This window comes from Kribbella steppae, from assembly GCF_004342025.1.
Classification (GTDB): domain Bacteria; phylum Actinomycetota; class Actinomycetes; order Propionibacteriales; family Kribbellaceae; genus Kribbella; species Kribbella steppae.
Window position 1 is genome coordinate 346109 of sequence record NZ_SLWN01000008.1, and the last position, 56420, is coordinate 402528.

54 protein-coding genes (1 of these 54 cut by a window edge) are annotated in these 56420 nt (G+C 68.5%); 25 read left to right on the top strand and 29 right to left on the bottom strand.

Going from position 1 to position 56420, the window contains the following annotated elements; all coding sequences use genetic code 11:
* Positions 1-38: 38 nt before the first annotated feature.
* From EV652_RS24980 to EV652_RS25000, 5 genes are all read right to left on the bottom strand, one after another.
* Positions 39-1178, bottom strand: coding sequence for an ROK family transcriptional regulator (locus EV652_RS24980; protein WP_242001978.1), 1140 nt, complete (start codon positions 1176-1178; stop codon positions 39-41).
* Between the two features lie 81 nt (positions 1179-1259).
* The gene (locus EV652_RS24985; RefSeq protein ID WP_132211628.1) at positions 1260-2144 is read right to left on the bottom strand and encodes an oxygenase MpaB family protein; all 885 of its coding nucleotides are present in this window, start codon (positions 2142-2144) and stop codon (positions 1260-1262) included.
* Positions 2145-2167: 23 nt separating this feature from the next.
* Positions 2168-3820, bottom strand: a complete 1653-nt coding sequence (locus tag EV652_RS24990; RefSeq protein ID WP_132211629.1) for a PHP domain-containing protein — start codon at positions 3818-3820, stop codon at positions 2168-2170.
* A 69-nt stretch (positions 3821-3889) separates the two neighbouring features.
* Complete coding sequence (locus EV652_RS24995; protein ID WP_132211630.1) at positions 3890-4426, bottom strand: GNAT family N-acetyltransferase; 537 nt, start codon at positions 4424-4426, stop codon at positions 3890-3892.
* Positions 4427-4435: 9 nt separating this feature from the next.
* A complete protein-coding gene (locus tag EV652_RS25000; RefSeq protein WP_132211631.1) occupies positions 4436-5731 on the bottom strand; it encodes an NsdA family TPR-like regulatory protein in 1296 nt (431 codons plus the stop codon).
* Positions 5732-5960: 229 nt separating this feature from the next.
* Between EV652_RS25000 and EV652_RS44705 the strand changes: the two genes are divergently transcribed.
* Positions 5961-6131 carry a hypothetical protein gene (locus tag EV652_RS44705; RefSeq protein ID WP_199238381.1) on the top strand — a complete coding sequence of 57 codons (171 nt, stop codon included), beginning with the start codon at positions 5961-5963 and terminating at the stop codon, positions 6129-6131.
* A 355-nt stretch (positions 6132-6486) separates the two neighbouring features.
* Here EV652_RS44705 and EV652_RS25005 read toward each other — a convergent pair whose 3' ends face one another.
* Positions 6487-6891 (bottom strand): MarR family winged helix-turn-helix transcriptional regulator, encoded by a 405-nt coding sequence (locus EV652_RS25005; protein ID WP_199238382.1) that lies wholly within the window; start codon positions 6889-6891, stop codon positions 6487-6489.
* Positions 6892-6919: 28 nt separating this feature from the next.
* Between EV652_RS25005 and EV652_RS25010 the strand changes: the two genes are divergently transcribed.
* Positions 6920-7351, top strand: coding sequence for a MarR family winged helix-turn-helix transcriptional regulator (locus tag EV652_RS25010; RefSeq protein ID WP_199238383.1), 432 nt, complete (start codon positions 6920-6922; stop codon positions 7349-7351).
* Here EV652_RS25010 and EV652_RS25015 read toward each other — a convergent pair.
* Complete coding sequence (locus EV652_RS25015) at positions 7348-8391, bottom strand: GNAT family N-acetyltransferase (RefSeq protein WP_132211633.1); 1044 nt, start codon at positions 8389-8391, stop codon at positions 7348-7350. The genes EV652_RS25010 and EV652_RS25015 overlap by 4 nt on opposite strands.
* Positions 8392-8482: 91 nt before the next feature.
* Here EV652_RS25015 and EV652_RS25020 point away from each other — a divergent pair, with 91 nt between their 5' ends.
* On the top strand, positions 8483-9001 hold the full coding sequence (locus EV652_RS25020; protein ID WP_132211634.1) for a hypothetical protein: 519 nt from the start codon (positions 8483-8485) through the stop codon (positions 8999-9001).
* Positions 8998-10431, top strand: a complete 1434-nt coding sequence (locus EV652_RS25025; RefSeq protein WP_132211635.1) for a sulfatase family protein — start codon at positions 8998-9000, stop codon at positions 10429-10431. The genes EV652_RS25020 and EV652_RS25025 overlap by 4 nt, the downstream gene beginning before the upstream one ends.
* Here the strand turns inward: EV652_RS25025 and EV652_RS25030 are convergent.
* The gene (locus EV652_RS25030; RefSeq protein ID WP_132211636.1) at positions 10369-11823 is read right to left on the bottom strand and encodes an MDR family MFS transporter; all 1455 of its coding nucleotides are present in this window, start codon (positions 11821-11823) and stop codon (positions 10369-10371) included. The genes EV652_RS25025 and EV652_RS25030 overlap by 63 nt on opposite strands.
* A gap of 231 nt (positions 11824-12054) precedes the next feature.
* On the opposite strand from EV652_RS25030, the gene EV652_RS25035 reads away from it, so the two are divergent.
* Together EV652_RS25035 and EV652_RS25040 are read left to right on the top strand one after the other, a co-directional pair.
* Complete coding sequence (locus EV652_RS25035; protein ID WP_242001998.1) at positions 12055-14307, top strand: NACHT domain-containing protein; 2253 nt, start codon at positions 12055-12057, stop codon at positions 14305-14307.
* Positions 14308-14367: 60 nt separating this feature from the next.
* Complete coding sequence (locus EV652_RS25040) at positions 14368-14616, top strand: helix-turn-helix transcriptional regulator (RefSeq protein WP_242001980.1); 249 nt, start codon at positions 14368-14370, stop codon at positions 14614-14616.
* Here the strand turns inward: EV652_RS25040 and EV652_RS25045 are convergent.
* The 9 genes from EV652_RS25045 to EV652_RS25085 all read right to left on the bottom strand — a co-directional run bounded on the left by EV652_RS25045 (position 14528) and on the right by EV652_RS25085 (position 26603).
* On the bottom strand, positions 14528-15142 hold the full coding sequence (locus tag EV652_RS25045; RefSeq protein ID WP_132211637.1) for a TetR/AcrR family transcriptional regulator: 615 nt from the start codon (positions 15140-15142) through the stop codon (positions 14528-14530). The genes EV652_RS25040 and EV652_RS25045 overlap by 89 nt on opposite strands.
* A complete protein-coding gene (locus EV652_RS25050; protein ID WP_132211638.1) occupies positions 15135-16691 on the bottom strand; it encodes an AMP-binding protein in 1557 nt (518 codons plus the stop codon). Before EV652_RS25050 ends, EV652_RS25045 begins: the two co-directional genes overlap by 8 nt.
* A gap of 85 nt (positions 16692-16776) precedes the next feature.
* Complete coding sequence (locus EV652_RS25055; RefSeq protein WP_132211639.1) at positions 16777-17934, bottom strand: acyl-CoA dehydrogenase family protein; 1158 nt, start codon at positions 17932-17934, stop codon at positions 16777-16779.
* Complete coding sequence (locus tag EV652_RS25060; protein ID WP_132211640.1) at positions 17931-19916, bottom strand: acetyl/propionyl/methylcrotonyl-CoA carboxylase subunit alpha; 1986 nt, start codon at positions 19914-19916, stop codon at positions 17931-17933. Before EV652_RS25060 ends, EV652_RS25055 begins: the two co-directional genes overlap by 4 nt.
* Before the next feature lie 171 nt (positions 19917-20087).
* Positions 20088-21653, bottom strand: a complete 1566-nt coding sequence (locus EV652_RS25065) for an acyl-CoA carboxylase subunit beta (RefSeq protein WP_132211641.1) — start codon at positions 21651-21653, stop codon at positions 20088-20090.
* A gap of 115 nt (positions 21654-21768) precedes the next feature.
* Complete coding sequence (locus tag EV652_RS25070; RefSeq protein WP_199238384.1) at positions 21769-22890, bottom strand: acyl-CoA dehydrogenase family protein; 1122 nt, start codon at positions 22888-22890, stop codon at positions 21769-21771.
* A complete protein-coding gene (locus EV652_RS25075; protein WP_132211643.1) occupies positions 22887-24599 on the bottom strand; it encodes an acyclic terpene utilization AtuA family protein in 1713 nt (570 codons plus the stop codon). The genes EV652_RS25070 and EV652_RS25075 overlap by 4 nt, the downstream gene beginning before the upstream one ends.
* Positions 24596-25384, bottom strand: a complete 789-nt coding sequence (locus tag EV652_RS25080) for a TIGR03084 family metal-binding protein (RefSeq protein WP_132211644.1) — start codon at positions 25382-25384, stop codon at positions 24596-24598. The genes EV652_RS25075 and EV652_RS25080 overlap by 4 nt, the downstream gene beginning before the upstream one ends.
* Before the next feature lie 76 nt (positions 25385-25460).
* A complete protein-coding gene (locus EV652_RS25085) occupies positions 25461-26603 on the bottom strand; it encodes an FAD-dependent monooxygenase (RefSeq protein WP_132211645.1) in 1143 nt (380 codons plus the stop codon).
* A 128-nt stretch (positions 26604-26731) separates the two neighbouring features.
* Here EV652_RS25085 and EV652_RS25090 point away from each other — a divergent pair, with 128 nt between their 5' ends.
* Both EV652_RS25090 and EV652_RS25095 read left to right on the top strand, forming a co-directional pair.
* Positions 26732-27472 carry a GntR family transcriptional regulator gene (locus EV652_RS25090; RefSeq protein WP_132211646.1) on the top strand — a complete coding sequence of 247 codons (741 nt, stop codon included), beginning with the start codon at positions 26732-26734 and terminating at the stop codon, positions 27470-27472.
* Positions 27473-27560: 88 nt separating this feature from the next.
* Positions 27561-28214, top strand: a complete 654-nt coding sequence (locus tag EV652_RS25095) for a nucleotidyltransferase family protein (protein WP_132211647.1) — start codon at positions 27561-27563, stop codon at positions 28212-28214.
* Between the two features lie 5 nt (positions 28215-28219).
* Here the strand turns inward: EV652_RS25095 and EV652_RS25100 are convergent, their stop codons facing one another.
* The gene (locus tag EV652_RS25100) at positions 28220-29503 is read right to left on the bottom strand and encodes an NAD(P)/FAD-dependent oxidoreductase (RefSeq protein ID WP_242001981.1); all 1284 of its coding nucleotides are present in this window, start codon (positions 29501-29503) and stop codon (positions 28220-28222) included.
* A gap of 68 nt (positions 29504-29571) precedes the next feature.
* The gene (locus tag EV652_RS25105) at positions 29572-30054 is read right to left on the bottom strand and encodes an Lrp/AsnC family transcriptional regulator (protein WP_132211649.1); all 483 of its coding nucleotides are present in this window, start codon (positions 30052-30054) and stop codon (positions 29572-29574) included.
* 145 nt (positions 30055-30199) lie between these two features.
* Here EV652_RS25105 and EV652_RS25110 point away from each other — a divergent pair, with 145 nt between their 5' ends.
* The 5 genes from EV652_RS25110 to EV652_RS25130 are packed head-to-tail and all read left to right on the top strand — an operon-like array spanning position 30200 to position 35607.
* Positions 30200-31396, top strand: coding sequence for a polyamine ABC transporter substrate-binding protein (locus tag EV652_RS25110; protein WP_132211650.1), 1197 nt, complete (start codon positions 30200-30202; stop codon positions 31394-31396).
* Between the two features lie 2 nt (positions 31397-31398).
* The gene (locus tag EV652_RS25115; RefSeq protein ID WP_132211651.1) at positions 31399-32547 is read left to right on the top strand and encodes an ABC transporter ATP-binding protein; all 1149 of its coding nucleotides are present in this window, start codon (positions 31399-31401) and stop codon (positions 32545-32547) included.
* Positions 32544-33446: an ABC transporter permease gene (locus EV652_RS25120; RefSeq protein ID WP_242001982.1), complete on the top strand. Its 903-nt coding sequence runs from the start codon at positions 32544-32546 to the stop codon at positions 33444-33446. Before EV652_RS25115 ends, EV652_RS25120 begins: the two co-directional genes overlap by 4 nt.
* Positions 33443-34243 (top strand): ABC transporter permease, encoded by an 801-nt coding sequence (locus EV652_RS25125; RefSeq protein ID WP_132211652.1) that lies wholly within the window; start codon positions 33443-33445, stop codon positions 34241-34243. Before EV652_RS25120 ends, EV652_RS25125 begins: the two co-directional genes overlap by 4 nt.
* Positions 34240-35607: an NAD(P)/FAD-dependent oxidoreductase gene (locus EV652_RS25130; RefSeq protein ID WP_132211653.1), complete on the top strand. Its 1368-nt coding sequence runs from the start codon at positions 34240-34242 to the stop codon at positions 35605-35607. The genes EV652_RS25125 and EV652_RS25130 overlap by 4 nt, the downstream gene beginning before the upstream one ends.
* Positions 35608-35626: 19 nt before the next feature.
* Here the strand turns inward: EV652_RS25130 and EV652_RS25135 are convergent, their stop codons facing one another.
* The gene (locus EV652_RS25135) at positions 35627-36292 is read right to left on the bottom strand and encodes a class I SAM-dependent methyltransferase (protein ID WP_132211654.1); all 666 of its coding nucleotides are present in this window, start codon (positions 36290-36292) and stop codon (positions 35627-35629) included.
* Between the two features lie 11 nt (positions 36293-36303).
* A complete protein-coding gene (locus tag EV652_RS25140; RefSeq protein ID WP_132211655.1) occupies positions 36304-37692 on the bottom strand; it encodes an aspartate aminotransferase family protein in 1389 nt (462 codons plus the stop codon).
* A 156-nt stretch (positions 37693-37848) separates the two neighbouring features.
* On the opposite strand from EV652_RS25140, the gene EV652_RS25145 reads away from it, so the two are divergent.
* The 5 genes from EV652_RS25145 to EV652_RS25165 all read left to right on the top strand — a co-directional run bounded on the left by EV652_RS25145 (position 37849) and on the right by EV652_RS25165 (position 43940).
* The gene (locus tag EV652_RS25145) at positions 37849-39474 is read left to right on the top strand and encodes an amidohydrolase (RefSeq protein ID WP_132211656.1); all 1626 of its coding nucleotides are present in this window, start codon (positions 37849-37851) and stop codon (positions 39472-39474) included.
* A 7-nt stretch (positions 39475-39481) separates the two neighbouring features.
* Entirely contained in the window at positions 39482-40918 is a 1437-nt protein-coding gene (locus EV652_RS25150; protein ID WP_132211657.1) for a gamma-aminobutyraldehyde dehydrogenase, read from the top strand.
* 97 nt (positions 40919-41015) lie between these two features.
* Positions 41016-41906: an N-acetylglucosamine kinase gene (locus EV652_RS25155; protein WP_132211658.1), complete on the top strand. Its 891-nt coding sequence runs from the start codon at positions 41016-41018 to the stop codon at positions 41904-41906.
* Entirely contained in the window at positions 41903-42592 is a 690-nt protein-coding gene (locus EV652_RS25160; RefSeq protein ID WP_132211659.1) for an N-acetylmannosamine-6-phosphate 2-epimerase, read from the top strand. The genes EV652_RS25155 and EV652_RS25160 overlap by 4 nt, the downstream gene beginning before the upstream one ends.
* A 103-nt stretch (positions 42593-42695) precedes the next feature.
* Positions 42696-43940 carry a hypothetical protein gene (locus EV652_RS25165; protein ID WP_132211660.1) on the top strand — a complete coding sequence of 415 codons (1245 nt, stop codon included), beginning with the start codon at positions 42696-42698 and terminating at the stop codon, positions 43938-43940.
* On the opposite strand, the gene EV652_RS25170 is transcribed toward EV652_RS25165, so the two are convergent.
* From EV652_RS25170 to EV652_RS25180, 3 genes are all read right to left on the bottom strand, one after another.
* The gene (locus EV652_RS25170) at positions 43937-44212 is read right to left on the bottom strand and encodes an ABC-2 transporter permease (protein ID WP_199238385.1); all 276 of its coding nucleotides are present in this window, start codon (positions 44210-44212) and stop codon (positions 43937-43939) included. The two genes, EV652_RS25165 and EV652_RS25170, sit on opposite strands and share 4 nt — an antisense overlap.
* Positions 44199-45842, bottom strand: a complete 1644-nt coding sequence (locus tag EV652_RS25175) for a molybdopterin-dependent oxidoreductase (RefSeq protein WP_242001983.1) — start codon at positions 45840-45842, stop codon at positions 44199-44201. The genes EV652_RS25170 and EV652_RS25175 overlap by 14 nt, the downstream gene beginning before the upstream one ends.
* A 93-nt stretch (positions 45843-45935) precedes the next feature.
* Positions 45936-46487 (bottom strand): MarR family winged helix-turn-helix transcriptional regulator, encoded by a 552-nt coding sequence (locus tag EV652_RS25180; protein ID WP_242001984.1) that lies wholly within the window; start codon positions 46485-46487, stop codon positions 45936-45938.
* Between the two features lie 207 nt (positions 46488-46694).
* Between EV652_RS25180 and EV652_RS25185 the strand changes: the two genes are divergently transcribed.
* The 3 genes from EV652_RS25185 to EV652_RS25195 all read left to right on the top strand — a co-directional run bounded on the left by EV652_RS25185 (position 46695) and on the right by EV652_RS25195 (position 49622).
* A complete protein-coding gene (locus EV652_RS25185; RefSeq protein WP_132211661.1) occupies positions 46695-47459 on the top strand; it encodes a DUF8175 domain-containg protein in 765 nt (254 codons plus the stop codon).
* Positions 47459-48766: a TrbL/VirB6 family protein gene (locus tag EV652_RS25190; RefSeq protein ID WP_132211662.1), complete on the top strand. Its 1308-nt coding sequence runs from the start codon at positions 47459-47461 to the stop codon at positions 48764-48766. Before EV652_RS25185 ends, EV652_RS25190 begins: the two co-directional genes overlap by 1 nt.
* A 67-nt stretch (positions 48767-48833) precedes the next feature.
* The gene (locus tag EV652_RS25195; protein ID WP_242001985.1) at positions 48834-49622 is read left to right on the top strand and encodes a metallophosphoesterase family protein; all 789 of its coding nucleotides are present in this window, start codon (positions 48834-48836) and stop codon (positions 49620-49622) included.
* A 136-nt stretch (positions 49623-49758) separates the two neighbouring features.
* On the opposite strand, the gene EV652_RS25200 is transcribed toward EV652_RS25195, so the two are convergent.
* Positions 49759-50403: a GNAT family N-acetyltransferase gene (locus EV652_RS25200; protein ID WP_132211663.1), complete on the bottom strand. Its 645-nt coding sequence runs from the start codon at positions 50401-50403 to the stop codon at positions 49759-49761.
* Between the two features lie 63 nt (positions 50404-50466).
* Here EV652_RS25200 and EV652_RS25205 point away from each other — a divergent pair, with 63 nt between their 5' ends.
* Both EV652_RS25205 and EV652_RS25210 read left to right on the top strand, forming a co-directional pair.
* Positions 50467-51393 carry a hydroxymethylglutaryl-CoA lyase gene (locus EV652_RS25205; RefSeq protein ID WP_132211664.1) on the top strand — a complete coding sequence of 309 codons (927 nt, stop codon included), beginning with the start codon at positions 50467-50469 and terminating at the stop codon, positions 51391-51393.
* 267 nt (positions 51394-51660) lie between these two features.
* Entirely contained in the window at positions 51661-52170 is a 510-nt protein-coding gene (locus tag EV652_RS25210; protein WP_132211665.1) for a DUF1269 domain-containing protein, read from the top strand.
* A 107-nt stretch (positions 52171-52277) separates the two neighbouring features.
* Here EV652_RS25210 and EV652_RS25215 read toward each other — a convergent pair whose 3' ends face one another.
* Positions 52278-53117 carry a helix-turn-helix transcriptional regulator gene (locus EV652_RS25215; protein ID WP_199238386.1) on the bottom strand — a complete coding sequence of 280 codons (840 nt, stop codon included), beginning with the start codon at positions 53115-53117 and terminating at the stop codon, positions 52278-52280.
* Between the two features lie 136 nt (positions 53118-53253).
* Complete coding sequence (locus EV652_RS25220) at positions 53254-53949, bottom strand: EcsC family protein (protein WP_132211666.1); 696 nt, start codon at positions 53947-53949, stop codon at positions 53254-53256.
* A gap of 176 nt (positions 53950-54125) precedes the next feature.
* On the opposite strand from EV652_RS25220, the gene aat reads away from it, so the two are divergent.
* Positions 54126-54800 (top strand): leucyl/phenylalanyl-tRNA--protein transferase, encoded by a 675-nt coding sequence (gene aat, locus EV652_RS25225; protein WP_132211667.1) that lies wholly within the window; start codon positions 54126-54128, stop codon positions 54798-54800.
* On the opposite strand, the gene EV652_RS25230 is transcribed toward aat, so the two are convergent.
* Positions 54784-55479 carry a TetR/AcrR family transcriptional regulator gene (locus tag EV652_RS25230; protein WP_132211668.1) on the bottom strand — a complete coding sequence of 232 codons (696 nt, stop codon included), beginning with the start codon at positions 55477-55479 and terminating at the stop codon, positions 54784-54786. The genes aat and EV652_RS25230 overlap by 17 nt on opposite strands.
* 112 nt (positions 55480-55591) lie before the next feature.
* Here EV652_RS25230 and EV652_RS25235 point away from each other — a divergent pair, with 112 nt between their 5' ends.
* On the top strand, positions 55592-56065 hold the full coding sequence (locus tag EV652_RS25235) for a nitroreductase family deazaflavin-dependent oxidoreductase (RefSeq protein ID WP_199238387.1): 474 nt from the start codon (positions 55592-55594) through the stop codon (positions 56063-56065).
* A gap of 15 nt (positions 56066-56080) precedes the next feature.
* Here EV652_RS25235 and EV652_RS25240 read toward each other — a convergent pair whose 3' ends face one another.
* Positions 56081-56420, bottom strand: the 3' portion of a protein-coding gene (locus tag EV652_RS25240; protein ID WP_132211669.1) for a PDDEXK nuclease domain-containing protein. It continues 17 nt past the right edge of the window; only the last 340 of its 357 coding nucleotides appear in the window; its start codon lies off the right edge, out of view; it ends in the stop codon at positions 56081-56083.

Here is a 56420-nt window from a genome sequence, read left to right on the forward strand (position 1 = left end):
CACTCGCTCGCGGACCCAACCCGTCAGCATGTCGTCTGTCAGCGCTGTAGAGGCGGTTCGCCGCGGACGTACGAGCGGATCACCGTCGCGGCGGCGCCGCGCGCCCAATCGTCGAAGGTATGCGAGCGGAGCATCAGCCGGCAGTTCCCGGCGGCACCGAAGGCGTGGTCCGCGAACGCCTGTCGCATCCGCTCCTCGTACAGGTCGTACTCCGCCACGCCCTCGCCCGCGATCACCACCAGCTCCGGCCCGACCAAGTTCACCATCGCGGCCAGCGCCGAACCGATCACCTCACCGGCCCGGTCGAACGCCTCCCGCGCGTGCTCGTCGCCCTCGTGCGCCAGCTTGATCGCGCCGGCCAGGTCCAAGCGCGGCCGCCCGGTCGTCTCCCGGGTCCGGGTCAGGATCGCGTCCGACGAGGCGACCGTCTCCACACAACCCCGCCGCCCGCAGGTGCAGACCAGCTCCCCGGGCGCCAGCGGCAGATGACCGAGCTCACCCGAGACGCCGTACGCCCCGGACACAACCTCGCCGTTGATGTAGAGCCCACACCCGATCCCGGAGCCGATCGTGACGACCGCGAACGAGTCCGCGTCCACGCCGACCCCGAACCAGTGCTCGGCCACGGTCAGCGCGCGGACGTCGTTCGTCACCACGACCGGCACCTTGAGCCGCTTGGCCATCAGGTCGGCGACCGCGACGTCCCGCCAGCCCATCAACGGCGAGTGCCGGACCAGGCCGCGCCGGGCGTCGACGTCACCGGACACCGCGACGCCGATGCCGATCAACGGGCCGGCCGTGACCTCTGCCGACTTGATCAGCTCCTTGGCCAGGTCCGTGAGCCGCTCGATGACCGTATCGGGTGTGGTGTCGTCCAGCTTCTGGTGGCGGACCGTCAGGATCCCGGCGGTGAAGTCCGTGGTCACGCCGATCAGGGCGGTCGGGGTGACCTTGAGCCCGATCACCGAGACGCTGTTCCGGATCACCGTCAGCGGGCTGACCGGCCGGCCGATGCCGAGCTGGTTGTCCGCCTCCGCCGGTACGGCCGGCTGATCGGTGACGAACCCGGCTTCGATCAGCGGCGCGACCGCCTTGGTGACCGCCGCCTGGGACAGCCCGGTCCGGCGCGCGATCTCCACCCGCGGGATCGGTCCCTGGGTCAGAATCCTGGTCAGCACTTCAACTCCCGCCGGCGTGGCCAGCGGGAGTGATCGATGCGGACGCAGCGGCACGAGAACAACCTACCGGCGAGTCCGTCGTTAAGCCTCGATATTCCCAAGGATGGGCGACGCCAGCGCCCAACGAATCGTCCGGGTGAGGCCTTCGCCGGCCGCGCGGACGACGGTCGCCTCGGCCAGCGGCAGGTACGGCAGCCGCAGCGGCCACCGGGTCCACCACGGCAGGAGGCCGACAGCGGCAGCGGTCAGTACGCCGTACGCCGGTCGCGCGGCCCACGGCACCGGCGGGTGCACGAGCATGAAGCGCGCGGCCTGCCGAGCCTCAGTCGTCCCACGCAGTTCCGGCCGGTACTCGTCCAGCTGCTGACGCAGCTCGGCCACTGTGGTCGGTGGGTCGACCACACCCATCTTGCGGGCCACCAATGCCGCGTCCTCGACGTACAGGTCCTGCTCTGAGGCGTTGAGCGGCTTTACGCCGTACCGCTGGTGTGCGGCCAGGAAACTGTCCACCTCGGCGACATGGACCCACTTGAGTAGGTGCGGGTCGGAGGCCCTGTACTTCACACCGTCCGGGCTGGTCCCGCGCACCCGCTCGTGCACCCCTTGGACGCGCGCGATGGCCTCCTCGGCGTCCGGGATAGCGCCGTACGTCGTGATGGCCAGGTAGTAGCTGGTACGACGCAGGCGTCCCCAGGGGTCGCCGCGGTAGCCGGAGTGCGCCGACACCGCTGCCATCGCCAGTGGGTGCAGTGACTGGAGCAGCAGCGCCCGTAGTCCACCGGCGAACATCGACGCGTCACCGTGGACGCGCCGAATGGGGCGGTCCGGTTCGAACCAGCGCGGTCCGGGTGTGTTGTGCACCCGGTTCCGTTCAGCGCGTGGGTCAGGCCCCGCCACCTTGGTCATGATCATCCGCGCCAGCCCGTCCCTCAATGGGTTCAGCGGTCCTGCGATGGTGCCGGTCATGGGGCCAGTGTGCCCCCAGCCTCCTAGAGCACGTCGACGAAGATCGGGTTGGTGTAGAGCCAGGTGTCCAGCCACGGGTCGCCGTCGTTGGTCGGGTGCTGGATCGGACCGGCCGGGTCGATGCGGCTGCCCAGGTACCCAGGCCCGTTCCGCCGGCCGTCACTGCCCCGCACCCGCACGTACTGCGACCGCTCCGCCTTCCCCAGCGGGATGCGCAACGAGTACGTCCCGGACTTCCGCCGTACGTCGACCTGCTCGATCACCCGGGTGTCGGGTGCCTTCCAGCTGTCTTTCGTGGTGGCTGGACCGGTCACAGCCCCGCGGATCACGTCCACGTGCGCCAGCTTCGGGAGCAGTCCGTGAAAGTTCGGCCGGGTCGCACTGGTCACGGTGACTCGCAGTTCCAACCGCTGGCCCCTGTGCACGCGCAGCCGCCCGCCGAGAGTCACCCCGCGCTGCGATGAGCCGACAGGAGCAAGTCGTACGTCGATACCATCCACCAACTGACCGTGGTCGACCCAGACGCGTCCGGCCCGCAGGGCAGCCATCACCTCGAGGTACCCGTACCGGGTGACGCCGACGTGGGTCCGGCTGAACTGACCGGGCCAGAAGTCGCTACCGGGCTGCGGCACGCCGGAGTCCGTCGGCGACGGCTTCCAGCCGAGGCTGTCGAAGGTCTGTCCGGGCGGGAACTCCCCGTCCTTCCAGGTGTCCCAGATGGTCCGGTGGTTGTCACTGTTCGAGGTGATCGAGAACAGCCGGCCCTCGGCCAGCATGGAGTCCCACAGCCCGCCGACCGTCGCGGTAGCCCAGTCGAAGCCGCCGTACGTGCGGTAGGCGTCCGCCGGGTAGCCCGGGAAGCTGTTGGCGCTCGGGGCGTTGACGTACTCGCCACGCTGCGCGTTGGTGGACCCGCGGTACGCAACCCACGCCGGGTCGGCTTCACCCTGTGAGCCGGGTGCGCCTTCCATGCCGATGCAGACACCGGTGTCCCGCCAGCCGCGCAGCTCGTACGGTGCGTCGATGCCCAGCCGCAGCGGGTGGTTGGCGAGCACCAGTACGTCGTCGACGTACCCGCTCTGCTTCTGCGCCGCGAGCCACTGCAGCGCCTTGATGGCGTGCTGCTCGTTCGCCGGGCTGCTGTCCGCTCGCCCGGTCAGCTTGCCGTCGTACTCGCGCTCGAACTGCTGCAGCAGAGCCACGTTGTTCGGACCGGGTGCGACCAGGACAGTGCCGTGCTCGGCCGCGGGGATGTACCACTCCAGGCCTTGGAAGATGAGCATCCGCGGGTTCTCGGCCCGGGCCTTCAGCACCTCGACGTTCTCGGCCGCTGCGCCCTTGTCGGCGTGCCCGAAGTTGCTGTGCTCGGTGAACGCCATCCAGTCCAGCCCGAACTGCGCTCCCCGCTGCGCCAGCTGAGTGAAGTCGTACTTCGCGTCATGGCTGTACCGGCTGTGAACATGGTGATCCCCGACCAGATAGACCAGCTCAGGATCACTCGAGTACGACGCACTGCCTGCTGCCACGGCGTCGGAAGCGCCGACCGCGGTTGCGGCGAAGCCGGCTCCCAGTAGCCCGGCCCCACGGATCAGATTCCGCCGAGACACACCCTGCGCGTCCAGTGCCTCTTCCGGCACCTCCGGATCGGCCCACTCCGGCACCTGCTGCATCGACATGACGGGCACCCTCCTTGTGCTGACAAGGCACTGTCAAGGGCTCGAATGACGCGTGGGTGAACGGCACAGCTACCGCTTGGGGAACTCCGACTCGAGTAAGGAGTAGAGCAGCGAGTCCCGCCAGTCTCCGTTGGTGAAGACGTGGTCCCTGATCCGGCCCTCGTAGGTGAAGCCGAGCCGCTTGACCACGGCGATCGAGGCCTCGTTCTCGGGGCCGATCGCGGCGCTGACCCGGTGCAGGTCGAGCGGGCCGAAGGCGAGCCGCAGCAACACGCGGGACGCGTCGGTGGCGTAGCCATGACCCCAGTGGTCCGCGTGGATCGCGTAGCCGAGGTGAGCGGCCTTCACCCCGGTCGGCCCGAGGCGGGCGAAGCCGACCACACTGTCGTCGTCTCGGCGGGTGACGGCGAGCAGGTAGTCCGGCCGGTCCTCCTGCGCTGCCCGCTCGATGATCGCGGTCAGCGCCTTCTCGGCGGCGGTGCGGTCCCGGCTGTCGAACGACAGCCACGACGTCACCCGGTCGTCGCTGACGATGGCCAGATAGTTCTCGAGATCTGATGTCCGGAACTCGCGCAGCGCGGTCAGGTCACCGATCAGAGGATCCATCTGGGCAAACTACCGGGGGAAACTCTGCATCGGGGTCCGGGTGAACATCTCGATCTCCTCCTGCAGCTCGCGGGCGTCTTCCGCGCGACCGGACTGCCGCAGCGCCTGGTGGACCCGGCGGGCCGAGTGCACCACGCCGTTGATCCGGCGCTCGGCGGGCAGGCCCAGCACCGGCGCGATCGCGTCCGCGGCGCCGTCGAGCTCACCGCTCGCGATCCGGGTGATGGCCATCGCGGCCTGGCTGCCGGCGGCGTCGCCGAAGGCCCACTCCGGGTGGTTCGGGTCGGTGTAGGCGTCGACGGCCTGGCGGGAGTACCGCTCGGCCTGCTCGACCTCGCCGGGCAGCCACGCGAGCGCGTCGGCGGCGTAGTACAGCTGCCGGTTGCGGCCGAAGGTGCACAGGCCGCCCATGTCGTCCAGGTCGTCGTTGCGCACCGTGTTCCAGGCCTGCTCGGCCCGCTCGAGCGCGGCGCGGGTGGCCTCGGGGTTGCCCAGCGCCGCCCAGGCGCGGGCCTCGCTGACCGGCAGCCAGACGCTGGTGGTGCTGTTGGCCTGCTCGGCGTACCCGGCGCCGAGCTGTGCGTACCGGACCGAGTCGTGCGGGTTGCCGGCCCAGTAGGAGACCAGCGACTGCAGGCCGCGCACCCAGGCGCGCAGGCCGTGGTGGTCGGCGTTGTCGGCGCAGAGGAACGCGGTCCGCGCCTGCGTCAGCGCCGCATGCGGGTTCCCGAGATCGTGGGATGCCTTGGCGAGGAGGCCGCCGGTGACACCGCCGAGGAAGTACAGCTGCCGCAGGTGCTCCGGACGTTGCCGGCTCTCCAGCAGGGCGAAAACCAGATCCTGCGTCTCGACCAGCTGGCCGAGGATCTCCGGCAGCGGGCGCTGCGGGTAGGCCTTCGCGACGTGGCGCACATCGTCGTACACCTGTTCCATGGCCTCGCTTCCGAGACCGGACTGGGCCGCGAGGGCAAACGCCCTCGCTCGGCTGGCAGCCATGTCGAGAACCTCCATCTCATTACCTGTCGTGATCCGTCCACTCGCGGCAGGTGCCGGCACCACCTGGGCGGCCTGCTCGGGGACGTACGGGGCGAGGAGCTCCTCGACCGGCTTGCCGAACATGCGTTGCAGGGTGCGCCGGGTCTGAGGAGTGGTGCCTGCACGCTCGCCCGATGCGAGGCGCCGCAGGTGCCGCTCGGTGATGGTTCCACCCAGCTCGACGAACTCGGCGACGATCTCGGAGTAGGTCTGGTTCCGGCGCTGGATCAGGTGCGCCAGGACCGTCTTTGGCGTATACCTACCCGCCATCGTTCCTCCCGTTCACGTCAGATCAGACGTTGTCTCGACTCTTGCCCCACGACAAGGTGCTGTCCCCCAGATGTCCGCGAGAGGTCCGGAAGAGGTCCGGCAAAGGTCCGGTCCAGGTCCTAGAGCGGTCACGTTGGGCTCGTGCACCATTACTGCCATGACAACCAGTAAGTCCAACTGGTTGCAAGGCCTGAGAGTTACGGGGTGAGAGGTAGTGACCATCGCGGAGATGACGTCGAGGCAGCACCGGCGCAGGGTGCGGGTCTGGTTCGGCGAGCATGTGATCGCGCAGTACGTCGCGGAAGCGCCCTTGGCGGCCCGCTACGAGCAGGCGATGCGGAGGCGTTTCGCCGGCCTCCGGGTCACCAATGACGTACTCGGTCCACTCGACAGCCACTAACTGAAAATCCGACCTTCCGGGTCCTCCTCAGACCCGGTCGCTGCGCCCTGGGGTCTCCTCACGTCCAGGAGCAGCACACCTGAAGGTCCGGGGCACTCCTCAGTCCCGGACGAAACCCAGGTGCGGTCCGGAGCACTCCTCAGCTCCGGACCGCACCGCCCTCCCGGCCCGGCTGGGCCTGGCGGTTGACCCCCTGTATCGCCGCCGCCCAGCCGTTCCAACCACCCCTGGCCGACACCTCGGGCCAGGCGGGGAGTGTCCTGGGCGGTAGGACACCGTGTGGCTCGTGACACCTCACCACGAGCCAACTCCCCGAGGTGGCCGGCTCCGCTGTGTGACCGCCGCGCCTGGGCGGTCACACAGCGGAGCCCTTTAGGTTGTCCGCCATCTTCCTGAGTACGGCGATCGTCGCGACGTACTCGGCCCCGGTGATGCCCGCCGTGACCCGCTCACGCTGGGCCCGGACCTTCGTCGCCAACTCCTCCAGCGCGGCGCGGCCTGCGGCGGTGAGTTGCTCGTCCACCAGCCAGCCCCGTGCCGTCAACGGGTCGACGGCAGCGCTCAGCTCGCCCGGATCGCCGCTCACGAACGGTGCGAGTGCCACCGCGATCGACTCCGGGCCGGCGGCCGCGTTCAGCGCCTGCCACTGCCGCCTGGTCAGCCCGTCCGCCGCGAGGACCTGCTCGAACGACGACTCCAGCAGCCGGTCGAGCTCTTTCAGCCACCACCCGATAGGCTTGTTGTCATCCGACATATACATGTCAACAAACATATATATCGGAGGAGCTGTGGACAAGTCCGATCCGGTGGCTGTGGTGGAGACGGCGATGATCGCCGTCCGCCGGCGGCAGACCCGTCGTACCATCGCCGCGGAAGCCGGTGGTCCGGATCCGGTCCAGGAGGTCCTCGACGCGCTCGAGGCGGCCGGACCGGACCCGATCGGCGTCAACGGAGTCGCGGCCGCGCTGGGGGTGGACCAGCCCCGGGCAAGCAAGCTGGTCGCCGCGGCGGTCTCGGCAGGCCTGGTACGGCGTGAGGCCGACCAGGCGGATGGCCGTCGTACGAACCTGGTTCTCACCGCGGACGGCAGGCGGCAGCTCGAGTGGGTCCACGACTATCGCCGGGACCGCTTCGCCGCGGCGATGGACGACTGGACTGACGCCGAGCGGCAGACATTCGCGGACCTCCTGGCCCGCTTCGTGACCGCCCTGGACCGTTAGATGTCCGCTTCAGGTCCGGCGGAGGTGCCCGGCTTCCGCGTCGCGACGTAGACGGCAAAGGGTGCGTCCGGCCGCACCTCGGTCGAGCCTTCGACCAGGCCCTCGGCGGTGATCTCACCCGCGTAGGTCATGCCGAGGCGCTCCATCACCGCTCGCGACGCCCGGTTGATTCGCTCGGTGAACGAGATCACCGCCTTCGCTTTCAGCGTCACGAAGGCGAACTCCAACCCGGCCCGGCCGATCTCTGTCGCGAAACCTCGCCCGCGAGCCGACTCGGTCAGTGCCCACCCCAGCTCCAGCCGCTCCGTGGCCCACTCCGGTCCCACCAGCTCGCTGAGCGCCGGAGTCACTGGTGCGTCGGCCGGCAGGCGGGACAGTCCACCCCGTCCGGCCAGCGCTCCGCCGTCGCGCTCGTACGCCATCCACTTGTTGACCCCGTCAGCTTCCCAACGGGCGTGCGCCTCAGTTGCACGACGTACGGCGTCCTGCTCGGACAAGGTCTCGGCGTACCAGTGGGCGACCCACGGGTCGGCGTGCAGAGTCACCAGGTCCGCCGCATGTCCGGGCAGGACCTCACCTGGACCCGTCAGCGGTTCGAGGCGGAGGCGGTCGGTGAAGCGGGTGCGGACGACGTACGCCACGATGTCGCGCAGCCGCCGGTCGCCGTCGGCGCGGTTCACCATCAGCAGGTCAAGGTCGTCCGGTCCGACCCAGCTGCCGGCGTCATGCTTGCCTTCTTCGAGCCGGGGCCGGGTGAGGTCTCCGTCGATGGTGATGAGGTAGTCGAGCTCACGCCGTACCCGGCCTTCGTACTCCCACTCCCAGTCGGTGACCGCCCAGACGATGTCGCGGACCTTCCAGCCGGTCTCCTCCTCGACCTCCCGCGCCAGCGCCTCCTCGGGCGTCTCGCCCGGCTCCAGGTGTCCGCCGACGATGTCCCAGATCCCGGGCAGCAGCCGCCGTTCCGCCGCACGACGCTGGACGTACACGCGATGGTGCTCGTCCATGATCAGGGCACCTACACAGTCGACCGGGCGCATACTCCCAACCTAGACCGGTGCTGTGGCAGAGTGCTGAGCCGTGTCACTCCAAGCTCAAGCTCAGCTGGGGCCGCGGTGGATGGTGCGGTCGGTGGCGCTGGTTGTCGTGGTCGTTGCGGTTGGCTGCGGCCTTGGTGGGGCGGTTGTCGGTGAGAGCGTGGTCGGTGCGCTCGGTAGGGCGGTGGACCACCGTGAGCTTGTCCTGCGTGCGCTCGGCTGGTGCTGGGGTGGACTGCCGTACGTGGTGATCACGGCGGCCCTTGTCGGCCGAGCGAAGCTGACCCGCAACGTCAAGCTGGCACTCCCCTATCTGCTCGCGGTGTGGATCGGCAGCGCCGCGCTACTGATCCCCGGCCGGTACAGCACCCTCGAAGAGCGCTTCGGCACCGCTTACCCGGACGCCCGCCCACTCAGCTTCGGCTGGGCCTGTGGCTTCCTCTCGACAGCGGCCACAGTCCTGCTCGTCGCGATCGCCCTGATTCTGTTCAAGAAACTCCTCGGCAGCATCACCAAACGGCACCTGCAGACACTCAACCGAGTCCTCACCGCAATCTGGGTGGTCCTTACCGCGGCCGGACTGGTCGCCGCACTGATCGGACCGATGCCATGACGAACATCCTCCTCATCGTTTCGGACGACCACGGCTACGCGGATCGCAGTGCGCTCGGACTGCATGCCGAGGTACAGACGCCGGCGTTGGACCGGCTGGCCGCTGGTGGGGTCAGTTGCACGAGTGCGTACGTGACCGCGCCGATCTGCAGTCCGTCACGGGCGGCGATCATCTCCGGGCGCTACCAGCAGCGCTGGGGTGGTCAGTGGTTCGACTCGGCGAGCTTCGCGCCGGACGACGTACCGAGTCTCGCGGAGTTGCTTGGCGACCGCGGGTACCGGACGGGGTACTTCGGCAAGGTTCACTACGGCGATGAGTCGGTCGGTGACCGCGCCTGCCCGCCACACCACGGGTTCGAGACGACGCTGTACGGCTTGGCCGGCCAGTCACTCGGCAGGCTGAACTACCTGCATCACTCAGAGCAGGCGAAGAGCGAGTACGGCGCAGATGCCGCGCGCTACATGGCAGTGCAGCCACTGCTGTCCGGCGACGAGCCAGTCGAGCACGAGGGCTTCCTGACCAGTGAGTTGGGCCGACGGGCCGCGGACTTCATCCAGGCGGAGGACGAGCGGCCGTACTTCTGCATGGTCGCCTTCAACGCGGTCCACAACTTCTGTTGGCAGCTCCCACCGGACGAGTTGGCCCGCCGCGGCCTGCCGACGTACGACGACTGGAAGCCGGACAGCGGAGCGTCGTACGGCGAGTGGTACGACGACGTGATCGTGCCGAACCTGCCGCACGGGCGCGAGTACTACCTGGCTCAACTGGAGTTGATGGACGCGGAGATCGGCAAGCTGCTCGACCTGCTCGACGCGACCGGGCAAGCCGACGACACGGTGGTCGTCTACACCACCGACAACGGCGGCTCGACCTGCAACTTCGGCGACAACGCGCCACTCCGCGGGACGAAGTACACAGTCTGGGAGGGAGGCATCCGGGTCCCGATGCTGTGGCGCTGGCCCGCCCGTCTGCCGTCGGCGCACCAGACGGATGCTCTGGTGAGCACTCTCGATCTCGTGCCGACTCTGCTGGCTGCTGCTGGTGATGAGGTGGAGTCGGACGGCGTGAACCTGCTGCCGGTGATGAATGGCGACACAGACTCAGCCCACACCGCTCTGCACTGGGACTGCGGCTTCCAATGGGCTGTGCGCTCGGGCGACTGGAAGCTGAGCTGGGTCGACGGCACCGATCAGCAGGTCCAGCACCTCAGTCGCTACGAACATGCTCCGATGGGCGATGGCTGGCATCTGGCCAACCTGACCGAGGACGTGGGCGAACAGCACAACCGCATCGACGACGAGGCGGCTGTCGCGCTGCGCCTCCGCGACCTGCACGCCGCCTGGCGCGCTGAGGTGGGTCTGGTCGACTCAGGCGCGGCGGCCATGCTCGGTGATCCGGTTGGGCATGAAGGACACGGCGACCACCAGTAGGACGGCCGCTGCTGCGGCTCCGTAGTACACGTCGTGGATGGCAGGAGCGAGCACGTCGCTCGGTAGCTGCTCCAAGTCCGCGTGACTGTCACCGAGCCGTGCGGCGACCACACCGTTCGCCACCGCGCCGAAGACGGCCACACCGACCGCACTGCCGACCGAGCGGGAGAACATGTTGGCACCGGTCACCACACCACGCGTCTGCCAGGCGACCGACGACTGTGCGGCCACTACCGACGGCGATGCCGAGAAGCCGAGTCCGAGGCCGATCACGAAACAGGCCGCAGCCAGATGCAGTATGGCGCTACCGGAGTCGACCGTGAGCAGCAACGCGGCTCCGATTACGACGATCACCGAGCCGAACAGCATCGTCGTACGGAATCCGACTCGCAGGTAGATCCGACCGGCCAGTGAGGCCGCGATCGGCCAGCCCAGGGTCATCGCCGCCAACGCGAAGCCGGCGACGAGAGCCGACGTACCCAGCACTCCCTGGGCGAACAGCGGCACGTACGTCGACAGGCCGATCATCAGTACGCCGATCAGCAGTGCAGACGAGTTGGCGGAGTTCAGGACGCGCTGGCCGAGGACCCAGAGCGGCAGGATCGGTTCTGCCGCGCGACGCTCGACCAGGATGAACGCGGTCAGCAGTACGGCGGCCGCGACCAGGATCGTGATGCTCGCGGGTGCGTCCCAGGCCCACATCACGCCGCCCTCGAGCAGGCCCAGCAGCAGCAGCGAGCCGCCGACCGCGAGCAGGATCGCGCCGGCGTAGTCGATCTGGTGACGGGCCGGCGTGGTCATGTTCTCCTGGAAGCGGCGGGTCAGCACCCAGGCGGCCGCGAGCCCGAGCGGGATGTTCACGAAGAAGATCCAGCGCCAGGAGATGTAGTCGGAGAACACTCCGCCCAGGGTGGGGCCGACGAACGACGCGATCCCCCACACGCTCGCGATGTAGCCCTGCACCTTGGCCCGCTCGGCCATCGTGTAGATGTCGCCGACGATCGTCATCCCGATCGGCTGGATCGCGCCGGCGCCCAGCCCCTGGATCAGCCGGAACGCGATCAGCGCCGGCATGCTCCAGGCGAACCCGCACAGCACCGAGCCGAGCACGAACAGGCCGACACCGAGCAGCATGATCGGCTTGCGGCCGCGCAGGTCGGCGAGCTTGCCGTAGATCGGCACCGAGACGGCCTGGGCGAGCAGGTAGATCGAGAACAGCCAGGGGAACTGGGTGAAGCCGCCGAGATCGTCGACAACGGAGGGTACGGCGGTGGCGAGGATGGTCGCGTCGATGGCGACCAACCCGATGCTCAGCATCACCGCGAGCAGGATCGGCCCGCGCTCCGACCGAAGCCCCACCCCCGCTGCTCGGTCGATCCCCTCAGTAGTCATCGCATCAAGCAACTTACGTCATGAGCAAACGATTCCCGAGCCCCTGACCGCCAAGTGGACCGCCGCCGGGTCGAGGGCGGGATTGCCATGCCCGAGACAGCTTCTGGGGTGCTGGGACAGGAAATGACCTGTGCCCGCCCACCGCTTCCTGTCCCATGTCCCGATAGCCGGCGCGGCGCGCGGAGGGTGGGCACGGTGGGCCTGGTGACCGTTACGCTCCGTTTGGTGAGGATGCGGGACGGTGTGGTGCGGGCTGTCGTGCTCGTGGTGACCGTGTCGCTGACCCTGGTGCTGCTGCCGATCGCGATCAACGTCGGCACCGGCGGCACCGCCCCCGGCTTCCTCGCCCCGTACGCCGACTGGACCTGGCCACTCATCGGCGCGCTCTGGGTGATCGCGATCGTCACCGCGCTGATCGAGTTCCGCAGCCGCCGCCTGCCGACTGTCTCCGGCCGCTCCGCCGACCAGCCCCGCAACCGCCCGAACGCCCTGGCCCGCGTCGACCGCTACCTCTCCCAACGAGTAGCAGGCTCACTCGCCTCCCGCACCCGCATCGCACTAGCCGTCGACGAACGCCCCGAAGCAGTCGTCCGCCCGTACGACCTGCTGGTCCAGCCACTCGACAGCACACCCCAGCAGGTCCCCGACGACCAAGACATCGCCACAGTCTTCGACCAGCTCCAGGACTCCATGCTGATCCTGGGCGCACCAGGAGCCGGCAAGACGACACTGCTCCTCGACCTGGCCGGCACTCTCTCCGAGCAGGCCCACGCGGACGAGAACAAGCCGATCCCGGTGCTGATCGACCTGGCCGGCTGGTCGGCCCACCCGTCCCGCAGCAACGACGACGACCCACTCGACAGCCCGTACCTCGCCGGCTTCGTCCGCTGGCTCTTCATCGAGCTCAACACCAGGTACGGCATCCCGCCCGCAGTGGGCCGCACCTGGTTGCGCCGCGGCCGACTGGCGCTCCTGCTCGACGGCCTCGACGAGATCGCCAAGCCACACCGCGACAAGCTTGCACCCGTGCTGGAAGAGCTCCGCCGCCGCTACCTCGTCGGCAAGATCGCAGTGACCTGCCGGACCCAGGACTACAAGCTCCTGCCCAACCAGCTCAGCCTGTACGGCGCTGTGCACATCAGACCACTCACCAGGCAACAGGTCCTCGACTACTTCGAAGCCGTAGGATCCGAACTGGACGGCGCCCGTGCCGCCATCGAGCAGGACGACGAGGTCTGGGACCTGGTCAACTCGCCACTCATGCTCAACGTGATGATCCTCGCCTACCAGGGCCGCGCCCCGGAGGAGGTCGTCGCAGGCGGTGTCGCCGACCTGCGCCGCGAACTGTTCGACACCTACATCTCCGAAGTCCTGTCCCGCGACCGCTTGTCCAGCCGTCAGTACGACTCCCGCACTGCCGTCCGTTCCCTGTGGTGCCTGGCCTGGTGGACCCGTCAGCGCGCCGGCGACCGCACCGCCGTACCAAGGTGGCTCATCCCCAACGGCTGGCACGGACTCTCGGTGCCAGAGGTGCACTACCTCGCACACGCGGTCTGCCTCCCCGCACTGTTCGCCGGGCTCGCTGCTGGGGCGACACTCGCTGCAGTCGCGCAGTACGGCGTACTGGCCGGGCTGGCCGTGGCCGGGTCAGCACTGCTGCTGGTGCACCTGCGGCCGCGCCCGTGGCAGGTGCTCACCACAGACGGCTCCAAGCCACAGTGGGCGCCGTTGCTGGCTCTCACCTTCGTCGCAGGTACGGCGACCACCCTCGTTCTGGTCGTCGCCGGTATGGGCCTGGTCGAGCTCCTACCGATCGGGCTGGCGTTGACCATCGAGGCACTGGCGATCGGAGCGACGTACGCGATCGAACTGATCGTGTCCCACGACAACCGGCGCCGGTTGCTGCTCGCGGTCCGGCTGACCGTGGTCATCGTGGGCGGCTGGCTCGCCCTCAGCCTCGGCAACGCGCCCGGCAGCTTCGCGACCGGGCTCGCCGTCGGCCTGATGGTTGCCCAGGGCATCAGAATGGTGAAGTCGCTGCCGACCGACCACCTGGTCCTCCCCAGCACCGGGAACGGTTGGCGGATGGATCCGTGGGTGATCGGCGGCGCGCTGGTCGGCATCCTGCTGGCGACCGCACTCGGCGCCGACCTGGCGTCGCCGGAGCTGGAAGCCGTCGCCGGCGTACTGGTCGGAGTCGTCGCAGCCAAGGCCTGGCGCCGCCGTCCGCCGGTGTTCGCCGGGCCGCTCTCCCGCCTCCTGCACGACTTCCTGCTCCGCTGGACCGGCTACCTCCCGTGGCGCCGCCGCGCGTTCCTCCGGTACGCCGCCGACCGCTACGTGCTGGCGCGCACGGGCCGTGGTGAGTACTCCTTCATCCACCTGCTCGTCCGCGACCACCTGGCCGAGTGCGCACCCAACCACCTGGCCACCAAGGTCGACCGCCGCATCACCGAGCGCACGAGATCCCGAGTCCCTTCCTGACCAGGCCGCATAGGTGCGAGTGAACGGACCTTGAGCCGGCTCTGCCGGGCAGACCTAGGCATGACCTTTCCACAGTGGCGCACGCAATTGCGGCTGCACACAGCGCTCAGGTTGCTGGCCGGTGGCGACTCCGTGACTCGCGTCGCTCACCAGTGCGGCTGGGGCGTCGACCAGTGCGTTCATCGACACGTTCCGCCGCGCCTTCGGTCACACCCCTGGGTCACGCAGCGCCTGATCGAGGCAATGCCTGATCGAGGATGTGGCTCCACTGCCGCACGATCCCGCGCCGGCGAGCACTGTCATCCGTGAGCAGGTCAGCCAGGCCCAACCCGCGTGCCATGTCCAGCACGCCCTGCACGGTCTCCCGCACCCCAGGAGTCCGCTCACTCACCTCAAGCACTTCCAGCAGAGCCCTGTGGGCCTGACGCCCGACGTGCGACTCCAGCCGGACGATCTGCTTCCGCAGCGCCTCCTCTGTCGACGCAGCCACCCACAGATGCAGTGCGGCGCGGAAGAGCGGTCCGGTGTAGACATCCGCGAGCATCCCCACGATCGCCTCGGTCCGCCCCGGCCCACTGGGCAGTGCGGCGGCCTGGGCTCTGATCTCCGCCAGCCGGACCTCGGTCATGTACTCGACCGCCGCAGCGAACAGGTCCGCCCGCGTCGGGAAGTGGTGCTGTGCGGCACCCCGCGAAACCCCAGCCCGGGCCGCGACGACCGACACCGTCGTCCCGGCGTACCCGACCTCGGCCAGCGACTCGACCGCCGCCTCGAGCAGCCGCTGCCGGGTGGCCCGGCTGCGGTCCTGCTGGGGTTCCTTGAGGGCCTCAGTCACGGGCGGCCTCGCGGGCTCTGAGCTCACGCCGCAGGATCTTGCCCGAGGCCGCCTTCGGCACCGCCTCGATGAACTCCACCTGCCGGATCTTCTTGTACGGCGCCACCCGCGCGGACACGTACTCGATCACGTCGGCCTCGGTCAGCTCCACGCCCGGCATCGGTACGACGAACGCCTTCGGCACCTCGTTGCCGTCGGCCTGCACCCCGATCACCGCAGCGTCCGCGATCCGCTCGTCGGTGAGCAGTACCGCCTCCAGCTCGGCCGGCGGCACCTGGTAGCCGTGGTACTTGATCAGTTCTTTCACCCGGTCGATGACGTACAAGTACCCGCGGTCGTCCATCCGGCCGATGTCGCCGGTGTGCAACCAGCCGTCCCGGTCGATGGTCGCGTCGGTCTCGGCCTGCCGGCCGAGGTATCCCTTCATCACCTGCGGCCCGCGGATCCAGATCTCGCCCTCCGCCGCATCGTTGCCATCAGCACCGACCAGCCGCATCTCGGTGGACGGGAAGAGCTTGCCCACGGCACCGGGCGGTGGCTCCTCGTCGTCCTGCGGCACCGAGTGCGTACCCGGCGACAACTCGGTCATCCCGTAGGCCTGCAGCACCGCATGCAACCCGAGCCGCTTCGCGCACGCCTCGGCCAGCTCGCCGTCGAGCGGCGCCGCGGCGGACATCACGTACTTCAGCGCCGACAGGTCCACCCCATCCACCGCCGGGTGCTTCGCCAGCGCCAGCACGATCGGCGGCGCGACGAACGCCCGGGTGATCCGCTGCTGGTCGAGCGTGGTCAGGAACTGCTCCAGGTCGAACTTCGGCAGTACGACGACCGTCGCGCCGAGCCGGAGCGGCAGGTTCATCAGCACGGTCAGCCCGTAGATGTGGAAGAACGGCAGGATCGCGATGATTCGTTCGTTCTCGCCGAGTTTGATCATCACCTCGCCCTGCGCGATATTCGTCGCGATGTTCCGGTGCGTCAGCATCACGCCCTTGGCCGCGCCCGTCGTACCGCTCGAATACGGAAGTACGGCGACGTCCTCGGCCGGATTGATCGTCACTTCCGGCTCGGGGCCGGTCGACGCGACCAGTTCCATCACCGAGCGGTACCCCTCGGCCTGGTCGCAGACGAAGATCTCGGTGACGTCGGTGCCTTCCACGGCTGCGGTCGCCACCGGCAGGAACAGCGAGATCGTCACCAGCAGCTTCGCCTTGGAGTCGACCAGTTGCTTGTGCAGTTCGCCCGCGGTGTACAGCGCGTTCACCGTCGTCACGGTCGCGCCCGCGCGGGTGGCGCCGTAGAAGACGACCGGGTAGAGGATCGTGTTCGGGCTGTAGAGCGCGATCGTGTCGCCGTGCCGGATGCCGAGCTCGGCGAACCCGGCCGCGACCCGGCGGCTCATCCCGTCCAGCTGGGCGTAGGTGATCTCCCGGCCGCTCACCCCGTCCACGAGGGCCGGCCGGTCGCCGTACTCCTGGGCCCGGCCGAGGACTGCGTCATGGATGGGGACGTCGAGGATCTCGACGGGCGGGAACTCGCTGGTGATGATCATCTGGCGCCAATCCTTTCGGCACTGTCTGTCTGCACGATCGCTTGGTGCACGAACTCTGACCTACCGAGCGGTAATCCGGAAGATCTCAGTACGACTTGGGCAGCCCGAGGCTGTGCTGCGCGACGAAGTTCAGGATCATCTCCCGGCTCACCGGCGCGATCCGGGTGGCCCGGGCCGCCGCGATCAGCGAGGCGACGCCGTACTCCGTCGTCATGCCGTTGCCGCCGAGTGACTGGACCGCCTGGTCGGTGGCCCGGACCGCGACCTCGCCGGCCGCGTACTTTGCCATGTTCGCCGCCTCACCTGCGCCGAGGTCGTCGCCGGCGTCGTACAGGGCGGCGGCCTTCTGCAGCATCAGCCGGGCCAGTTCGAGCTCGATCTTGATCTGCGCGAGCGGATGCGCGATCCCCTGATGGGCGCCGATCGGGCCCTTCCACACCTGCCGGTCCTTGACGTACGCGGTCGCCTTGCCGAGCGCGTGCCGCGCGATCCCGATCGCGAACGCGGACGCCATGATCCGCTCGGGGTTGAGCCCGGCGAACAGCTGCATCAACGCCGCGTCCTCGGAGCCGACCAGTGCCTCGCGCGGCAGCCGGACGTCGTCGAGGAACAGCGCGAACTGCTTGTCCGGGCTGATCAGGTCCATCTCGATCTGGTTGAACTCCACCCCGGGCGCGTCCACCGGCACGACGAACAGGGCCGGCTTCAGCTTCCCGGTCCGCGCGTCCTCGGTGCGGCCGACGACCAGGATGGCCTTCGCGACATCGAGTCCGGAGATGAAGACCTTGCGCCCGGTCAGCGACCAGCCGTCCTCGGTACGACGTGCGGTCGTGGTGATCTCGTGGGAGTTCGAGCCGGCGTCGGGCTCGGTGATCGCGAAGGCCATGATCGTCGTACCGTCGGCCAGTCCGGGCAGCCACTGCTGCTTCTGGTCGTCGGTGCCGAACCGGTCGATCACCGTGCCGCAGATCGACGGCGACACGACCAGCATCAGCAGTGGGCAGCCCGCGGCGCCGAGCTCCTCGAGCACGATCGACAGGTCGGCCATGCCGCCGCCTCCGCCGCCGTACTGCTCCGGCAGGTTGACGCCGAGGTACCCGAGCTTGCCGGCCTCCAGCCACAGCTCGGTGGTGTGCCCACCGGTCCGCGCCTGGTGGTTGAACCACTCGTAGCCGTACTTCTTACCTAGCTCCCCGACTGCTTTCCGCAGCGCTTGCCGTTCCTCGGATTCGATGAAATTCATGCATCCTCCTCGACCACGGCCAGTACGGCGCCGACCTCGACCTGTTGACCTGCCTCGACTGTGAGTTCGCCGACCACCCCGTCGGCCGGAGCGGAGATGGTGTGTTCCATCTTCATCGCTTCCAGCCAGAGCAGCGGCTGCCCCTGTTTGACCTCGTCACCCACCTGTACGCCGACCCGGGTCACAACGCCAGGCATCGGCGCGAGCAAAGACCCCGCCGACACCTGCTGCGACGGATCCGTGAACCGCTCCACCGGCGTCAATGCCACCGACCCGAGCGACGAGTCCACACACACCAACCCGTCGTACGCCGCCACCTCGAACGTCCGCCGTACGCCGTCAACCTCCAGCACCACCCGCTCCGGGAGGTGGGAGACGAGCTGAACGTTGTCCTCGACAACCAGCCCGTCACGGGTCAGCCGGTAGGCCACCTCATGCGTGGTCTCACCCACCCGATAGCTCTTCCGCTGCGGCTGCGAAGGCACATTCCGCCAACCGCTCGGCACCCGCACACCACGCACCCGCCCAGCAGCATCCGCCAACGCCGCCGCCAACGCCGACACCTGGCCGACCGCAGGATCGACTGGCACGCCGATCCCGTGCCGCTCGAAGAACCCGGTGTCGGTGTCCCCGGCAAGGAACGCCGGATGTCGCAGGATCCAGCCGAGCAGGTCGCGGTTGGTTCCCACCCCATGGATCGTTGCCCGAGCCAACTCGGCGGCCAGCCGCCTCGCTGCCGCGGTCCGCTCAGGTGACCACACGATCACCTTGGCCAGCATCGCGTCGTAGTACGGCGACACCTCCGACCCATCCACCACCCCAGAGTCAACCCGCACCCGAGTCGGGCCGCTTTCCGGAAGATTGTGGTCGCTGGGTGCAACTTTTCTTCCGAAGACTCGGTCTACCCCGACTCCGAAGCGGTGTAGGCGACCGGTTTGGGGTTGCCAGTCGTTCGTCGGGTCCTCGGCGTACAGGCGGACCTCGATCGCGTGGCCGACCGTGGGCGGGGGCTCAGCCGGTAGCCGGGCCCCAGCCGCGACCGCCAACTGCAACTCCACCAGGTCGAGGCCCGTGGTCTCCTCGGTGACCGGGTGCTCGACCTGGAGGCGGGTGTTCATCTCGAGGAAGTAGAACGACCCTGCCTCATCAGCAAGGAACTCGACCGTGCCGGCGCCCACGTACCCGATCGCGGCGGCCGCCTTGCGCGCGGCGTCGAAGAGCTCGGCGCGCATGGACGGGATGCGTTCGACCAGTGGTGACGGGGCTTCCTCGACCACCTTCTGGTGGCGGCGCTGGATCGAGCACTCCCGTTCGCCGACCGCCCAGATCGTGCCGTGCTGGTCGGCCATGATCTGTACCTCGATGTGCCGGCCGGACGCCAGGTACCGCTCGCAGAACACCGTCCCGTCACCGAACGCCGACAACGCCTCCGCAGACGCGGCCTCGATCTCGTGCGGCAAGTCCTCCAACCGCGAGACGACCCGCATCCCGCGGCCACCGCCGCCAGCCGACGCCTTCACCAGCACGGGCAGATCAGCGGCCGACACCTCCGCCGGGGTCAGCTCGGCGAGCACCGGGACACCCGCCGCGGCCATCAGCTTCTTCGCCTCGATCTTCGAGCCCATCGACGAGATCGCGTCCACCGGCGGCCCGATCCAGATCAGCCCGGCATCGATCACCGCCTGCGCGAACCCGGCGTTCTCCGACAGGAACCCGTACCCCGGATGCACCGCGTCGGCGCCCGCCCTCAACGCCGCCTCGATCACCAACTCACCGCGCAGATAGGTGTCGCCGGGTGCGTTGCCCGGCAGGTGCACAGCTGCATCGGCCTCGTCGACGTACGGCATCAAGGAGTCAGCCGTTGAGTGCACCGCGACGGTCGACAGGCCGAGGGCACGAGCGGTGCGGAAGACCCGGCGGGCGATCTCACCGCGGTTGGCCACGAATACCGAGGTGATCACAGCCGACTCCGACGTGGTCATGGGGCCTCCCGGCCTGGACTGAGGAGCGGAGGTAGCCCGGTCATGGGGCCTCCCGGCCTGGACTGAGGAGTGGAGGGAGCGCAGCGACTGGAGTGACGAGGGAAGGCCGGGAGCCAAGGCCCCATGACCCTGCCGGCGCCGGAGGCCCGGCCAAAAGCACTGTCATTGGCATCACATCCGGAAGACGCCGAAGTTGGCGCCGTCGAAGCGGGTGCCCTCAACCGGGGCGGAGTGGATGGCGGACAGGCAGATGCCGAGGACGGTCCGGGTGTCGCGGGGGTCGATGACGCCGTCGTCGTACAGGCGGCCGGACAGGAACATCGGCAGTGACTCGGCTTCGATCTGGCCCTCGACGTACGCGCGCATGGCGGCGTCGCCGTCCTCGTCGTACGGCTGGTTCTTCGCGGCCGCGGCGGCGCGTGCCACGATCGACAGCACACCGGCGAGCTGTTGCGGACCCATCACCGCCGACTTCGCCGACGGCCAGGCGAACAGGAACCGCGGATCGAACGCGCGACCACACATCCCGTAGTGGCCGGCGCCGTACGACGCGCCCATCAGGATCGAGATGTGCGGCACCCGCGAGTTGGAGACCGCGTTGATCATCTGCGCGCCGTGCTTGATGATCCCGCCCTGCTCGTACTCCTGCCCGACCATGTAGCCGGTGGTGTTGTGCAGAAAGATCAGCGGTGTGTTCGCCCGGTTCGCGAGCTGGATGAACTGGGCCGCCTTCTGCGACTCCTCGCTGAACAGGACGCCGCGCGCGTTCGCCAGGATGCCGACCGGATACCCGTGCACCGACGCCCACCCGGTCGCCAGCGACGACCCGTACAGCGGTTTGAACTCGTCGAAGACCGAGCCGTCCACCACCCGGGCGATCACGTCCCGCGGATCGAACGGGATCTTCAGGTCACCCGGCACGATCCCGAGCAACTCGTCGGCGTCGTACAGAGGTTCGTCGTACGACGGCAGCGGCGGCGGACCGAGTTTGCGCCAGTTGAGCCGGGACACGATCTGCCGGCCGAGCCGGATCGCGTCCTGCTCGTCGACGGCGAAGTAGTCGGCCAGCCCCGAGACCCGGGCGTGCATCGACGCACCGCCGAGGGACTCGTCGTCGGCGTCCTCACCGGTCGCCATCTTCACCAGCGGCGGCCCGGCCAGGAACACCTTCGCACCACCGTCGACCATCACCACGTAGTCGCTCATGCCGGGGATGTACGCGCCGCCCGCGGTCGAGTTGCCGAACACCAGCGCGATCGTCGGGATCCCCTCGGCCGACAACCGGGTCAGGTTGCGGAACATCGCGCCGCCGGGGATGAAGATCTCCTTCTGCGTCGGCAGGTCCGCACCGCCGGACTCGACCAGGCTGATCACCGGCAGCCGGTTCGCGCGGGCGATCTCGTCCGCCCGCAGAGCCTTCTTGAGTGTCCACGGATTACTCGCGCCACCCTTGACGGTCGGGTCGTTCGCGGTGATCAGGCACTCGACGCCTTCGACCACCCCGATCCCGGTGACCAGGCTCGCCCCGACCGTGAAGTCGGAACCCCAGCCGGCCAGTGGCGACAACTCGAGGAACGGCGAGTCCAGGTCGAGCAGCAACTCGATCCGCTCCCGGGCCAGCAACTTCCCCCGCTTGTGATGCCGCTCGACGTACTTCTCGCCGCCACCGGCCAGCGCCTTGGCGTGCTCGGCGTCCAGTGCCTCGAGCTTCTCCAGCATCGCCTCACGATTGGTCATGGGGCCTCCCGGCCTGGACTGAGGAGTGGAGGGAGCGAAGCGACTGGAGCGACGAGGGAAGGGCGGGAGTCAAAGCCCCATGACCCCGCCGTGCCGGAGGCGCAATTCAATACCGTCATCCGGTGAACCCCAGTCGTTTCGAGGCGAGGGTGGTCAGGATCTCGGTGGTGCCGCCGCCGATCGCGAGGATCTTCTGGTCGCGGTACTGGCGCTCGACCTCGGCCTCACGCATGTAGCCGAGACCGCCGTGCAGCTGGAGTGCCTGGTCGCACACCCATTGCCCGGCTTCGACGGCCGTGTTCTTGGCGAAGCACACCTCGGCGATCACGTCCTCGCCCTTCAAGGCCCGCTCAGCCACGTGATGCACATAGACCCGGGCCACTGAGATCCGCCGCGCCATCTCGGTGAGTGTGTGTTGCACGGTCTGCCGCGAGATCAACGGCCGGCCGAAAGTCTCCCGAGCCCGGCACCACTCCACGGTCAGGTCGAGCGCCCGCTGCGCTCCGGCGTACGCCTGCACCGCCAGCGTCAGCCGCTCGGCGACGAAGTTCACCGCCAGCTGGACGAATCCGGAGCCGGCCGCTCCGACCAGGTTGGCAGCAGGCACGCGTACGTCGGTGAACGAGAGCTCGGCCGTGTCCGAACACAGCCAGCCCATCTTCTCCAGCTTCCGCGACACCTCGAACCCGGGCGTGCCACGCTCGATCACCAGCAGGCTGATCCCGTGCGCACCCGGCCCGTCCGTCCGGACCGCCGTAGTGACGAAGTCCGCGCGGCATCCCGAGGTGATGTAGGTCTTCGCGCCGTTGACGACGAACGAGTCGCCGTCCCGCCGGGCCGTCGTACGCAGCGAGGCGACATCCGATCCACCATCGGGCTCGGTGATCGCCAGGGCGCCGATCATCGAACCTTGCAGCGTCGGCTCCACCCAGCGCGCGATCTGCTCAACGTTGCCCGCAGCAACAATATGCGGGAGTGCGATCCCGCAGGTCAGCAACGATGCGACCAGACCGCCCGACCCACCCGCGTAGTGCATCTCCTCCACGACCGCGATCGCATCGAGCAGCGAACCGCCACCGCCGCCGACCTCAGCCGGGAACCCGACCCCGAGCAGCCCGATCTTCCCGGCCTTCTCGTGCAGGTCGCGCGGCAACTCACCGGCCCGCTCCCACTCGTCCAGATACGGCAGCACCTCGGCTGCCATGAATCGTCGGACGGTCTGCCTGAAGTCGTTCACAGGAGGACCTCCGGTACGTCGACGTACCGGGAACGCAGCCATTCGCCGACCGCCTTCGCCTGCGGATCGAACCGCGCCTGCGACGCGACGCCCTCACCCAGCAAGCCTTCGACGACGAAGTTGACCGCCCACAGGTTCGGGAGGAGGTAGCGGGTGACAGTCAGCGGCTGAGTCTCCGGCAGCAGCTCCTGGAACAGCTCGACCGTCAACGTGTGCGCGAGCCACCGCCAAGCCTTCTCCTGCCGCACCCACACGCCGACGTTCGCATCGCCGCCCTTGTCGCCGGACCGTGCCCCGGCGATGCGGCCGAACGGGACCTCACGCGTCCGTGGGCGGCCACTCGACGCGAGCTGTGGCAGCGGAATCGGCAGCTCGATGTCCTCGACCGGGGTCAGCGGCTGCGTCTCCGCCGCGGGCTCGACGGCCTTCCGAGTGCCATCCGGCAGTACGACGACCTGCTCGACCTCGTGGATGTCGACGTACCCGGCCTGGAAGATCCCGTACGGCGATCCCTCGCCAGGCGGAGCGGTGACGTGGAATCCGGGGTAGCTCGACAACGCCAGCTCGACCGCGGCACTGGAGAACGCACGACCGACGACCTTCGGGTCCGGGTCCTTGACGGCACAGCGGAGGAAGACGCTCGCCTCCTCCTCGGAGTCCGCGTTCGGCTTCTCGGTCCAGGCGAGCGTCCACCGCAGCTCAGCGGGCCTGGAAGCCAGCGCCTGCTCGAGCTGCCGCTGCACCAGCTCCGCCTTCGCCTCGAGCTCGAGCCCGGTCAGCACGAAATCCACCTCGTTGCGGAACCCACCGACGCTGTTGAGCGACACCTTGTACGTCGGTGGCGGCGGCTCACCGCGGACACCGCTGATCCGGATGCGATCAGGTCCGTCGACGCTGAGCTCGATCGTGTCGAGGCGGGTGGTGACGTCCGGACCGGCGTACCGGGCGCCGGTGATCTCGTAGAGGAGTTGCGCCTTGACCGTGTCGATCGAGACCGCGCCGCCGGTGTTGTCGTGCTTGGTGATGACGCTGCTGCCGTCCGCGTCGATCTCGGCGATCGGGAACCCGGGCCGGCCGAGATCGCGGATCTCGCCGAAGAAGGCGTAGTTGCCGCCGGTCGCCTGACAGCCGCACTCGATCACGTGCCCGGCCACTACGGCACCGGCGAGTTCGTCGTACTGGGTCCGCTTCCAGCCGTGGTGGGCGGCGGCCGGTCCGACGATCACCGAGGCATCGGTGACCCGGCCGGTGACGACGACATCCGCGCCGGCTTGCAGGGCGTCGGCGATGCCCCAAGCGCCGAGGTACGCGTTAGCGGTGAGCGGCGTGCCGAGGTCGAGCTCAGCGGCCCGGGGCAGGAGGTCGTCGCCTTCGACGTACGCGATCTTGGGGTGCAGGCCGAGCTTGTCAGCCAGGTCCGCGATGGCCTGGGCGAGGCCCGCCGGGTTGAGGCCGCCGGCGTTGCTGACGATCTTGACGCCGCGGTCGAGTGCCTCGCCGAGGCCGGTCTCGAGTTGTTTGAGGAACGTCCGTGCGTACCCGAGCGACGGGTCCTTCAGCCGGTCCCGGCCGAGGATCAGCATGGTCAGCTCGGCCAGGTAGTCGCCGGTCAGGACGTCGAGCGGCCCGCCGGTGAGCATCTCCTGGACCGCGCTGAACCGATCGCCGTAGAACCCGGACGCGTTCCCGATCCTGATCGGCGTGGTCATCCGAACTGCCCTCGCTCGCGGCCCTGACCGGGCAGCCCCGCGAACGCCTGGATGATGCCGAGCCACTCCTCCGCGTCCGCACCTTCGGCCTGTACGGCGAGATCGTCGCGATGCCGGCGTTGGGTCGCCAGCAAACAGAAGTCGAGCGCCGGAGCGGTCACGCGCTGCCTGGCGTCGTCGGGACCCCAGGTCCAGGTCTGATCGTCCGGGCCGGTGAGCTCGACGTAGAACGGCTCGGTCGGTGGGGTGCGGTTGTTCAGGAGGTAGGCGAAGTCACGAGTGCGGACCGCCAGGTGGGCGACGTGGCGCAGTCGGTTTGACGGCTGGCGGGTGACCTGCAGTGCGTCGACCACGTCCTGCCCGTGTGCCCACGTCTCCATCAGCCGTGCCGTCGCCATCGAGGTCGGACTCATCGGCGGTCCGTACCACAGCACCTTCTCGCCGGCCGGCACCTGCTTGAGCGCCTCGGCGATCTCGGCGCGCGTCTCACGCCAATACGTCAGCAGCTGATCCGGCGGCAATGCGGCCGTCTCGTTGGCGCCCTCGTCGACGTACGTCGACGGGTTGGCGGCGGCGTGCTCCAGCGAGGCCTTGAAGGCGTCGGGATCGGTGACGGCGAGGTGCGCGGCCTCGTCGGTCCAGGCGAGATGGGCGATCTGGTGGGCGATCGTCCAGCCTTCGGCCGGTGTCGGCGTGGACCAATCGTCGGCCGGCAATCCGCCGACCAGCCGGTCCAGGTCCGCGCTCTCGGCCCACAGATCGGCCAGCACTTCTTCCAGTTGCACGCTGCACTCCCCGGGGTCGGGATCTTGCCTGCCGAGCGTTGCACGGCCGGCAAAAAGAATCAAGCGTGCTTGTTTTTCAGTTCGGCAGCGTGGGCGGCGTCCAGTCGGACCACTGCGCGGTCGCCTTCCGCCAGGCCGCGGGCGGGATCAACCGGGCGGCGACGGAGACCGCGAAGTGGGCCAGCCAGCTGGTGTTCGACGTCCGCCGTACCGACGCGCGGGCCGCCTCCGCCATCGGTTGCACCCTTGCTCGTCGTTGCTCGTCGTACCTCTTCAGCCCGTCAGAGACGTCACCCGATGCGAGGCAAGCGGCCAGGACGACGGCATCCTCGATCGCCTGACATGCACCCTGGCCCAGGTCCGGCGGCATCGCGTGCGCCGCGTCGCCGAGCAGTACGACGCGATCGTTCACGAACGTCGGCAGCGGGTCGATGTCGACGATGTCGTTGTGCAACACCTGATCCTCGGGCGTTGTCGCGATCAGCGCCGGAATCGGATGGTGCCAGTCACCGACCCGATTCAGCACCTCCCGGCGATCGTCGGCGTACAGCTGGTTCGGCCGGTCTCCGTTGACCATGACGAACCAGTAGACGCGCTCGTCCGGGAGTGGCAGTACGCCGACCTGCACACCACGGCCGAGCGTCAGCGACTCCTGCACCGGCCAGACGGACCCGCTCGGCGTTACACCACGCCAGACCGTCCGGTGCTGGAAGACGGGGTCGCCGGACCACAGGCTGCGCCGGGTGATGCTGTTGACTCCGTCGGCGGCGATCACCAGGTCGGCGCTCAGTTCGTGTTCCTCGCCGGCAGATCGGCAGACCACGGCGCCCTTGGGTGACACCGACACCACCTCGGCATCGGTGTGCAGGGCCGCCTCGGGCAGTTCCTTCCGCAGTACGTCGTGCAGGTCGGCCCGATGGATCGCGAGTACGCCGACATCCTCCGGGTGACTGTGGCGCAGCCAGCGGCCGGACGGCGTCCGCACGTTGCCGCGCGAGATCGTCGGGATCGTCCGCGGCCCGACGTCCAGTTCGAGCACGTCGAGGGCCCGCTCCGCGTTCGGCCACAGCGTCAGCCCGGCGCCGACCTCGGCGATGATCGGAGCCCGCTCGAGCACAGTGACCGACCAGCCGATCCGCCGCAGTCCCACCGCTGCCGCCAGCCCGCCGATGCCGGCGCCGATGATCAGCGCGGTCGAAGTTTCCTCACGCGTCCCCATGCGTCGGAGGCTACTTCTTCGCAAGCTCCCGGGGGGAAGTGGTCTACCAGGTTTGGCGCGTGGTTCAAGCGTTTCGATCGGTGTGGAAAGTCTTTCTGACGACCCCGTGTAGGTGTTACGCAAGACCAATGCATGGTTCGCTGCCCGGGAAGGCCGCCGAGATCCGGGCGTTGCTGCTCAGCTTGATCGACACCCTGCCCGAGGGTGCCGCGCTGCCGCCGGAGCGGGAGTTGGCGGTCCGCTGGAACGTGGCCCGGATGACGCTGCGCCGCGCCGTCGACGAGTTGGTGATCGAGGAACTGCTGGTCCGCCGGCACGGCAGCGGTACCTACACGAACCGCCCGAAGGTGGCGAAGTGGCTCGGCATGATCGGTTTCTCCGAGGACGTCCGACGGCGCGGGATGCGACCGGGCAGCACGATGCTCGAGTTCCGGCACCAGAAGGCCGAGCGCTCCGCCGCCCGCCGGCTCCGCATCCCCGTCGGCGACCCGATCATCACGTTCACCCGGCTCCGCCTGGCCGACGACGTACCGATGGTGGTCGAGCGCACCACGCTGCCCGCCGGGTACGTCCCCGGTCTGCAGGCCGACGACCTCAACGGTTCGCTGTACGACCTGCTCAACAACCGGTACGGCATCGACCACGTCAGCGGCACCTCACGGATCGAACCGGTCATGCCCGACGCCAAGACCGCGGGCTGGCTCGACATCCCCACGACCCAGCCCTGCCTTGCGGTCCACGGCATCAGCTTCGACCATCGCGACCGCGTCTTCGAGTACACCTCAGCCCTCTACCGAGGCGACCGCTACGCCTTCACCACCGAACTCCGCACCACCCCGACCCTCCGCGCCGACGCCCGCGGCCTGTAGCCGCTACTCCTTGCTGAAGGCAAGGAGTAGTTGCCGTGTCACGGTGATTACTCTCGGTGGACAGCAGGTAACTATCGTGGGCAGCCTCATGGATCTCAGAAGCCCGATCAGCACCGCCATCCCATCGCTGGACGGCCCCGTGCTGCAGGTGCTCGCCCGCAGTGAACGCGGCCTGTCCGGCCGGCAGATCCACAAACTCGCCGGCACCGGAAGCGTCGCCGGCGTTCGCCTCGTCCTGCAGCGGCTCGCGACCACCGGCCTCGTCCACGTCGACGACGTCGGCAACTCGTTGCTCTATCACCTCAACCGCAACCACCTCGTCGCCCCGGCCGTGGAGTTCCTCGCCGACCTCCGCAGTACTCTCACCAGCCGCCTCGCCGACGAGATCAGCGCCTGGCGGATCCCGCCGGTGCACGCCAGCCTGTACGGCGCGATCGCGCGCGGCGACGGTGATCTCGAGAGTGACGTCGACCTGCTGCTGATCCGCCCGGACCAGGTCGACACCGGCGACGTCCTCTGGGAGGACCAGGCCGCCCGGCTGATGCAGTCGGTCGTCGACCTCACCGGCAACCCGGCCCACGTCTTCGAGCTCAGCCGCACCGAGCTCACCGACCACCTCACCAAAGAGGACCCCATCCTCAACGACTGGCTCCAACCGAGCCTCCCGCTGTACGGCGTCCCCGTTCCCTCGCTCCTGGACCGGACCACGCCCGTGCATCGTGCCCGTCTAGGCGTGAGCTGACCTAGTCAGTGGCCGAGTAGGGGTGCCATCAGCCGGGCGATCCGGCTGTCGCGGCCGGTGAGGCGTTCCTCGGTGTCGGCGATCGTCATCGCCCGCAGGCCGGCGTTGATGCCGAACCAGCGCACCGGTTCGGGTTCCCAGCGGCGCGAGCGGTGGCCGACCCAGGGCAGCCGGACCAGGCCGGTGTCGTGCCCGAGGATCAGGTCCGTCAGCGTCCGCCCGGCCAGGTTCGCCGTGCTGACGCCATCGCCGACATAACCGCCGGCCCAGGCCAGCCCCGAGCCGCGGTCGAGCGCGACCGACGGGCACCAGTCCCGCGGCACGCCGAGTGCCCCGCCCCACGCATGCGTGAAGGTGACGCCGTCGAGCCCTTCGAACAGGTCCCGCAAGGTGGCCCGCAGCGCCGCGAAGACGCGGGGTGCCTCGTCGTACGACGGCTTGATCCGGGAGCCGAAGTGGTACGGCGCCCCGCGGCCGCCGAACGCCAGTCGCCCGTCGGCCGTGCGTTGGCCGTAGATGATCAGGTGCCGGTGGTCACTGAACGTCGGCCGGTCAGCGAGCCCGATCCGATCCCAGGTGGCGTCGTCGAGCGGTTCGGTCGCGACCATCAGCGAGTACACCGGAGCGATTGTGCGTACGTCCCCAGTCAGTCCCGGCGTGAACCCCTCAGTGGCCCGGACCACCACGTCGGCCCGCAGGACGCCGTACGGCGTGATCGCCCGGCCGGGCTCGATCGCGGTCACCGGGGTGTTCTCGTGGATCGTCACGCCGAGGCGTTCGACGACGGCGGCCAGTCCACGAACCAGCTTGCCGGGGTGGATGGCGGCGCAGTGTGGCGTGAATGTTGCCCCAAGCACCTTTGTTGCCCGGACCTTCGCGGCAACCTCGGCCGGAGTCAGGAGACGCAGATCACCCGGACCCCAGTCATGGGCAGCCGCCACCTCGGCGCGGGCCCGGGCGAGCTGGGTCGGGGTGCGCGCGAGCACGATCGTGCCGCCCTTGTGGTAGTCGCAGTCGATGCCTTCGGCGGCGGTGACGAGCCCGATCTCGTTGACCGTCGCCTGCATCGCCCGGTGCAGCTCGATCGCGGCATCGCGATTCGATCCGGGCAGCGACGCCAGTCGCCGCGACGACACCGGGAACAGCGCGGAACACCAACCACCATTACGTCCTGAGGCTCCGAACCCGGCCGTCCTCGCCTCCAGTACGACGATGCGCAGCGCCGGATCGGCCTTCGCCAGGTAGTACGCGGTCCACAGGCCGGTGTAGCCGGCGCCGACGATCGCCACGTCCGCGTCCCGGTCACCTGCGAGCCCGGGCCGCTCGGCCGGGGGCTCGGTGGTCTCGGCCCAAAGGATCAGCGCACACCCCACGAATAGGTCTGTTTCACCAACTTGAGATAGACGAACGTCTCGGTCGCCTTCACGCCCTCGATCTGGCGGATCCGCTCGGACAGGACCCGAAGCAGGTGCTCGTCGCTCTCGCACAGCACCTCGGCCAGCACGTCGAACGATCCGGCGGTGATGACGACGTACTCGACCTCGTCCATCTTTGCCAGCTCGTCCGCGATCGGCTCCAGCGCGCCCTCGGCCTTGATCCCGATCATCGCCTGCCGGTCGAAGCCGAGCTCGAGCGGATCGGTGACCGCGACGACCTGCATCACGCCGGCCTCGGTCAGTCGCTGCACCCGCTGCCGGACCGCCGCCTCCGACAGTCCGACCGCCTTGCCGATCGCGGCGTACGAGCGGCGCCCGTCCAGCTGGAGTTGTTCGATGATCGCCTTGGAGGTGTCGTCCAGCAACGCCTGGTTCTTGTCGGGGTTCCCCGTTCGTACAGCCACTCTGAGATCCTCTCAGTGTCACGGGGCGTCAGCAAGTTGCCGCAGCGGAATTCGTTGCGAAATGCGCCAATGGCTGCGGAATCCCTTGTCCAGATCAGTCCGGTTTGACAGTATCGCCCGCGACAGCAGTTCTCTAGGGGGTCCTATGAGTCCTCGTCACCAGCCTGTCGTCGGGCGCCGGGCGGTTCTCCGTGGGGTGTCGTTGTCCGCGCTCGGGCTGGCCGGCGGCGGACTGCTCACCGGGTGCGGTATTCCGGCCGCGAAGCAGAGCGAGGGCAGCTGCGTCAGCACCGATCTGTCCGCCGAGCAGAAGACGCTGCTCTTCTCGAACTGGCCGAGTTACATGGACGAGTCCGAGGAGAAGGTGAACGGCAAGACGGTGCTGCCGACGCTGGAGGAGTTCCAGAGCCGGAGTGGCATCCAGGTCACCTACACCACCGACGTCAACGACAACGCCGAGTTCTACGCCAAGGTGCGCGACCAGCTCGGCAGCTGCCAGCCGTGCGGCCGGGACCTCTTCGCGCTGACCGACTGGATGGCGGCCCGGATGATCGGGCTGGGGTGGATCCAGAAGCTCGACCACGCGAAGATCCCGAACGTCGATGCCCACCTGCTCGAGCAGCTCAAGGCGCCGAGCTGGGATCCGCAGCGGGACCACAGTGTTCCCTGGCAGACCGGGCTGACCGGGATCGCCTACAACGCCAAGGTGACCAGTGCGGTGGGCAGCTTCGCCGACCTGCTCAACCGCGACGACCTCAAGGGCCGGATCACCCTGCTGTCCGAGATGCCCGACACGATGGGGTTCATGCTGCGCCTGGTCGGGGCGGACCCGGCGAAGTTCAACGACGCGGAGTGGAGCAAGGCGCTGGAACTGCTCCAGGACAAGGTCGCGTCCGGGCAGATCCGGCGCTTCACCGGCAACGACTACGTGCAGGATCTGAACGCCGGCAACATCGCCGCGTGCGAGGCGTGGTCCGGTGACGTCATCGCGATGCAGGCCGACAACGCCGACATCAAGTTCGTGGTGCCCGAAGAGGGCCTGAGCCTGTGGTCGGACAACCTGCTGGTGCCGAACAAGGCGGTTCACAAAGCGAACGCCGAGGCGCTGATGAACTACTACTACGACCCGGAGGTCGCGGCCACGCTGGCCGCCTGGGTGAACTACATCTGCCCGGTCGAGGGCGCGCAGCAGGCGATGGAGGCGATCGACCCCGAGCTGGTCGAGGATCCGCTGATCTTCCCCGACGAGGCCACGCTGGCCAAGACCTTCCACTTCATGGCGCTCGACTCGGCCCAGGCGAAGCTCTACGAATCCGACTTCAATCTCGCGATCGGGGGCTGACCATGTCTGCAACGATTCCCGCCGCACCGCCCAGCGATCTCGTCCTCAGCGGTATCAGCAAGCAGTACGGCGCGTCGCGAGCCGTCGACCACCTGGACCTGACCGTTCCGGCCGGAACGTTCTTCGCCCTGCTCGGCCCGTCCGGCTGCGGTAAGACCACCACCCTGCGGATGGTCGCCGGGCTGGAGGAACCGAGTACGGGCAGCATCCGGCTGGGTGAGCGGGACATCACCGGACTGCGCGCGTACAAACGGCCGGTCAACACCGTGTTCCAGAACTACGCGCTGTTCCCGCACCTGGACATCTTCGAGAACGTCGCCTACGGGCTGCGCCGCCGTGGCGTGAAGGACTTCAAGCCGAAGGTCGACGAGATGCTCGACCTGGTCGAGCTCGGTGCCTTTGGCAAGCGCCGCCCGGCGCAGCTGTCCGGAGGCCAGCAGCAGCGGGTCGCGCTGGCCCGGGCGCTGATCAACCGGCCGCAGGTGCTGCTCCTGGACGAACCGCTCGGTGCGCTCGACCTGAAGCTACGCCGGCAGATGCAGATCGAGCTGAAGCGGATCCAGACCGAGGTCGGCATCACCTTCGTCCATGTCACGCACGACCAGGAAGAGGCCATGACGATGGCCGACACCATCGCGGTGATGAATGGCGGCCTGATCGAACAGCTGGGCACCCCGACGGAGTTGTACGACCTGCCCGCCACCACCTTCGTGGCGAACTTCCTCGGCCAGTCCAACCTGATCCGGGCCACGATCATCGGCCAGACCGACGACGACCTCGTCCTCGACGTGCATGGCCGCAAGGTGACCGTGCCGCTGCCACGGTGCCGGGTGACCGAGGGGGATGTCTGGATGGGGATCAGGCCGGAGAAGGTGTTCCTGGCCCCGGCCGGCACGGAGCAGAGCAACGGCGTGAACCAGCTCCGGGGTGCGGTCGTGACCGACGTCAGTTACGTCGGCGTGAGTACGCAATACCTGGCCAAGCTGCCGTGGGATCAGGAGCTGACGATCTTCGAGCAGAACACCGGGGCCCGGGACACACTCGTGGTCGGGGACCAGGTCGACCTGCACTGGCAGCCGTCGCACACCTTCGTGCTGGATGCCGCGCAGGACGCGCTCGCCGGGGTCGACGACCCGGGTGGTGCCGGGTGAGCGCGATCGGCCAACTGGGCGCGACTGTCCAGGCTCCGGCCGCGAAACCCGAACGCTCGGGTCGACGGCGGACGGCGTACCTGTTGCTGCTTCCTGGTGGGCTCTTCCTGCTGTTGTTCTTCGTCGTACCGCTGGTGTCGCTGCTGGCCGCCAGCCTGTACGACCCGAACGGTTCGATCGAGACCGGGTTCGCGATGACCTGGCACTGGCAGAACTTCGCCGACGCGATGGCGGACTACGCCCGTCCGTTCGGGCGGTCGCTCTGGTACGCGTTCCTGACCACCGCGTTCTGCCTGCTGCTCGGCTATCCGCTCGCCTACGCGATCGCGATCAAGGCCGGCCGGTGGCGGAATCTGATGCTGGCGCTGGTGATCGCGCCGTTCTTCACCAGCTTCCTGATCCGGACGCTGTCGTGGAAGCTGCTGCTGAGTGACAACGGTTTCGTGGTGGACTTCCTGCAGACCGTGCACATCCTCGGCCCGGACGGTCGGCTGCTCGCCACCACGGCCGCGGTCGTCACCGGCCTGACCTACAACTTCCTGCCGTTCATGGTGCTACCGCTCTACGCGAGTCTGGAGCGGATCGACGGGCGGTTGATCGAGGCGGGCGGGGACCTGTTCGCCGGTCCGATCACCACGTTCCGCACCGTCACGCTGCCGCTGTCGATGCCGGGTGTGGTCGCGGGCACGCTGCTGACCTTCATTCCTTCGGCGGGTGACTACATCAACTCCCAGCTGCTGGGTACGCCGAAGCAGCGGATGATCGGCAACGACATCCAGCGCCTGTTCGCCGCCGGGGCGTATCCAACCGCAGCCGCATTGTCGGTCACGCTCATGGCGGCGATCGTCGTACTGGTGCTGCTGTACGTACGCCGGACCGGGACGGAGGAACTGGTATGACCAGGGCCGGTCGGTTCGTCGGACGGCACCTGATCATGGTGCTCGGGTTCCTCGTCCTGCTGTACCTGTTCGTGCCGATCATCGTCGTGATCCTGATGTCGTTCAACGAGCCCAAGAGCAAGTTGTCGTACACGTTCGACGGCTTCACCTGGGACAACTGGCTGCACCCGTGCCGGCCGTTCGGGTTGTGCGAGGCGGTCAGCACCAGTCTGCGGATCGGCCTGCTGGCCACGGTCGTCGCGACCGCGCTCGGCACCCTGATGGCGTTCGCGATGGCGCGGCACCGGTTCCGCGGCCGGTCCGCGACGAACCTGTTCATCTTCCTGCCGATGGCCTCGCCGGAGATCGTGCTCGGCTCGTCCCTGCTCGCGCTGTTCGTGTCCAGCGGATTCGGGGGCCAGCTCGGCTTCTGGACGATCCTGATCGCGCACGTGATGTTCTGCCTGTCGTTCGTCGTCGTCACCGTGAAGGCCCGGCTGACCGGGATGGACCTTCGGCTGGAGCAGGCCTCGATGGATCTGTACGCCACCGAGTCGCAGACGTTCTGGCGGATCACCTTCCCGCTGGTCTTCCCCGGCATCCTGGCCGCCGCGCTGCTCAGCTTCTCGCTGTCGTTCGACGACTTCATCATCACCAACCTGAACGCCGGGACCACGGTGACGTTCCCGATGTACGTCTGGGGTTCGGCGCAGCGTGACATCCCGCCGCAGATCAACGCGGTCGGTACGGCGATGTTCCTGCTCGCCCTGATTCTCGTGCTCGGCGGCGAACTGGGCCGACGTCGAAGGACCCGATGAAGCTTGCGGCGCTCGCGGACGCCGAACCTCGGGTGTTCTGGCTCGAGGACAAGACCGCACCGGTTCCTTCGCCGGCACTCCTCGGGCCGACCGTGGCCGACCTGGCTGTGGTCGGCGGCGGGTACACCGGCCTGTGGACAGCACTGCGGGCGAAGGAACGCTACCCGAACCTCGATGTCGTACTGCTCGAGTCGGACACCTGTGGATCCGCGGCCAGCGGTCGCAACGGAGGCTTCTGCGACGCCAGCCTGACGCACGGGTACGGCAACGGCCTGGCCCGCTGGCCGGACGAGGTCGATCAGCTCGAGCAGCTGGGTGCCGACAACCTCGACGCCATCGGTCACACCATCAATCGGTTCGGCATCGATTGCGATTGGCAACGAACCGGTGAGCTCACCGTCGCCACCGCGCCGCACCACCTCCACGAACTGGGCGAGGAGGCGGCCCAGCGCCCTGCTGTCGCGCTCCTGGACCAGGAGGCGGCCCGCGCGGAGCTGAACTCACCGACGTACCTCGGTGCGCTGTTCGATCCCGACCGGACCGCGCTGGTCGAGCCCGCCCGTCTGGCCTGGGGACTACGTCGGGCTTGCCTGGAAGTCGGCGTACGCATCCATGAACACAGCCGGGTGACCAGGCTGCACGCCAAATCGTTGCTCACGGAGACTGGCTCCGTGCGCGCGGATCGGATCGCGCTGGGCACCAACGCCTTTCCTTCGCTGTTGCGGCGATTGCGCCGGTACACCGTGCCCGTCTACGACCTGGTCCTGGTCACGGAACCCTTGTCGACCGTGCAACTGAGGAGCATCGGCTGGCGTCATCGCCAGGGCGTCGGCGACGCGTCGAACCTGTTCCACTACTACCGCCTTACCCGCGACGACCGGATCCTGTGGGGCGGGTACATGCCGCTGTACCACTTCGGCAGCCGGATCGACCCAGCGTTCGAGCAACGCCAGTCGATCCACACGCTGCTCGCCCGCCACTTCTTCACGACGTTCCCCCAGTTGGAGGGCCTGCACTTCACCCACCGCTGGGGCGGTGTGATCGACACCAGCACCAGGTTCTGCGCCTTCTTCGGCACAGCGCACTCCGGCCACATCGGCTACGCCCTCGGCTACACCGGCCTGGGCGTCGGCGCCACCCGCTTCGGCGCCGACGTGATGCTGGACCTCCTGTACGGCGAGGACACCGAGCGCACCCGCCTCCGCATGGTCCGCGAACGCCCACCCCCGTTCCCACCCGAGCCGCTGCGCACCGCCGGCATCCACCTCACCCGCTGGTCCATGGCACAGGCCGACGCGCACGCCGGCCACCGCAACCTCTGGCTCCGAACCCTCGACCGAATGGGCCTCGGCTTCACCTTCTAGACCTAGCCCACGCACCGGGTCATGACGAGCCTTTCGAGCGCTGTGCGACGAGGACCAATGAGGGGACGCCGGCCACGCTCTCGGGGAGGCGCAGTTCGGCCACCGGATCGAGGCCTGCGGCAGCCAGGAGGGCCCAGAGATCGTCGGGCTGCCAGAGGTGAGTCGTCCACGCGACCGGGACTGCGCCGTACGCCTCGGTTCGTTCGATATCGCCGTCACCCATGTGGGTGCCCATGATGAAGTGCCCGCCCGGAACCAAGGCTCGGGCGAAGGACTTCAGGACCAGGGGAAGAATGTGCCGGGGCAAGTTGAACAGTGACCACCACCCGAGAATCCCTCCGAGCGACGAGTCCGCCAGATCCAGCTCAGTTGCCGAGGCAACGGCGAACCGCTGGTCGGGGTGTAACCGCCGGGCGTGGTCGATCATCCGGGCCGACAGGTCGACCCCGGAGACATCGAGGCCGCGCTCGGCCAAGTAGGCGGTCACAGCTCCAGGACCGCATCCGACGTCCAGAACCGGGCCAAGACCGTGCACCGCGACGGCGAAGCCGTCGATCGCCGTCCGCAACCAGGGATACGTCGTGATGTCACCGAGGTTCATCTCGACGTAGTTGTCGGCGACGCGGTCGTAGGAGGTCCGGACCACGTCGAGATCGACAGGTTGCTCGATAAGGGAAGCGTTCATAGGGCCGGATGTTAGAGCTTGGACTCGGCCTCGATCAGGACGGCTCGGATGATCTGTTCCATCTCGTCGAAGTGTTGCTGGTCGCAGACGAGTGGTGGGGAGAGTTGGATGACCGGGTCGCCGCGGTCGTCGGCGCGGCAGTAGAGACCGGCGTCGAACAAGGCCTTCGACAGGAACCCCCGCAGCAACCGCTCCGACTCCTCGTCGTCGAAGGTCTCCTTGGTCGCCTTGTCCTTGACGAGTTCGATCCCGTAGAAGTACCCCGCACCGCGGACGTCACCGACCATGGGCAGATCGAGCAGCTTTTCGAGCGTCGCCCGGAAATCCCCCTCCCGGCTCCGGACGTGCTCGTTGATGCCTTCGTGCTCGAAGATGTCCAAATTGGTCAGCGCGACCGCGGCGGATACGGGGTGGCCACCGAAGGTGTAGCCATGGGCGAACGTGGTGTCGCCGTGTCGGAACGGTTCGAACAGCCGGTCGGTCGCGATCATCGCGCCGAGCGGGGAGTAGCCGGAGGTGAGACCTTTCGCGCAGGTGATGATGTCCGGCTGGTAGCCGTAGCGCTCGGCGCCGAACATGTGCCCGAGCCGGCCGAACGCACAGATCACCTCGTCGCTGACGAGCAGTACGTCGTACTGGTCGCAGATCTCGCGGACGCGGTCGAAGTAGCCAGGTGGTGGCGGGAAGCAGCCGCCGGCGTTCTGCACCGGTTCGAGGAAGACGGCGGCGACGGTGTCGGCGCCCTCGTTCTCGATCGCGACCGCGATCTGGTCGGCGGCCCAGCGGCCGAACGCGGCCGGGTCGTCGCCGTGGATCGGGGCCCGGTAGAAGTTGGTGTTCGGGACCCGGAACGTGCTCGGCACCAACGGCTCGTACGCCGCCTTCAGCTCCGGCAGCCCGGTAATGGACAGGGCGCCGTGGGTGGTGCCGTGGTAGGCGATCGCGCGGCTGATCACCTTGTGCTTACCGGGTTTGCCGGTGAGCTTGAAGTACTGCTTGGCCAGCTTCCAGGCGGACTCGACCGCCTCACCCCCGCCGCTGGTGAAGAAGACCCGGTTGAGGTCGCCCGGCGCGTAGCCGGCGAGGCGCTCGGCCAGCTCGATCGACTTGGGATGCGCGTAGGACCAGAGCGGGAAGAACGCCAGCTCCGCGGCCTGTTTGGCCGCTGCCTCGGCGAGCTCGGTGCGGCCGTGGCCCAACTGGCTGACGAACAGGCCGGCCAGACCGTCCAGGTAGCGCTTTCCGTGAGCGTCGTAGATGTACACGCCGTCGCCGCGGACGATGACCGGGACCTCGGCCTGCTGGTAGCTCGACATCCGGGTGAAGTGCATCCACAGGTGGTCGTGCGCCGACTGCTGCAGCTGGGTGAAGTCGGTGGCGTCGAGCGTGTCGGACGGCATCCTCGTTCCTCCGTCTCAGCCGGGCCGGTGCTCGCCATCCTGCCTGCGAATGTGCACACTGGCAAGTGATTTCGTGCCCATACAGCCGATATTGTATCGATGTCATCAGTCCACGGCGAGATCTGATTCGGAATCCGTACGGCGGGAGGTCGCGGGGTGGACACCCTGTTCGTCAACGGCTCGGTCTTCGACGGCCGTCGCCACCGGCCGGGCCTGGCGGTGGGCGTCCGGGCGGGCCGGATCGCCGCGGTCGCCGCGGACCTGAGTGAGCTCCGTGGTCCGCGGACTGAGGTGGTCGACCTGGCGGGCGGTCTGGTGCTGCCGGGCTTCGTGGACGCACACATCCACCCGGTGCAGGGCGGCCTCGAACGGGCCCGCTGCGACCTCTCGCCGGCGTCGGGGTTGGCGGCGTACCTGGAGAAGATCGCGAGGTACGCCGGGGAGCACCCGGAGCTGCCGTGGATCGTCGGTGGTGGCTGGCACCAGCCCCACTTCCCCGGCGGCGTACCGGCGGCGGCCGACCTGGACGCGGTGGTCGCCGACCGGCCGGTGTTCCTGGTGAACGCGGACCACCACGGAGCCTGGGCCAACTCACGGGCGCTCGAACTGGCCGGCGTCGACACTCGAACCCCGGATCCACCGGACGGACGGATCGAGCGTGGGCCGGACGGCGCGCCGACCGGGACACTGCACGAGGGAGCGATGGATCTCGTCGGCCGGCTCGTCCCGCCGACGACCCAGGCCGAGCTGGTCGCCGCGCTGATCGACGCGCAAGCGTATCTGCACTCGCTGGGCATCACCGGCTGGCAGGACGCCATCCTCGGCGACTACGCGAACATCGGCGACGCGACTCCGGCGTACGTCGAACTCGCCCGGGACGGGCGGCTGACCGCGCGGGTGGTCGGGGCCCTGTGGTGGCAGCGCGACCGCGGTGCCGATCAGATCCCGGAGCTCGTCGTACGACGGGACGCCCTGCGCTACCCGCGATTCCGGGCCGGCACCGTGAAGATCATGCAGGACGGTGTAGCCGAGAACTTCACCGCCGGAATGCTCGAGCCCTACTTCGACGGCTGTGGATGCCGCACCGCCAACGCGGGGCTCTCCTTCGTGGACCCGGTCGCCTTGGAACGACATGTCACGCGGCTCGACGCCGAAGGGTTCCAGGTGCATGTGCATGCCATCGGAGACCGGGCCGTTCGGGAGGCGCTGGATGCGTTCGAGGCTGCGCTGAAGGAGAACGGTGACAGCGACCTGCGGCACCACATCGCTCATCTGCAGGTGATTCATCCCGACGACCTCGGCCGGTTCGCCGAGCTCGGAGTCGCCGCGAACCTGCAGGCGCTGTGGGCCGTGTACGAGCCGCAGATGGTCGACCTGACGATTCCGTTCCTCGGCCAGGAGCGCACCGGTTGGCAGTACCCGTTCGGGGCGCTGGCCCGGTCGGGTGCGCGGCTCGCGGCCGGCTCGGACTGGCCGGTGTCGAGTCCGGACCCGCTGGCCGCCGTACATGTTGCTGTGAACCGAATGGCGCCGGGCGACCGAGATGCCTTCCTTCCTGAGCAAGCGCTGGATCTGGCCACCGCGCTGGCGGCCTACACGTCGGGGAGTGCGTGGCTGAACCACGAGGACGAGACCGGGCGGATCGAGGTCGGGGCGCTCGCGGACCTGGCCGTCCTCGATCGGGACCCGTTCACCGGACCGCCGGAAGCGATCGCGGATGCACGAGTGCGGGCCACCTATGTCGAAGGCGAATGCGTCTTCGGCGATCAAACGACGAGATAGGACTGTCATGGCTGAGCTGCAGACCCTCACCAACTTCGTGGCCGGCAAGCCGGTGGGTGCGCTGAGCGGAGCGACGTACGACGTGATCGCGCCGGCGACCGGGGAGGTCTACGCGCGGGCGCCGTTGTCCAATGCCGAGGACGTCGACCAGGCGATGACCGCGGCCGCGCGGGCGTTCGATGCCTGGCGTGACAGCACCCCGGCCGAGCGACAGCTGGCACTGCTGAGGATCGCCGACGCGCTGGAGCGGCGGGCCGACGAGTTCGTCGAGGTGGAGAGCCGGAACACCGGGAAGCCGCTGGCTCTGACCGCGAGCGACGAGGTGCCGCCGTGTGTAGACCAGTTGCGGTTCTTCGCCGGTGCGGCCCGGGTGCTGGAAGGGCGGTCGGCGGGCGAGTACCTGGCCGGCCACACGTCGTGGATCCGGCGCGAACCGATCGGCGTCGTCGGTCAGGTGACGCCGTGGAACTATCCGCTGATGATGGCGATCTGGAAGATCGCACCTGCCCTTGCCGCCGGCAACACAGTGGTGCTCAAGCCGAGCGACACCACCCCGGCGTCAACGGTGCTGCTCGCCGAACTGTGCAACGAGTTCCTGCCGCCGGGTGTGCTCAACGTCGTTTGCGGTGACCGGGACACCGGCCGTGCACTCGTCGACCACGAGATCCCGCGGCTGGTCGCCATCACCGGTTCGGTCCGGGCCGGGATGGAGGTGGCGTCGGCCGCCGCCCGGCAGCTCAAGCGCACCCACCTCGAGCTCGGCGGCAAGGCGCCCGTGGTGGTCTTCGACGACGCCGACCTGGAGAAGGCGGCGGAGGCGATCGCCGACGCGGGGTACTTCAACGCCGGCCAGGACTGCACCGCGGCAACCCGCGTGCTGGCCGGCCCGCGCATCCACGACGACTTCGTCGACGCGATCACAGAGCGGGCCAAGGCCACCAGGACCGGACAGCCCGACGACCCGGACGTTGTGTACGGCGCTCTCAACAACGCCGATCAGTTGCACCGGGTGAACGGATACATCGACCGCCTCCCGGACCACGCGACGCTGCGGACCGGTGGTTCCGCCGTTGGTGACCGAGGATTCTTCTACGCGCCGACCGTGGTCTCCGGGCTGCGCCAGGACGACGAGGCGATCCAGCAGGAGATCTTCGGACCGGTCATCACGGTGCAGCAGTTCAGCGACGAGGACGAGGCGTTGCGGTGGGCCAACGGAGTCGAGTACGGCCTGGCCTCATCGGTCTTCACCCGCGACCACGGCCGGGCGCTGCGGATGGCGCGCCGTCTCGACTTCGGCTGCGTCTGGATCAACACCCACATCCCGATCGTGGCGGAGATGCCCCACGGTGGGTTCAATCACTCCGGCCACGGCAAGGATCTGTCCATGTACGGCCTCGAGGACTACACCCGCATCAAGCACGTCATGTCGAACATCGAGGCGTAGGTGGTCTAGGGCACGTCGTCGCGTCGCTTTACGTACCGCGGCCGGGGCGCAAGAGTAGGCCCGACAACAAGTCCCGACTCCTCCTGGAATCACTTGCATGAGCAGCATCGCCATTGACGGTGGGCAGTCTGCCCTGAGGCTTCGCGTTGTGCCCGGTGGACGGGTGGGAACGGGGCCTGGCTATGTGCACGGTCCTACCAGCTCAGAGCACCTGCTGGGTGCGATCCGCACGGCTGCGGACGCGGCAGGGTTTGCTGAGCCTGCGGAGGTTGTTGCGCTCGGGCTAACCGGGTTCCCGCCGGTGCGTGAAGTTGCAGAGGAGCTTGCCGCGCGGATCGCCGAGTTGCTGGACGCCGACGAGGTGCGGCTGAGTCAGGACATGGTCACTGCCCACGCGGGCGCACTGGCCGACGGGTACGGCGTGGTGGTTGCTGCTGGCACCGGACTGGTCTGCCTGGCCGTCGACCGTGACGGCTCCTGGCACAAGGTCGACGGGCACGGGTACCTGTTCGGGGACGCGGGCAGCGCGTTCGCGATCGGTCGCGCCGGGCTGGTCGCCGTACAGCGGGCTCGGGACGGGCGTGGTCCGGCGACCAAGCTTGCGGAGACCACTCTGGAGCCGGTGACGCTCTACAAGTCGGCCACGCTGGTGGACGACGTCGCACGGTTCGCTCCGGAGGTACTGCGCTGTGCCACCGAAGGTGACCCGGTTGCGGCGGACCTCGTCGTACGGGCTGCTCAGGACATCGCCGAAACGATCGATGCGGCTGTGGCGACGCTTGCGGGCCGGAGTGCTGTCCCGGTCGCGTGTGTAGGCGGCCTGTTTGCCGGCGCCGGTGAACAGCTACTCGGTCCGGTCCGTGCAGCCGTGTCACCCCGAGCCCAGCTCGTCGCAGCCGCCGGCACCTCCCTCGATGGCGCTGAGCGCTTGGCGACCAGCCCACCCGGGCCGTACGCCGACTTGATCATCACCCACCGCCGATCGTGACTTTGCTGCCGCCCGGCAGCCTGGTCGTGTCCTGCCAGTCGATCCCCGGGGACCCGTTCGACTCCGCCGAACTGATGGCTTTGATGGCGCGAGCCGCCGAGTTGGGCGGAGCGGGTGCGATCCGCGCGAACGGAGCTGAGCATGTCGCCGCGATCCGGGCAGTGACGGCCCTGCCGATCATCGGTATCAACAAGCTGGGCGACCCGTCCGGTGTGTTCATCACCCCGACTTTCGAGTCCGCCGTCGACGTCGTCGGGGCCGGCGCCGACCTGATCGCGCTGGACGGCACGCTCCGGCCGCGCCCGGACGGTCAGTCGCTGCGCCGTCAGATCGAGCGGATCCACCAGGAGCTCGGTGTACCAATTCTGGCCGACGTGGACTCCGTGGACGCGGGCCTCGCCGCCCGCGACGCCGGTGCCGACTACGTCGCGACCACCCTCTCGGGCTACACCGGTGGCGGTACGCCGACCGGACCTGACGTCGACCTGGTTCGCCGACTCGCCGCCGCGGTGGATTGCCCGGTCGTCGCCGAGGGCAGGATCAGGACGCCCGAACACGTTCGCGCGGTCTGCGACGCCGGTGCCCATGCCGTCGTCGTCGGCTCCGCGATTACCAACCCGACGCACATCACCACCCGGCTGGCGAGCGCGACCTCACCGAATTGGTCTACTCGATCTCGCCCGTGACCGCGCAACACTGGAGGCAGCCCTCGATTCCGCCGGCGCCGGCGGGCTATCTTGACTGGACCGGAAAGTTTTCACCGGCACGACCGCTGGAGCGTGTAAGAAAGTGAGCAAACTCCTCCTGGCCGCGACCTCTCTGGACGTCACGCCACCGCCCGGCTACCGGCTGGACGGCTACGCCGCCCGCACCGGCCCTGCGACCGGAACCGCGGACCCACTGCGCGCAACCCTGATCTGGCTCAGTACAGCGGACGACCCCGGCGTCCTCTGGCTGACCCTCGACGCGATCGCGGTGGGCAAGGACCTCGCCGCCGAACTGTCCGCGGCGGCCGGCTGCGCGGCCGGCATCCCGCCCTCGCGCGTCGTGGTGTCCGCGTCGCACACCCACTCCGGACCGGCCGGGTGGACCGGTGAGATCCATCCGGTCATCCCGGCGGAGCGCGAGCCTGCGCTGTACGAGCCGCTGATCGGAGCGGTCGCCAAGGCCTCGCTGCCGCGCCGTCCGGTCACGGCGTCCTGGCGGTCGATCGAGGTGATCGGCGTCGGCGCCAACCGGCATCGCAAGAACGGCCCGCACGACAACACGGCCGGGATCCTGGCGCTGCACTCGCCGGAAGGCTCGCTGGAAGCGGTGCTGTTCGACTTCGCCTGTCACCCGACGACGTACGGCCCGGAGAACCTGCAGTGGTCCGCCGACTGGCCGGGAGCTGCCCGGGCCGAGTTGGCTCCTGCGGTGGTCGGCTACCTCCAGGGCGCAGCCGGCGATGTGAGTCCACGCTTCACTCGCCGGGGCCGGGGTGCCAGTGAGGTGGCTCGGCTGGGCGGTCTGCTCGCGTCACGGGTCCGTGAGGCGCTGGCCGGCCCCGGACTGGAGCTACCACAGTCAGCACCGGCCATCCGTCGTACGACGATCAACCTCGCGGTCCGGGACATGCCTCCGGCGGAGGAGGCGGCGTCGACTGTTGCGGCCGCGGCGAGCGCGGTCCGCAGCGGTGTGGACGACCCGTCAGGCCGGATCGCGCAGACCCGGCTGGACGGGGCACGAGGCCAGTCGCTGATGGCGGCGGCCTCGTTACCGGACGCGCTGGAGCTGCCGATCAGCGTGGTGACCATGGGCGACGTGTGCTGGGTCAACCTGCCGGTCGAGCTGTTCGCCCTGCACGGCGCCTGTCTGCAGGCCGACAGTACGCATCCGATCACCCGAGTGGTCGGCTACACGGACGGGTACTACGGCTACATCGTCGACCCGTCCGCCGCCGAGTCCGGCGCCTACGAAGCCCTCATCACCTTCTTCGACCAGCCCACCACCAACCGCCTCCTCACCGAGACCGCCGCCTTCATGAACTGCTAGAGCGCGAGCTCTGGTTGCAACTTCTTGGCCGACCAGACGCGCTGGTTGCGGGCGGCCAGGGTGGACGCGGCCAGTGCGGCGAGGAGCCAGGCTGCGAGGACCAGGAGGTCGCGGCCGAGTGATGCGCCGGGTCCGCCGTACATGAGGTGACGTACGCCGTCGATCGCGTAGCTCATCGGGAGTGCGTGGTGGAAGAAGTACAGCGGCTCGGGGATCGTCTGCCACGGGAACGTACCGCCCGCGCTGACCAGCGACGAGTTAGTCGACCACAACGTTGACCGAGTGCAGTCCGGTCGAGCCGTTCGGAGCCGGTGGCGCGGACGCCTCGATCTGTGGGTTGCCCTTGGCATCGAACGCCCGTACCTGCAGGACATGGTTGCCGCGCGGAGCGTCCCAGGTCCAGTGCCACTGCCGCCAGGTGTCGATCGATGCGTCCGTCGCCAGCGTCGCCTGTTGCCATGGACCACCGTCGACCCGCACCTCGACCTTCGACACCCCGACGTGCTGGTCCCACGCGACCCCGGCCACGGTCGCCTGGCCCGCGGTCACCTTCTTGCCGAACGGTACGTCGATCCGCGACGACAACTTGATCGGCCCGAGCTCCGACCAGCCGCGCGGCGTCCAGTACGCATCGAACTGGTCGAACCGCGTCACCTCGATATCCGTCAGCCACTTCGTCGCCGACACATACCCATACAGCCCTGGTACGACGATCCGCACCGGGAACCCGTGTTCGACCGGCAGCGGCTGACCGTTCATCGCGAACGCGAGCATCGACTGCCGCTCGTCGAGCAGCGTGCTGAGCGGCGTACCGGCGGTGAATCCGTCCTTCGACGTCGACTGGATCGCGTCGGCATCCGTGGACGGGCCGGCTTCGTTGAGGAGGTCCTTGAGCAGTACGCCGGACCACAGCGCGTTGCCGATCAGGTCGCCACCGACCTGGTTGCTGACACATGTGAGGGTGACCCACTTGTGCACGACCTGACGCTTCAGCAGGTCGTCGAAGGTCAACTCGAGTTCGCGCTCGACCATGCCGTGAATGCGCAGCTTCCAGTCCGACGGCAGGATCTGCGGCACCGAGAGAGCGGTGTCGATGCGGTAGAAGTCGTCGTTCGGCGTCACCCATGGCGTCGCGCCGTCGGCCTGGACTCCGGCCGGCGGATCCAGCGTCGGTGGTTTCGGCAGGTCGAGCGCTGCGCGGGCCTCGGCGACCGCGGCGCGATTGCCGCCGACGATCCGTCCTAGTGCGGCGACCGCGGCGGTACCGATGGCGACACCGGCCGACAGCTGCAGGAAGCCCCGGCGGCTGACGCCGTCGTCCGGGTTGTCTATGAGCGGCTCGAGTCGCCGCGAGAAGAGTCTGAGGACGAGCAGGGCCGTGATCCCGGCGACTGCCGACGGGACGAAGCCCGTCTGTCCGCTGTCCGGCCTGGTCGCGGCCGCGGCGACCGCCACTCCGGCCAGTACGACCGTGATCAGCGCGCCGGCCCAATAGCGTCGTACCGCGAGAATCCCGCCGACTGCGGCCAGCACGAGTAGGACGGTCAGGATGCCGACCCGCAGCGCGGTCTTGTCGTTCGTGCCGAACCAGGCGATCGCCAGATCCTTCAGCCACGGCGGCACCCGGTCGATGAACGCGGATCCGATCGCCACGACCGGCGTCTGCCGCGTCCCGAGCAGGCCGGCGACCACACTCCCCGCCGCCAAACCGGCGAACGCGGCCAGCACTCCACCAACAGCACCCCGCCACCAGGTGGCGTCCCACCGCCCGCTCGACCCGCGACCCGCACCATCTCCACCGCGGACGGCGTCGTACCCACGGCCGGCGTCATCGCCGCCGCGCCCCGCTTCGTCCGCAACCCGGCCGTGGATGGCTCCGGGGACCTGATCGGCTTGGTTCACCTCTCAACGATTACGCGGCGGGGCGCCCGACACCAGTCGAGCGCCCCATCCGTTAGTCGCGGGTAATGCGAAATGTTCAGTTGTCGGGTTGATTCAGATCCGGTCGGGCGTGATCGGCCCCAGGTTCGGCCGGCCGTTCGGCCAGCGGCGAGCGTTGTCGCGAACCCGGCGAAGCTTGCCGAGCACGACCTCCCGCTCGTCGGCCAGCTGGGACATCCACAGGCTGTCGATCTCCAGGAGGTGATCCGGCAGTGCTTCGCGCAGCCGCCGCTTCCCCTCCTCGGTGAGGACCGCGAACGAACCGCGGGCATCGTCGGGACAGGGCTCCCGGCGTACCAGACCGAGGTTCTCGGCGCGGTCGACCAGCCGGGTGATGCCGCCGGTGGTGACGGTCAACTCCCGGGCAAGGGACGTAAGACGCTGTTTCTCACCGTGGCTGCGGGCCAGCCGCAGCAACAGTTCGAACATTGCCATTTGCAGACCACTGCGCTTGAGGGAATGACGCATCAGGTGATCGAGTTCGGCTGCTGCTTCACGCAGCAGGCCGTACGCGCTGATCACGTCGCTTTCCCAGGGTTCGGCGGCGCGAGTGGGTTCTGCATCGGCGAGCGCTAGGGGCGAGCAAAGCGAAGGCGCGATGGTCATGCGCGGACTCTATTAGCTGACTAGGTCACTTCGCTACACGGGGTGACCTTTCGGCTACAGATCGACCCTCAAGCGCAAGCAACCCGAGCGTAACCCGGCGCCTCTCCGGCGGTCCTGCCCAGGGCCTGTGGATAACTTCCGCGGCGGTCGGGCGATCTTTGCAAGCCTTGTGCGGTGAGGTTTTCGACCGACGGATCGGGGAGCGCGATGAACGAGAACGAGGACCAGTCACCCTTCGGCCGCGGCTTCATCGCCGCCTGCATCGTCATCGGCGCAGTGCTGCTCTGCGGTGCCCTTCTCCTCATCACCGGCCTGACCTCGGGCTCTGCCGACACCTCCGCTGGTACGGCGCAGGTCGCGCAAGCCCGCGAACCGGCCCAGACCACTTCGACTGCTCAGCCAGCGATCCCGGCCGTCGAGTCCGGCGCCGGTCGATCCAGCTGCGCTCTTCCCGCCGGCGACCAGACCATCCCCACCGAGCCGCCGTCCGTCGACGGCTGGGATGTCAGCCGCCGGGTCGTCGTACCCCGCTCAACGACCAACGGCCCAGCCACGACCGACCCCGACGGATTCCGCCACTGCTTCGCCCATTCCCCCAGCGGTGCCGTCTTCGCCGCCTACAACGTCGTCGCAGCCTTGGCCGACCAGCGCCAGGCCATCCCCACCGTCCGGAAGCTCATGCTCCCCGGCCCGAACACCGACGCCCTCATCCGCGAGCTACGCAAGGAAGAGCCGTCAACCAGGTCCGCCGTCATCCAATTGGCCGGCTACCGAGTCCTCGACGCCGACCAGGACCGAGCCACCATCATGCTCGCCCTCCCGGTCGAGTCGGCGTACATGAGCATCACCCTGACCCTCGCCTGGCACCACGACGACTGGCACCTCCAACCACCCCCGCCCGGCGAGCCCGTGGGCACCCCCTTCGCCCAACACCGCGATCTCAACGACTTCGTTGCTTGGAGTGGTGTCTGATGTGTATCCCGACGGATTTCGCCTGCCACGTCAGCGACGGCTTCGATGCAGTGGCCACGAATGCCCTCAAGGAGTTGAGCGCCAGCATCGGCCAGGCCGCGATGGAGGGGATCAATGCCATCGCGACGTACTGGATCAAGGAGCCCAGCCCGACTCTGGTGGCCGATGCCGGTGGGTCTGCTCGGCAGAACAGCGAGATGGTGGACTTCCTGCAGAGCAACGTCCTGTGGATCTCCGGGGTCGTCTTCACCATCGCCGTGCTGATCGCGGGTATGCGGCTGGCTTGGGAGCAGCGAGCCCAACCACTTCAGGACCTGCTGAAGGCGGTGCTGGTGTTCGTCGTTGCGAGCGCGGCCGGTACGGCGACCATGCAACTGCTGGTCGAATGGTCGGACGAGCTTTCGCTGCACATCGTGAGATCGGCGCATCCCGACGACAAGACTTTGGCCACCGCGCTCGGTGAGCTGGTGATGCAAGGCAGCCTCGGGATGGCGTCCGGCGACCACGTTGCGAGTCTCATCATGATGTTCGCGGGCGTGGCGGTGATCATGGCGGCCCTGATCCAGGTCGTCCTGATGGTGATCCGTTCGGCGATGCTGATTCTGCTGGCGGGGACGTTCCCGCTCGCCGCCGCGGCGACCAACACCGAGATGGGCAAGACCTGGTTCAAGAAGTACTGCGGCTGGGCGTTGGCATTCATCGCGTACAAACCGGCCGCCGCCCTGATCTACGCGGCCGCGATCAAGATGAACGAGCTGGGAGTCGGCCAGTCCACCAACAGCTTCGTGCAGACCACGACCGGTCTGATGATGCTGTTCCTCGCGATCTTCGCCCTGCCGGCGCTGCTGCGGTTCATGGTCCCGGTGACCGCGGCGGTCGCTGGTGGCAGCGCGGGAATGGGTAGTTCGGTCGCGGACCCGGGCGGGATTGCCACCGGTGCCATCAACGTAGGGCGTTCGTCCCTCGGTCTTGGGTCTCGCGGCTCGGGTGGCGGCGGCGGTGCTTCGGGCGGCGGTGCGGCAGGTGGAGGCGGCGGGGCGTCGGGTGCTGTCGGGGTCGGAGCTGTCGCCAGCGCGGGCCTCGTCGCCGCGGGGGCAGCCGTCAACGGAGCCCGGAAGGTTGCCGGTGGGGTGGCCGGGGCCGCGGCTCACTCTGCCGGCGAATCAGGAGGTGGCTCGATCACCCCGACCTCGTCGTTCGGCCCGATATCTCGTGGCGGCTCCCGTGCACGTCCGCCACGATCTCAGTCCACCGCCGCTGGGCAGGAACGCATCCCCGAACCAGCCGGGCCCAGCGGCAGCCGATAGTCGGTCGCTTACCTCGCGACCGGCTGTGGCGAAAAGCGTTGTCGGTGGGGTGGGACAGGATGACAGCATGGCGGCTATGGGGCTGGAGCGGATCGCGTTGATCTCGGACGTTCATGGGAACTTGACCGCGCTCGAGGCGGTGCTGGCGGATATCGAGAGGCGCGGGATCGAGCGGATCTTCAACCTCGGCGACTACGTCGGCAAAGGCCCGCGCGGTCAGGAGGTGGTGGATCGGTGCCAGGAGCTGTGTGAGGTGAACATCCTCGGCAACTGGGACGACTTCCTGCCGAACCCGGATCGCGAGTACGACACCGAAGCGCTGCGCTGGTGGAAGAAGGAACTGCGCGAGGACCAGTGGACCTGGTTGCGCGAGCTCCCGTTCTGCCACGACTTCCTGTTCAGCGGCCGGCAGATCCGCCTGTTCCACGCGTCGTCGACGAGCGTGCACCGGCGCGTGCGCTTCGACCACGACGAGGCCGAGTACGTCGAGCTGTTCGCGAACACCGAGGCCACCGGCGACGGCCCGATCCCGACCGTGGTCGGGTACGCCGACACACACGACCCGTTCTACGAGGTCGACCTCGGCCGCACGCTGTTCAACATCGGCTCGGTCGGCAACAGTCTGGACGACCCGACCCCGGTGTACGTGATCCTCGAAGGCGTCCCGGACTCACCCGACCCGGCGCCGTTCTCGATCCAGTTCGTCCGCATCCCGTACGACGCCCACGCCGAGCTCGCGATCGCCCGCGAACTCGGTATGCCCGAACTCGACGGCTACGAAGCCGAAATCATCCACGGCCTCTACCGAGGCAACCTCTACGCCAACGAACCCCACACCTACCACCGCAAGTCCTGAAACCTCTGGCGACGCCAAGGTGAACAAACCGCTCGTCCGAAGGGGCCGCAGGCAACTATCCCCAGGTTGTCCACAGCTGTGGATTTCCGTCGACGGAGGTCCCTGCGGCGGATTGGGTGCCTATAGCAACGACTGGCTAGTCGACCAGGAGGGCTTCGGAACCGACGGGTTTGTAGCCGGCGGCCAGGAACGTGCGGAAGGACGCGGCGTTGCCGGGCGTGACCTGTGCCCAGATGTGCGCGTCCGGCGGGATCAGTGCGCGGGCGGCCCGGGCGAGGCGGCGGCCGTGGCCCTTGCCTCGGGAGTCGTCGGGTACTTCGATCGCGCACTCGATGCGATCCGCCAACCCTCTTCCGGTGAGCACCAGGCCGCCGTACTCGTCGACGTACACCCGGACGTCGTTGCGATACCGCCACGCTCGTTCGACGCGTGGGTGGTCGTGGTCGGTGAGTTCGGTGAGGCCGGCGGTCGCCGCGTCGCGTTCGCCCGGATCGGTCAGTGCCGACGCGAGCAGCATCGCGTCGATCGCGTTCACCCGTCGGCCGGTGGCGTCTTCCAGAGCCGAAAGGAACGGCGGGTTCGTGGGGGCGGAGAGGTCGCCGGGCGGAACCCGTTCGGCGACCCAGGCCGGGTCGACGTCCGCGGCGATCACGATGTGCCCGGTGAGGGCGACCACGCAGGCCTCGCGCGGGGACGGTGCCGGTACGAGGGTGATGCCGAGGTCCGGGGCGGGGAAGACCCCGCGTTCGATCCCGCGCAGAATGTCAGCCAGAGTTGTCATCAGAGCCATTGTGGAGGAGACCCCTAACCAGGCTCGATCACGGACGCGACGGAGGCGACATACATGCGGAAGCCGCAACTGGTGGGGACCGACGGGCTGCCCGACCGGGTCACGATCTACGAGGTCGGACCGCGCGACGGGTTGCAGAACGAGTCGGCGATCGTCGACGTCGCGGTCAAGGCGGAGTTCATCCACCGGCTGGTCGAGGCCGGATTGACGACGGTCGAGACGACGAGTTTCGTCCACCCGAAATGGGTACCGCAGCTCGCCGACGCTGCCGAGCTCCTCGCCGCGCTCGACCTTTCGGACGCCGTCCGCGCGCCTGTCCTGGTCCCGAACGAACGCGGCCTCGATCGCGCTCTGGCCGCGAACGTCCGTGAGATCGCGATCTTCGCCAGTGCGACCGAGACGTTCGCCGCGAAGAACCTCAACTCCACGCTGGACGAGCAGTTCGCGATGTTCACCCCGACGATCCAGCGGGCGCTGGGCGAAGGACTGACGGTGCGCGGGTACGTCTCGATGTGTTACGGCGACCCGTGGGAAGGCGACGTACCGATCGACCAGGTGGTCAAGGTCGGCGCGCGCCTGGTCGACCTCGGGTGCCACGAACTCTCCCTCGGCGACACGATCGGCGTCGCGACACCAGGCCAGGTGACGGCGTTGATCGCCGCCTTCGCCGCCGCCGGAGTCGGTGTGGACAAACTGGCCGTCCACTTCCACGACACCTACGGCCAGGCACTCGCCAACACCCTCACCGCCCTCCGCGAAGGCGTCACCACCGTCGACAGCTCGGCCGGCGGCCTCGGCGGTTGCCCGTACGCCGAGAGTGCCACCGGCAACCTCGCCACCGAAGACCTCGTCTGGCAACTCGACGGCCTAGGTATCCAAACCGGCGTAGACCTGGAGAAGTTGGTCGCCACCAGCGTCTGGATGGCAGGTCAACTGGACAAGCCCTCCGCCAGCCGAGTAGTCCAAGCCCTCGCCGGCTGACCCACCTGCGCCGCCGCACCCCACCCCGCCGCCCCGACCCCTGCCCGTCCGCGCCTCCGCCGCCCTCTGGTGGGCCGACCACCAGTGGCAGGCCGTCGTACGAGTGCGCGATCTCGAACTGTCGGCAGCGGCGGGGTCGGTCGGCTACCGTCGGAGAACTGGGCCGGGGGTGTGTCGAGCGTCGAAGTCGTGTTCTGTTGCGTGGTCCTCGCACAGTCCGCCTCGCCTCTCCCTCCGCGTCACCTGTACGCCGAACGGAGTGGAATCATGACCGACCTGATCGTTCTCGGATTCCCGAACCGCGACCTGGCGAAAGAGGCCCTGCGCCGGACCACCGAACTGGAATCCCAAGGCGCCCTCGAACTCGGTGGCGCCGCGGTGGCCTACCGACGCGACGACGGCGAGATCGAACTCATCCAGCCGCTCCGGCTGACAGCCGCCGGAGCCGTCGCCGGTGCGGCCAGCGGCGGTCTGATCGGGCTGATGCTGCTCGTCCCGCTGCTCTCGGCCGCGGTCGGCGCGGCCGCCGGCGCCGTTGGTGGAAAGGTCTCGGCCGGCATCCTCAACGCCAAGTTCGTCCGCGACCTCAGAGCAACCCTGACCCCCGGCCATGCGGCACTCCTGCTGGTGATCAGAAACGTCGTCGACGGCGACAAGGCCGTCGACCAACTCAAATCCCTGACACCGCAGATCCTCCGCACCACCTGGACGGACGAAGACGAACGTCGCCTCATCGCCGCCCTCGCCGAGCACCCCGACGACCCGGCAACCCCCTGACGCTGATCCGCCTGACCGTGCCCGGGCCGACCCAACCCGGCTCGCCAGTGCCCCCCGCTGCAGGTGGCTCACGGCTGCCCCTGCAACTCACTACCCACGCGGTTGGGTCAGGCGTTGGCGGGGTCGAGCGTGCGGCGGGTGAGCGGGAGGCGCTCCCGGGTCTCTTGGGTGGCGGGCGTTTCGATGAACAGGAGGAGGTCGGGATAGGCAGGGACGGCCAGCTCGGTGACGGTGAAGTGGAGCTCGCCGGCGATCGGGTGGCGGATGTGCCGCGGGCGTGGCGTGCAGGCGGCGACCTCGTGGCGCGACCAGAGCTGGGTGAACTCAGGGCTGAGCTTGCACAGTCGCTCGAGGTCGGTTTCCCAGTCGGGGTCGCCGAGGTGTTCGCCGTACGCCGATCGCAGCCGCGCGACCAGATACGGCACTTCCTCGTCGTAGTTGAGTAGCTGCTGTCGGGCGCGAGGCTCGGTGATCAGGCACCAGAGCAGGTTCTTGTGGACGCAGGGCAGCGTGTGCCAGTCGTGGAACAGGTCGCTGAAGGCTTGGTTCGGCTGGACGATGTCGAACCTGGTGTTCGTGATGACCGCAGGCAGCGGATCGAGTGCGGTGAGGATCTCGGTGAAGACGAGCTCGTTCGCGCACACGTTCGCGCGGGGCAGGCGCGCCGGTGTCGCCTCGGCCAGCCGGTACAGGTGTTCGCGCTCGATCGAGCTGAGCCGCAGCGTGGTCGCGACGGCATCGAGAACCTGGCCGCTGGCGTTGATCGGCCGGCCCTGCTCGAGCCAGGTGTACCAGGTGACGCCGACGCCCGCGAGCTGGGCGAGCTCCTCGCGACGCAGACCCGGCGTACGACGTCGTCCGCCGGACGGCAGGCCGACTTCCTCGGGGGACACCCGGGCGCGCCGCGCCTTCAGGAACTCCCCGAGCTCAGCCCGGCGATCACTCACGAACCCCATCCTGACGGCCGCCACCGACAGTTTCCGACGTCTAGCGGGACTCAGGTGGACCGGACGGAGTGCGCCACGTGGCTCGCACCACCATGACGTCGTACGGCGGCCTCGGAAGTGTGCGTCGTACCCGCGATCACGGCTCGATGGGGCGGCGGATGCGGCGGATGAGGCTCTTGTCGGCGTACTCGCCGATCCGGTACGTCACCCAGCCATCCACTCCGGCGCCGACCGCACCGCCGAGGAGCGGGATGCGACGGGTGACAGTGAGGGCCATCCGCTTGCCGCTGATTCGCGCGATCAGCTCCCCGACCACCTCGCCGGCGACCAGGCGGTCCAGCTCCGGATCGAAGACCGGCGCGGTCGCGATCGCGATCGGTGATGTCGGCAGGCTCGACTTCCTGAGCCGATCGTCGACGCCCTCCTCACCGAGCATGCAGGTGATCACCGCGGTGCGGACGCGCGGATCGTCCAGGTCGTACCCGCGCAGGTGCGCGATCGCGGCGACCATCCGCGCCTGGACGATCGCGAGGCCGGTCAGGTTCGCGGGCAGCGCGACCGGGAGCGTGACGAGTCCGCCGATGCTGGTGACGAACCCCTGGAGGCCGGCCAGCCGGATGTGCTGGTCGATCACCGCGTCGATCGCCAGCTGAGCGTCGCCGGACGACTTGGCCAGCTTCGACTCGGCGACCTGCTCGGCGCCGGGAAACCGTTGGTACCCGTCGATCGCGATCTCGAGGACCTGACGCAATACACCCGCCGCGGCCTGCGGGGCGAATCGCTGCGCGGCGGGCGCGAGACTGCTCGCGACGAACCTGGCTACTCCGGCCACGGTGCTCCTTCCCGCCCTCCCGCGTCGGAGCTGGGCGTGCTTCAACTCTACGTGGCTCCCGGAACAGCGCCACTCGGGAGAAACCCCTGGTGTCCCCGGACTCGCGCCGCCGCGGGTACGGCGGAAGTCGGGTGGGCCGTCGTACTGCGTGAACGGGTGTGGTCCAGGATGGTGGTGTGCCTGTCGAGCCAGCTGCTTCTGTGTGGGACTTTCCGCCGGTGGCGGTTGCCGGGGCGAGTGACATCGTCGCGGGCGGGGCGGATCTACAGCCGGGGACCGTGCTGGCGGCGTACCGGCGTGGGCTCTTCCCGATGCCCGACCACCGCGGTTCGCTGCTCTGGTGGTCGCCGGTCGATCGCGGTGTGATCGAGGTGGCCGGCTACCGCCCGTCGCGGTCGGTGCGGCGGGCGCGGAGCAAGTTCGAGATCCGGGTGAACACCGCCTTCGACCAGGTCATCCGTGCCTGCGCCGACCCGCGTCGTCCCGGCTCCTGGATCGACCGGGGCATCATCGCGTCGTACACCGAGCTCCACCGGCTCGGCTGGGTGCACTCCGTCGAGGCCTGGGACGGCGACGAACTCGCGGGCGGTCTGTACGGCGTCGCGATCGGCGGGCTGTTCGCCGGCGAGTCGATGTTCCACCACAAGACGGACGGCTCGAAGGCGGCGGTCGCCGGCCTGATCGAGCTACTGGACGACGATTACGCCGCCGAACGCGTTCTCGACATCCAATGGGTCACCGACCACCTGGCCACCCTCGGCGCCGTCACCATCCCCCGCGACACCTACGTCCACCGCGTACAACACGCCGTGACCCTGCCGCTCCCAAAGGCCTTCAGCGGAGGCCTATGAAGGCGGCCATCTGCTTGGAGGCTTCGGCGAAGAAGTCGTCGGCCGGGTCCATCGTGCCGACCAGTTGGCCGAAGAGCTCGAAGCTGATCATCCCGAACAGCTGAGTCCACACGATCGCAACCCGCAGCAACACCCTCCGCGGTACGCCGGGCGCCAACGCCGCCAGCACGTCGACCTGCTCAGCCAGCCGGCCGGTGGGCTCAGGAGCGTTGTCCAGCCGCGCGAGCCAGCCCAAGGTCTGGGCCCGGGTGACGATTCCCAGCATGAGGATCGGCACCCGGCTCGCGGGCTCCACAGTCGTCTGTGGCGCCTTGTACCCAGTGACCGGCGACCCATAGATCAGCGCGTACTCATGTGGATGCGCCCGAGCCCACTCCCGTACGGCGAGACACACGGCCAGCCAGATATCCGCCGGATGTGCGTCGTCCTTGGCGGCGGCTGTTGACTCGGCAGCGGCTCCGAGAGCGTCGTACGCGTCGATGATCAGGGCCGTCAGCAGGTCGTCACGGCTCGGGAAGTACCGGTACAGCGCCGAGGACACCATGCCTAGCTCCCGGGAGATCGCCCGGAGCGAGAGCCGCTCGGCGCCCTCGATCGCCAGCTGCCGCCGGGCGGCCATCTTGATCTGGTCGGTCAGCTCGGCCCGGGCTCTCTCACGTGCGGTGCGTCCGGCGTTCATAGCGGCAGTCTGCCACAAAACCGAGAGCAGTGCTCTTGACAGTGAGCACTGCTTCCGTGTTCACTGATCACAACAGAGAGCACCGCTCTCGCAAACGATGAAGGGTACGACGATGCCGGAGTACAAGCAGACCTACGACAGCAAGCGCGTGATCACCGCCGCCGACGGCAGCATGCGGGTCTTCAACCGGATCGTCGCCCGCTTGACCAAGCTCGGCATCAGCCTGATGGGCAGCCGCGTCCTCTCCGTCCGCGGCCGCAAGACCGGCGACTGGCGCAGCACCCCGGTCAACCTCCTGGTTCTCGACGGCCAGCGCTACCTGGTCGCCCCGCGCGGCCACACCCAGTGGGTCCGCAACCTCCGCGCGAACCCCGAGGGCCGCCTCCAACTCGGCCGCACCATCGAGACCTTCCGCGCCGAAGAAATCGCCGACGCCGACAAGACGGACGTCCTCCGCCTCTACCTGAAGAAGTGGTCCTGGGAAGTAGGCACCTTCTTCAGCGGCGACGTCACCAAGAACTCCCCCGAAGAAACCCTCCACCACATAGCCCCCGGCGTCCCCGTCTTCAAAATCCACCCCGCCTGACCAACCCGTCGCCGATCAATCGTCATCAGTGGCGGAGGCCAACTCGGCCTCCAACTCAGCAACGCTCGGAAGAGCGGACTGGAACTCCTCGGGTAGCGAGTTGTTGATCGCCATGGTCCAGTCCGCGACGCCGATCGGTGCCTTGAAGCCCCGCAGCGCGTACTCGGCAACGACCTCCTTCTTGTTCTGGCAGAGCAGTAGCCCGATGGTCGGCTTGTCGCCGGCCTTCGCGAGCACGTCGTCGACCACCGCCATGTAGAGACCGAGCTGGCCCAGGAACGCGGCATTGAATTTCACCGCCTTCAGTTCGATGACGACGTAGCACCGGAGCTCGAGGTGGAAGATCCATCTCCAG

What these genes read in the sequence shown, in the direction of transcription:
- EV652_RS24985 (WP_132211628.1), bottom strand. Translation starts at nt 2,144, where the DNA reads ATGACCGGCACCATCGCAGGACCGCTGAACCCATTGAGGGACGGGCTG.
- EV652_RS24990 (WP_132211629.1), bottom strand. Translation starts at nt 3,820, where the DNA reads ATGTCGATGCAGCAGGTGCCGGAGTGGGCCGATCCGGAGGTGCCGGAA.
- EV652_RS24995 (WP_132211630.1), bottom strand. Translation starts at nt 4,426, where the DNA reads ATGGATCCTCTGATCGGTGACCTGACCGCGCTGCGCGAGTTCCGGACA.
- EV652_RS25000 (WP_132211631.1), bottom strand. Translation starts at nt 5,731, where the DNA reads ATGGCGGGTAGGTATACGCCAAAGACGGTCCTGGCGCACCTGATCCAG.
- EV652_RS44705 (WP_199238381.1), top strand. Translation starts at nt 5,961, where the DNA reads ATGACGTCGAGGCAGCACCGGCGCAGGGTGCGGGTCTGGTTCGGCGAG.
- EV652_RS25005 (WP_199238382.1), bottom strand. Translation starts at nt 6,891, where the DNA reads ATGTATATGTCGGATGACAACAAGCCTATCGGGTGGTGGCTGAAAGAG.
- EV652_RS25015 (WP_132211633.1), bottom strand. Translation starts at nt 8,391, where the DNA reads ATGCGCCCGGTCGACTGTGTAGGTGCCCTGATCATGGACGAGCACCAT.
- EV652_RS25025 (WP_132211635.1), top strand. Translation starts at nt 8,998, where the DNA reads ATGACGAACATCCTCCTCATCGTTTCGGACGACCACGGCTACGCGGAT.
- EV652_RS25030 (WP_132211636.1), bottom strand. Translation starts at nt 11,823, where the DNA reads ATGACTACTGAGGGGATCGACCGAGCAGCGGGGGTGGGGCTTCGGTCG.
- EV652_RS25035 (WP_242001998.1), top strand. Translation starts at nt 12,055, where the DNA reads ATGCGGGACGGTGTGGTGCGGGCTGTCGTGCTCGTGGTGACCGTGTCG.
- EV652_RS25040 (WP_242001980.1), top strand. Translation starts at nt 14,368, where the DNA reads ATGACCTTTCCACAGTGGCGCACGCAATTGCGGCTGCACACAGCGCTC.
- EV652_RS25050 (WP_132211638.1), bottom strand. Translation starts at nt 16,691, where the DNA reads ATGATCATCACCAGCGAGTTCCCGCCCGTCGAGATCCTCGACGTCCCC.
- EV652_RS25055 (WP_132211639.1), bottom strand. Translation starts at nt 17,934, where the DNA reads ATGAATTTCATCGAATCCGAGGAACGGCAAGCGCTGCGGAAAGCAGTC.
- EV652_RS25060 (WP_132211640.1), bottom strand. Translation starts at nt 19,916, where the DNA reads ATGACCACGTCGGAGTCGGCTGTGATCACCTCGGTATTCGTGGCCAAC.
- EV652_RS25065 (WP_132211641.1), bottom strand. Translation starts at nt 21,653, where the DNA reads ATGACCAATCGTGAGGCGATGCTGGAGAAGCTCGAGGCACTGGACGCC.
- EV652_RS25075 (WP_132211643.1), bottom strand. Translation starts at nt 24,599, where the DNA reads ATGACCACGCCGATCAGGATCGGGAACGCGTCCGGGTTCTACGGCGAT.
- EV652_RS25085 (WP_132211645.1), bottom strand. Translation starts at nt 26,603, where the DNA reads ATGGGGACGCGTGAGGAAACTTCGACCGCGCTGATCATCGGCGCCGGC.
- EV652_RS25090 (WP_132211646.1), top strand. Translation starts at nt 26,732, where the DNA reads ATGCATGGTTCGCTGCCCGGGAAGGCCGCCGAGATCCGGGCGTTGCTG.
- EV652_RS25095 (WP_132211647.1), top strand. Translation starts at nt 27,561, where the DNA reads ATGGATCTCAGAAGCCCGATCAGCACCGCCATCCCATCGCTGGACGGC.
- EV652_RS25110 (WP_132211650.1), top strand. Translation starts at nt 30,200, where the DNA reads ATGAGTCCTCGTCACCAGCCTGTCGTCGGGCGCCGGGCGGTTCTCCGT.
- EV652_RS25115 (WP_132211651.1), top strand. Translation starts at nt 31,399, where the DNA reads ATGTCTGCAACGATTCCCGCCGCACCGCCCAGCGATCTCGTCCTCAGC.
- EV652_RS25125 (WP_132211652.1), top strand. Translation starts at nt 33,443, where the DNA reads ATGACCAGGGCCGGTCGGTTCGTCGGACGGCACCTGATCATGGTGCTC.
- EV652_RS25130 (WP_132211653.1), top strand. Translation starts at nt 34,240, where the DNA reads ATGAAGCTTGCGGCGCTCGCGGACGCCGAACCTCGGGTGTTCTGGCTC.
- EV652_RS25135 (WP_132211654.1), bottom strand. Translation starts at nt 36,292, where the DNA reads ATGAACGCTTCCCTTATCGAGCAACCTGTCGATCTCGACGTGGTCCGG.
- EV652_RS25140 (WP_132211655.1), bottom strand. Translation starts at nt 37,692, where the DNA reads ATGCCGTCCGACACGCTCGACGCCACCGACTTCACCCAGCTGCAGCAG.
- EV652_RS25150 (WP_132211657.1), top strand. Translation starts at nt 39,482, where the DNA reads ATGGCTGAGCTGCAGACCCTCACCAACTTCGTGGCCGGCAAGCCGGTG.
- EV652_RS25155 (WP_132211658.1), top strand. Translation starts at nt 41,016, where the DNA reads ATGAGCAGCATCGCCATTGACGGTGGGCAGTCTGCCCTGAGGCTTCGC.
- EV652_RS25180 (WP_242001984.1), bottom strand. Translation starts at nt 46,487, where the DNA reads ATGACCATCGCGCCTTCGCTTTGCTCGCCCCTAGCGCTCGCCGATGCA.
- EV652_RS25185 (WP_132211661.1), top strand. Translation starts at nt 46,695, where the DNA reads ATGAACGAGAACGAGGACCAGTCACCCTTCGGCCGCGGCTTCATCGCC.
- EV652_RS25190 (WP_132211662.1), top strand. Translation starts at nt 47,459, where the DNA reads ATGTGTATCCCGACGGATTTCGCCTGCCACGTCAGCGACGGCTTCGAT.
- EV652_RS25195 (WP_242001985.1), top strand. Translation starts at nt 48,834, where the DNA reads ATGGCGGCTATGGGGCTGGAGCGGATCGCGTTGATCTCGGACGTTCAT.
- EV652_RS25200 (WP_132211663.1), bottom strand. Translation starts at nt 50,403, where the DNA reads ATGACAACTCTGGCTGACATTCTGCGCGGGATCGAACGCGGGGTCTTC.
- EV652_RS25205 (WP_132211664.1), top strand. Translation starts at nt 50,467, where the DNA reads ATGCGGAAGCCGCAACTGGTGGGGACCGACGGGCTGCCCGACCGGGTC.
- EV652_RS25210 (WP_132211665.1), top strand. Translation starts at nt 51,661, where the DNA reads ATGACCGACCTGATCGTTCTCGGATTCCCGAACCGCGACCTGGCGAAA.
- EV652_RS25230 (WP_132211668.1), bottom strand. Translation starts at nt 55,479, where the DNA reads ATGAACGCCGGACGCACCGCACGTGAGAGAGCCCGGGCCGAGCTGACC.
- EV652_RS25235 (WP_199238387.1), top strand. Translation starts at nt 55,592, where the DNA reads ATGCCGGAGTACAAGCAGACCTACGACAGCAAGCGCGTGATCACCGCC.